The sequence below is a fragment of the Escherichia sp. KTE172 genome, from assembly GCF_000408845.1.
Lineage (GTDB): Bacteria > Pseudomonadota > Gammaproteobacteria > Enterobacterales > Enterobacteriaceae > Escherichia > Escherichia coli.
Genome location: NZ_KE137316.1, coordinates 1451104 through 1498745, shown reverse-complemented (window position 1 = coordinate 1498745; position 47642 = coordinate 1451104). Strand labels below are relative to the sequence as shown.

The window sequence follows — 47642 nt, the reverse complement described above, 5'->3', positions numbered from 1 at the left end:
TGGTGGGTGATGACGGGATCGAACCGCCGACCCCCTCCTTGTAAGGGAGGTGCTCTCCCAGCTGAGCTAATCACCCCCGCTGTGTGGAGTCGCATTATAGGGAGAGTTCAAAATGAGTCAACGCATTTTCTAAAGAAATTGTTCGTTCGTCGTAAATTTAAGCAAGATGATCGCAAAACAGACCGTGTTGCGCAATTTGTCAACGAAAACAATAATGCGTAAGGTTGCAACCCGAACTACATTGAGGAATCAGGCGGGAGTGATAGAATATCGCCCACTCAATTTTTCCAGGATTTGCCGGTTGTCGGCATCTTTCTAAACGTAAGGCCATTTCATGAAAATCAAAACTCGCTTCGCGCCAAGCCCAACAGGCTATCTGCACGTTGGCGGCGCGCGTACTGCTCTTTACTCCTGGCTTTTTGCACGTAACCACGGCGGTGAGTTCGTGCTGCGTATTGAAGACACCGATCTTGAGCGTTCCACGCCGGAAGCTATCGAAGCCATTATGGATGGCATGAACTGGCTGAACCTGGAGTGGGATGAAGGTCCGTACTACCAGACCAAACGTTTTGATCGCTACAACGCGGTGATCGATCAGATGCTGGAAGAGGGCACAGCTTATAAATGCTATTGCTCTAAAGAGCGCCTGGAAGCGCTGCGCGAAGAGCAAATGGCGAAAGGTGAGAAGCCGCGTTATGACGGTCGCTGCCGCCACAGCCATGAGCATCATGCTGATGATGAACCGTGTGTTGTACGTTTTGCTAACCCGCAGGAAGGTTCTGTTGTTTTTGACGATCAGATCCGTGGTCCGATCGAATTCAGCAACCAGGAGCTGGATGATCTGATTATCCGTCGTACCGATGGTTCTCCAACCTATAACTTCTGTGTGGTTGTCGATGACTGGGATATGGAAATCACCCACGTTATCCGTGGCGAAGACCATATCAACAACACGCCACGCCAGATCAACATTCTTAAAGCACTGAAAGCGCCGGTACCGGTTTACGCGCACGTTTCTATGATCAACGGCGATGACGGTAAAAAACTGTCCAAACGTCACGGGGCGGTCAGCGTAATGCAGTATCGTGATGATGGTTATCTGCCAGAAGCACTGCTGAACTATCTGGTGCGTCTGGGCTGGTCCCACGGCGATCAGGAAATCTTCACTCGTGAAGAGATGATCAAATACTTCACCCTGAATGCCGTCAGCAAATCTGCCAGTGCGTTCAACACCGACAAGCTGCTATGGCTGAACCATCACTACATTAACGCGCTACCGCCGGAGTATGTTGCTACTCACTTACAGTGGCACATTGAGCAGGAAAATATCGATACCCGTAACGGCCCGCAGCTGGCTGATCTGGTGAAACTACTGGGTGAACGCTGCAAGACGCTGAAAGAGATGGCACAGAGCTGCCGTTATTTCTACGAAGATTTTGCTGAGTTCGATGCCGACGCCGCGAAAAAACATCTGCGTCCGGTAGCGCGTCAGCCGCTGGAAGTGGTTCGTGACAAACTGGCCGCGATTACTGACTGGACAGCTGAAAACGTTCATCACGCTATTCAGGCGACGGCGGATGAGCTGGAAGTGGGTATGGGTAAAGTTGGTATGCCGCTGCGTGTCGCCGTTACCGGTGCGGGGCAGTCTCCGGCGCTGGATGTTACCGTTCACGCAATCGGTAAGACCCGCAGTATCGAGCGTATCAACAAAGCGCTGGCTTTTATTGCTGAACGCGAAAATCAGCAGTAATTAGCGCATAAAAGATAAACGGCAGGAGAGATACCCCTGCCGTTTTTTATTTATTCTGATTCATCTATGTCGAGACGAGCAAGGAAATTACGAATTCCTTCGCGTGACAAAAATTGCGCAACTTTTTCCTGCTCACTGTGAGTCATGTTGTCTATTGCGCTGATGATTTGCCGATAAGCAGGAGTGCGAATCCCCGGTGCGTATTCGGCAAGGGGTTCTTCGGCTTCCAGAAGCATCGGCGTGTTATGGAAGGCTGGCGTGTTCTGAATAAACTCGCAAACTTGCGTATCGACCAGAATAAGTCTGGCACGACCGCCTTTCACGCCAGGAAATTTTTCCGTTTTCCAGCCTTTTTCTCTGATCCAACGGTTAACAGTTTGTTTAGCCACACCGAGGCATTCAGCCAGTTCTTCGGTGGTCATTTTATTGCGTAATCTTTTCATATTATTTGCTATCGCGAATCCCTAAGCGTTGTAATAATCCGATAATCCCTTCCCGCAGAAGCAAGGATGTAAACTGTTTTTGTTCAACTGGCGTCATCTCTTTCGCCAGTGTCACCAGCAACACTTCAAGCGGCGCATCACCAGACAGGGCAGGCGCTTCTCCCTGACCTTCTGGACGTTCAGCATTGCGAATATATTCACGAACCTGTTCATTGACGTGAACCAGTCGGGCTTTGCCACCCTGGACGCCAGGTTTTGGTGACGTTGTCCAGCCTTCCTTGCGTACCCATTTATTAATGGTCTGGCGGCTATAGCCGGTCAGTCTGGCAAGTTCATCTGGCGTCATCCTCTCCTTGAACATAACAATTCCCTGAATGTATGTGGGTCTATTAGTAGTTCATTTTATAACACCACTTTACAGGAAACCGTGACATGAATAACTACTGAATGCGAGCGGTTTTCCAAAATTGTTCATTTGCCTGATTTTTCAGCGATTGAAACTACACGTTGCAATTTGCCGTTGACACATTCGGGCGGAATTCATATGATGCCGCCCGTCAACTCGACAAGCTTTACGTGACGGGGCTATAGCTCAGCTGGGAGAGCGCTTGCATGGCATGCAAGAGGTCAGCGGTTCGATCCCGCTTAGCTCCACCAAATTTCCAACCCTCGCTGCAAAGCGGGGGTTTTTTGTCTCTGCTTTTTGCCGCTTTTGTAATACAGTCTACGTCCGGGTTAGCGCCGCCTGGTGAAAGCATCATTGGATGAAAAATCGGCAACAGGCTGGCCCCTGTTTGCTTCGCGATGCGAATAAACTTATTATTTGTGTGCCTGAAAACCCCGATCAGTGAGAGTAGTGTACTCATGTTTGTGGAGCATAACCTGATAAAAAATATCAAGATATTCACACTAGCGTTTACGCTCACCGTGGTACTTATTCAGCTATCCCGTTTTATTTCGCCACTTGCCATTATCCATTCCAGTTATATCTTTCTGGCGTGGATGCCACTGTGCGTAATGCTGTCAATCTTGTTTATCTTTGGCTGGCGCGGTGTCGTTCCCGTTTTATGCGGGATGTTTTGCACCAATCTGTGGAACTTTCATCTCTCTTTTTTACAGACCGCGGTCATGCTCGGCAGCCAGACGTTTGTTGTGTTGTGTGCCTGCGCAATATTACGCTGGCAGCTGGGGACGCGTTGGCGTTATGGATTGACCAGCCGATATGTCTGGCAACGTCTTTTCTGGCTTGGTTTGGTGACGCCGATCGGCATCAAATGCAGCATGTATCTTGTGGGGAGCTTTTTTGATTTCCCGCTAAAGATATCCACCTTTTTCGGCGATGCGGATGCCATTTTCACAGTCGTTGATTTACTAAGCCTTTTCACCGCTGTGCTGATTTACAACATGCTTTTCTACTATCTCACTCGCATGATTGTAAGTCCCCACTTTGCGCAGATATTGTGGCGCAGGGATATCGCTCCGTCGTTGAGCAAAGAGAAACGCGCATTTACCTTAAGCTGGCTGGCAGCTCTTAGCGTGCTGCTACTTCTGATGTGCACACCGTATGAGAATGACTTTATTGCCGGTTACCTGGTACCTGTTTTCTTTATCATCTTTACCCTCGGTGTCGGTAAGCTTCGCTATCCGTTTTTAAATCTCACCTGGGCTGTTTCAACGCTTTGCCTGCTGAATTACAACCAGAACTTTTTGCAAGGGGTACTAACCGAATATTCGCTGGCATTTATTCTCGCGGTGCTGATTTCCTTTAGCGTTTGCCTGCTCTATATGGTGCGCATTTATCATCGCAGTGAATGGCTTAATCGCCGCTGGCATTTGCAGGCGCTGACCGATCCGTTAACGCTCCTACCCAACTTTCGTGCGTTGGAGCAAGCGCCGGAGCAAGAGGCGGGCAAGAGTTTTTGCTGCCTGCGCATTGATAATCTTGAGTTTATGAGTCGTCATTACGGCTTAATGATGCGCGTTCACTGTATCCGCTCAATTTACCGTACGCTGCTGCCGTTGATGCAGGAAAACGAAAAGTTGTATCAATTGCCGGGTAGTGAACTGCTGTTAGTGCTGAGTGGACCGGAAACGGAAGGGCGACTCCAGCATATGGTTAACATCCTGAATAGTCGGCAAATTCACTGGAACAATACCGGGCTGGATATGGGCTATGGTGCTGCCTGGGGGCGTTTTGATGGAAATCAGGAAACCCTGCAACCCTTGTTGGGGCAGTTAAGCTGGCTGGCGGAGCAATCCTGCGCACATCACCATGTGCTGGCGCTGGATAGCAGAGAGGAGATGGTTTCCGGGCAGACCACTAAACAGGTGCTATTGCTGAATACCATTCGCACGGCGTTAGATCAGGGTGATTTGCTGCTCTACGCCCAGCCAATTCGCAACAAAGAGGGTGAAGGTTATGATGAGATCCTCGCGCGACTGAAATATGACGGCGGCATTATGACCCCGGATAAGTTTCTGCCCCTTATTGCTCAGTTTAACCTTAGCGCGCGTTTTGATTTGCAAGTGCTGGAATCCCTGTTGAAGTGGCTGGCAACACATCCTTGCGACAAAAAAGGCCCGCGCTTTTCAGTCAATTTAATGCCGCTCACGCTGCTGCAAAAGAATATTGCCGGGCGGATTATTCGTCTGTTTAAGCGTTATCACATCTCCCCGCAGGCGGTCATTCTTGAGATCACCGAGGAGCAGGCGTTTTCTAACGCAGAAAGCAGCATGTACAACATCGAGCAACTGCATAAGTTTGGTTTCCGGATTGCGATTGATGACTTTGGCACCGGTTATGCCAACTACGAACGGTTAAAGCGTTTGCAGGCTGATATCATCAAAATTGATGGCGTCTTTGTGAAAGATATCGTCACGAATACGCTGGATGCGATGATTGTGAGATCAATTACCGATCTGGCGAAAGCGAAGTCATTGAGTGTGGTCGCGGAGTTTGTCGAGACGCAACAGCAGCAGGCGCTATTGCATAAGCTCGGGGTGCAATATCTGCAAGGGTATTTGATTGGTCGCCCGCAGCCATTAGCTGATTAACAGGCGTAAAAAAGCCGGGGAATTATCCCCGGCTTTTTTATGTATGGTCTTACAGCACCAGTGCTGCGATTGACGCAGACAGCACACTCACCAGGGTAGAGCCGTAAACCAGCTTCAGACCGAAGCGAGAAACCACGTTACCTTGCTCTTCATTCAGGCCTTTAACTGCACCTGCGATAATCCCGATTGAAGAGAAGTTAGCGAAGGAAACCAGGAACACAGAGATGATGCCTTCAGCACGCGGAGAGAGTGTAGAGGCAATTTTCTGCAGATCCATCATCGCAACGAACTCGTTGGAAACCAGTTTGGTCGCCATGATACTGCCCACTTGCAGTGCTTCACTGGAAGGAACACCCATCACCCATGCAATCGGATAGAAGATGTAGCCAAGGATGCCCTGGAAGGAGATGCTGTAGCCAAACCAGCCAGTCACGGTGGCAAACAGTGCGTTCAGCGCGGCGATCAGGGCGATAAAGCCGATCAGCATCGCGGCAACGATAATGGCGACTTTGAAACCTGCCAGAATGTATTCACCCAGCATTTCGAAGAAGCTCTGACCTTCGTGTAGGTTGGACATCTGAATGTTTTCTTCACTGGCATCAACACGGTAAGGGTTGATCAGCGACAGCACGATAAAGGTGCTGAACATGTTCAGTACCAGCGCCGCAACGACGTATTTCGGCTCCAGCATGGTCATGTATGCACCAACGATGGACATCGACACGGTGGACATCGCCGTTGCTGCCATGGTGTACATACGATTACGGGAGATTTTGCCGAGGATATCTTTATAGGCAATAAAGTTTTCAGACTGACCCAGAATCAGGGAGCTGACGGCGTTAAAGGATTCCAGTTTGCCCATGCCGTTGACTTTGGAGAGCAGGAAACCAATTGCGCGGATAATCACCGGCAACACGCGAATGTGCTGGAGAATACCGATCAGTGCAGAGATAAAGACGATTGGGCACAGCACTTTCAGGAAGAAGAATGCCAGGCCTTGATCATTCATGCTACCAAAGACGAAGTTAGTCCCTTCGTTGGCAAATCCGAGCAGTTTTTCAAACATTTCGGAGAAGCCTTTCACGAAGCCTAAACCAACGTCGGAGTTCAGGAAGAACCACGCCAGTAACACTTCGATAACAAGCAGTTGAATAACATAACGGATACGAATTTTTTTGCGGTCGCTGCTTACCAGCAGTGCGAGAATCGCAACAACGGCAAGTGCCAGTACAAAATGAAGGACGCGGTCCATATTTGCTCCAAATATGAGGCAGGTTAAATTTCCGTGCACATTCTATGTAACATGGTTAAGGAAAACGAGATCTGACACACACTATAATGACGTCCTGTGACAAGCTTCAAAAATAGTGAGCTGTCATACATTTCTGCTATGTTGTGTATGGAAGCTGAAAGTTATGTAAATGTGCTAACATTAAACATAACCATAACATTCAAGTCATCAATCTTTTCGTAGTCATAATCCTGGTCTATCAGAGAAATCACCACAACCCATTTAAATGAATTTGATAATCATTCTCGTTTGGCATAGCATGAAACATAGCAAAGGCTATGTTTTAGAGGCACAAGATGACGAACTATCGCGTTGAGAGTAGCAGCGGACGGGCGGCGCGCAAGATGAGGCTCGCATTAATGGGACCTGCGTTCATTGCGGCGATTGGTTATATCGATCCCGGTAACTTTGCGACCAATATTCAGGCGGGTGCCAGCTTCGGCTATCAGCTACTGTGGGTTGTCGTTTGGGCCAACCTGATGGCGATGCTGATTCAGATCCTCTCTGCCAAACTGGGGATTGCCACCGGTAAAAATCTGGCGGAGCAGATTCGTGATCACTATCCGCGTCCCGTAGTGTGGTTCTATTGGGTTCAGGCAGAAATTATTGCGATGGCAACCGACCTGGCGGAATTTATTGGTGCGGCGATCGGTTTTAAACTCATTCTTGGTGTTTCGTTGTTGCAGGGCGCGGTGCTGACGGGGATCGCGACTTTCCTGATTTTAATGCTGCAACGTCGCGGGCAAAAACCGCTGGAGAAAGTGATTGGTGGGTTACTGTTGTTTGTTGCCGCGGCTTACATTGTCGAGTTGATTTTCTCCCAGCCTAACCTGGCGCAGCTGGGTAAAGGAATGGTGATCCCGAGTTTACCTACTTCGGAAGCGGTCTTCCTGGCAGCAGGCGTGTTAGGGGCGACGATTATGCCGCATGTGATTTATTTGCACTCTTCGCTCACTCAACATTTACATGGCGGTTCTCGTCAACAACGTTATTCCGCCACCAAATGGGATGTGGCTATCGCCATGACTATTGCCGGTTTTGTCAATCTGGCGATGATGGCTACAGCTGCGGCGGCGTTCCACTTTTCAGGTCATACTGGTGTTGCCGATCTTGATGAGGCTTATCTGACGCTGCAACCGTTGTTAAGCCATGCTGCGGCAACGGTCTTTGGATTAAGCCTGGTTGCTGCCGGACTGTCCTCAACGGTGGTGGGGACACTGGCGGGGCAGGTGGTGATGCAGGGCTTCATTCGCTTTCATATCCCGCTGTGGGTGCGTCGTACAGTCACTATGTTGCCGTCATTTATTGTGATTCTGATGGGATTAGATCCGACACGGATTCTGGTTATGAGTCAGGTGTTGTTAAGTTTTGGTATCGCCCTGGCGCTGGTTCCACTGCTGATTTTCACCAGTGACAGCAAGTTGATGGGCGATCTGGTGAACAGCAAACGCGTAAAACAGACAGGCTGGGTGATTGTGGTGCTGGTAGTGGCGCTGAATATCTGGTTACTGGTGGGAACGGCACTGGGATTGTAGTTCAGCTGGTGTCGCATCTGGCACCATTGGCGGATGCGGCGCAAAACGCCTTATCCGCCCTACGCGTTAAAGAGACGGTTTGTAGGCCTGATAAGACGCGCTAGCGTCGCATCAGGCATTGTGCTCCATTGACGGACGCGTTTAATGGCGATGTCCATGTCCGCGGCCTTTTCCGCGATGATCGTCACGATCGCGCCAGCCTTCACGATAGCCACGCTCATACGCTTTACGCTTATCCCAGCCACGATGGTAGCCATTATCATGACGCCACCAGCGGTTCTTACGCCATTCATAATTGCGATGCCAGTAGTCACGGTCGCGCCAGTGACCACCGTCCCAGTAATTACCGTAATGATCGCGATCGCCAATTTGTAATTTGATTGATGGCAGTAGGGTGATTTCACCTGCGTTTGCCGCAAGCGGGGTAAATGCCATCAGGGTGGCCGCCAGAAACAGTGACCTGAACATTGTTATTCTCCTTCACGATCGAAGCCGTCAGCGGCCTGTTAACGCAATATTACGGGGAGGTAAAGCCCCGTATCATCGCCATAACTCTTAAATCATAAAGGAGAGCATTTTTTGCTAAACGTTATCGTGGGGTGGCTGTTGCTTCGGACGATTGACCATCATCATCGGCTTACCTGCTAATAACAGCCATGCCGGAAGCATGACGATACAGAGCAGCGGTAGCAATGTGGTATTGGGTACAACGACTGCCGCCATAAAAAGACTTAACCAGCCATCGCGTGTTACCACCAGCACGATGCCGAGAATAGCGCAGGAAACGGTTATTGCCGCTGGAACGGCGGGAACGTGCTCATGCAGCATCAACCCTAATGCCACCCCGACAAACACTGCCGGGAAGATTCGCCCACCGCGAAAGCCACTGGCGGCAGCAACGACCAGGGCGGCAAGTTTAATTACCGCCAGCAAAAAGTAATCGCTGGTGCTGAAAGCCTGATTTGCCACCATCTGCTGCATCTCATCCAGCCCTTTAAACAGCGAAACTGGTCCACCCATAACCCCCAGAATACCGAGAATAAATCCGCCAATACCCAGCACGAGCACCGGATTTTTCATTTGATGCATCATCGCGTGCAACCGTGGTAAGCACCATACGGCGACCATCCCTGCTGCGATGGCAATCGCCGCGACAATTGCACCGCTGAGAATATCGGTCATTTCCATTTTTCCGTAATGCGCAATGGGCAGTGAAAAATGGGGATGGAAAAATAATCCGGTAGTAAGTGCACCAGCTGCTGCCGCCATTAACGGCGCAAAAAGACGATCCCATAGCGGAACTTCACTACTACCATTTAAGGTTTGCGAAAATATCAACGCCGCCGCAACAGGTGTGCCAAACAGTGCGCCGATGGTGCCGGCAGAGGCTAAAATAGTCCACTCCATTCGGTTGACGCGCGGTAACAGACGAGCGCCAATGGCAACCGCAAGGGCGATATTGACAGTCATGATCGGATGTTCCGGCCCCAGGCTGACGCCGCCAGCAAGACCGAGAATTAATGCTACGATAAGTCCAAGTAGCGCAGAGGGCGGAACCGGTGCGCCGATCAGCGGTTCACAGGCGGGGTCTGGTCCAGCATGCCCCTGGCTGAAACGGATAACCAACCCCACCGCAATACCTGTTAGCGTTAATATGGCGATGATCCAGAAAGGTGAATCCTGAGCTATCCCCAGAGTTCCCGGCAGTCGTTGCCAGAGCAAATTCTGTAATACCGAGGCGATTTTCATCACCACAATCAGAATAAGACTGGACGCAATCCCAATTGCCACGGCGGGGAGCGATAATAACAACATGGTTCTGGCTCGCGGATGGAGCATGTTCTATTCCTTATGCGGGGTCAGATACTTAGTTTGCCCAGCTTGCAAAAAGGCATCGCTGCAATTGGTGCTGAAACGATAAAGTAATTGTGTGACCCAGATCGATATTTACAGGGAGCCTGCCTTTCCGGCGTTGTTGTTATGCCCCCAGGTATTTACAGTGTGAGAAAGAATTATTTTGACTTTAGCGGAGCAGTTGAAGAATGACAAAGTATGCATTAGTCGGTGATGTGGGCGGCACCAACGCACGTCTTGCTCTGTGTGATATTGCCAGTGGTGAAATCTCGCAGGCTAAGACCTATTCAGGGCTTGATTACCCCAGCCTCGAAGCGGTCATTCGCGTTTATCTTGAAGAACATAAGGTCGAGGTGAAAGACGGCTGTATTGCCATCGCTTGCCCAATTACCGGTGACTGGGTGGCAATGACCAACCATACCTGGGCGTTCTCAATTGCCGAAATGAAAAAGAATCTCGGTTTTAGCCATCTGGAAATTATTAACGATTTTACCGCTGTATCGATGGCGATCCCGATGCTGAAAAAAGAGCATCTGATTCAGTTTGGTGGCGCAGAACCGGTCGAAGGTAAGCCTATTGCGGTTTACGGTGCCGGAACGGGGCTTGGGGTTGCGCATCTGGTCCATGTCGATAAGCGTTGGGTAAGCTTGCCAGGCGAAGGCGGTCACGTTGATTTTGCGCCGAACAGTGAAGAAGAGGCCATTATCCTCGAAATACTGCGTGCAGAAATTGGTCATGTTTCGGCAGAGCGCGTGCTTTCTGGCCCAGGACTGGTGAATTTGTATCGCGCGATTGTGAAAGCCGACAACCGCCTGCCAGAAAATCTCAAGCCAAAAGATATTACCGAACGTGCGCTGGCTGACAGCTGCACCGATTGCCGCCGCGCGTTGTCGCTGTTTTGCGTCATTATGGGCCGTTTTGGCGGCAATCTGGCGCTCAATCTCGGGACATTTGGCGGCGTGTTTATTGCGGGTGGTATCGTGCCGCGCTTCCTTGAGTTCTTCAAAGCCTCTGGTTTCCGTGCCGCATTTGAAGATAAAGGGCGCTTTAAAGAATATGTCCATGATATTCCGGTGTATCTCATCGTCCATGACAATCCGGGCCTTCTTGGTTCCGGTGCACATTTACGCCAGACCTTAGGTCACATTCTGTAAATCCTTCCTGTTATATCGGGAGGTAACTCTCCCGATAATCTTTTAAATCATACAGTTAATTCAATTTTTCTTTGCGTCCTCCTCACAAGGCCGACCTGCGTCACACTTCCGTACAGCGGGATTAATTCTCCAGTAAATGCATTATTTGTCTGGTAACGGCGATTTGTTTTGCACGTTCATAATTTCACTCGTCAACTATCACTGAACGAGGAATTAACGATGAGTAAGAAACTGATTGCCTTATGTGCCTGCCCAATGGGCCTGGCTCACACCTTTATGGCCGCTCAGGCGCTGGAAGAAGCGGCGGTAGAAGCAGGCTATGAAGTAAAAATTGAAACCCAGGGCGCGGACGGTATCCAGAATCGCCTGACGGCGCAGGATATCGCCGAAGCGACTATCATCATCCACTCCGTGGCGGTTACCCCGGAAGATAACGAACGTTTCGAATCACGCGACGTTTATGAAATCACTTTGCAGGACGCAATTAAAAACGCTGCGGGCATCATCAAAGAAATCGAAGAGATGATTGCCTCTGAACAACAGTAATATTCGACAGGGATAATTGTTATGGCCATTAAAAAACGCAGTGCAACCGTTGTGCCTGGCGCATCCGGTGCGGCAGCGGCAGTTAAGAATCCGCAGGCCTCTAAAAGCAGCTTCTGGGGTGAACTCCCGCAGCATGTGATGTCAGGGATTTCACGCATGGTGCCGACCTTAATTATGGGCGGTGTGATCCTCGCTTTCAGCCAGCTTATTGCTTATAGCTGGCTTAAAATTCCTGCTGATATCGGCATCATGGATGCTCTTAATAGCGGGAAATTCTCCGGTTTCGACCTTTCCTTACTGAAATTTGCCTGGCTGTCGCAGTCCTTCGGCGGCGTGTTGTTTGGTTTCGCCATTCCGATGTTTGCCGCTTTTGTGGCGAACTCTATAGGTGGCAAACTGGCTTTTCCGGCTGGTTTTATCGGCGGCTTGATGTCTACCCAGCCGACGCAACTGCTGAACTTCGATCCCAGCACTATGCAATGGGCGACCTCTTCGCCGGTGCCGTCCACCTTCATTGGTGCGCTGATTATTTCTATCGTTGCCGGTTACCTTGTGAAATGGATGAACCAGAAAATCCAGTTACCGGATTTCCTGTTAGCGTTCAAAACCACATTTTTGCTACCGATTCTTTCCGCCATTTTTGTCATGCTGGCGATGTACTACGTCATCACCCCCTTTGGCGGCTGGATCAACGGCGGTATCCGTACCGTGCTGACTGCCGCAGGTGAGAAGGGTGCGCTGATGTACGCAATGGGGATCGCCGCAGCGACAGCAATTGACCTTGGTGGCCCGATCAACAAAGCAGCCGGTTTCGTTGCCTTCAGCTTTACCACTGACCACGTATTACCGGTCACCGCACGTTCTATCGCTATCGTTATTCCGCCGATTGGTCTGGGTCTGGCAACCATTATTGACCGTCGTTTAACCGGCAAACGTCTGTTCAACGCTCAACTTTATCCGCAGGGTAAGACCGCGATGTTCCTTGCCTTTATGGGGATTAGTGAGGGTGCGATTCCGTTTGCACTGGAAAGCCCTATCACCGCCATTCCGTCCTATATGGTCGGCGCGATTGTCGGCTCAACCGCCGCTGTCTGGCTGGGCGCAGTGCAATGGTTCCCGGAATCCGCTATCTGGGCATGGCCGCTGGTCACTAACCTCGGCGTCTACATGGCGGGGATCGCGCTGGGGGCAGTCATTACTGCGCTGATGGTGGTGTTCCTGCGTCTGATGATGTTCCGTAAAGGCAAATTGTTAATCGATAGCCTGTAAGAAGGACAATCCTGATGACATTACTCGCTTCGCTGCGCGACTGGCTTAAGGCGCAACAACTGGATGCGGTGCTTCTCTCCTCACGGCAGAACAAACAGCCGCATCTGGGGATCTCCACCGGATCAGGCTATGTGGTGATTAGCCGTGTAAGTGCGCACATTCTGGTGGATTCGCGCTACTACGCGGATGTAGAAGCCCGCACGCAAGGCTACCAGCTGCATTTGCTTGACGCGACGAACACGCTTACCACTATCGTCAATCAAATCATTGCCGATGAGCAGTTGCAAACGCTCGGTTTTGAAGGCCAGCAGGTGAGTTGGGAAACCGCGCACCGCTGGCAGTCTGAACTCAATGCGAAACTGGTTAGCGCCACGCCGGATGTGCTGCGGCAAATCAAAACGCCAGAGGAGGTGGAGAAAATCCGCCTCGCCTGTGGGATTGCCGATCGTGGTGCGGAGCATATTCGCCGCTTTATTCAGGCGGGGATGAGCGAGCGCGAGATAGCCGCTGAACTGGAGTGGTTTATGCGCCAGCAGGGCGCAGAAAAAGCCTCTTTTGACACCATTGTCGCCAGCGGCTGGCGTGGGGCGCTGCCGCACGGTAAAGCCAGCGACAAGATTGTTGCAGCGGGCGAGTTTGTCACTCTTGATTTTGGTGCGCTCTATCAGGGGTACTGCTCTGATATGACGCGCACCTTGCTGGTGAACGGCGAAGGGGTGAGCGCCGAATCTCACCCGCTGTTTAACGTCTATCAAATTGTCCTGCAGGCACAGCTCGCAGCAATTTCCGCGATTCGCCCCGGCGTGCGCTGCCAGCAGGTTGACGATGCCGCGCGCCGGGTCATTACAGAAGCAGGTTATGGCGACTATTTCGGTCATAACACCGGTCATGCTATCGGCATTGAAGTCCATGAAGAGCCGCGTTTTTCACCGCGGGATACCACGACGCTACAGCCAGGCATGTTACTGACCGTGGAGCCGGGGATTTATTTGCCAGGGCAAGGGGGCGTGCGCATCGAAGATGTTGTGCTGGTCACCCCGCAAGGCGCAGAAGTGCTCTACGCCATGCCGAAAACAGTGTTGCTCACGGGAGAGGCATAATGGATTTATCGTTATTAAAAGCGTTGAGCGAGGCAGATGCGATCGCCTCCTCGGAACAGGAAGTACGGCAGATCCTGCTGGAAGAAGCGGATCGCCTGCAAAAAGAAGTGCGATTTGATGGGCTGGGATCGGTGCTGATCCGCCTCAATGAATCGACAGGTCCGAAGGTGATGATCTGTGCGCATATGGACGAAGTGGGATTTATGGTGCGCAGCATCTCCCGCGAAGGGGCGATCGATGTGTTGCCGGTTGGCAATGTACGCATGGCTGCCCGCCAGCTTCAGTCGGTGCGTATCACTACCCGTGAAGAGTGCAAAATTCCAGGCCTGCTTGACGGCGACCGGCAGGGGAATGATGTCAGCGCCATGCGCGTGGACATTGGTGCGCGCTCGTATGACGAAGTGATGCAGGCGGGAATTCGTCCAGGCGATCGCGTCACCTTTGATACCACTTTTCAGGTTCTCCCTCACCAGCGGGTGATGGGGAAAGCCTTTGATGATCGCCTCGGTTGCTATCTGCTGGTGACGTTACTACGTGAGCTGCACGACGCCGAACTGCCTGCGGAGGTGTGGCTGGTGGCAAGTTCCAGCGAAGAGGTGGGATTACGCGGCGGGCAAACTGCCACCCGCGCGGTGTCGCCGGACGTCGCCATTGTGCTTGATACCGCCTGCTGGGCGAAAAACTTTGATTATGGCGCGGCTAACCATCGCCAGATTGGTAACGGGCCGATGCTGGTATTAAGCGACAAGTCGCTGATTGCGCCGCCAAAACTTACCGCGTGGATTGAAACCGTGGCGGCAGAAATTGGCGTACCGTTGCAGGCGGATATGTTCAGCAACGGCGGCACAGATGGCGGAGCGGTGCATTTAACTGGCACCGGCATACCCACGGTGGTGATGGGGCCAGCGACGCGCCACGGACATTGTGCGGCATCGATTGCCGATTGCCGCGACATTTTGCAGATGCAGCAGCTTTTATCTGCCCTTATTCAACGTCTTACCCGTGAGACGGTTGTTCAACTGACGGATTTCAGATGATCTCCTGATTAACCCGGAGCGGTTATGTTAACGATTCAATTTCTCTGTCCTTTGCCTAACGGTATTCATGCTCGTCCGGCGTGGGAACTTAAAGAACAGTGCAGCCAGTGGCAAAGCGAAATCACTTTTATTAACCATCGCCAGAACGCAAAGGCCGATGCGAAAAGTTCGCTGGCGCTGATTGGCACCGGCACTTTATTTAATGACAGTTGCAGCCTGAACATTAGCGGCAGCGATGAAGAGCAGGCGCGGCGCGTGCTGGAAGAGTACATCCAGGTGCGCTTTATCGACAGCGACAGCATCCAGCCAACACAGGCAGAACTGACGGCGCATCCGCTGCCGCGTTCATTAAGCCGTCTGAATCCTGATTTACTGTACGGCAATGTGCTGGCAAGCGGCGTCGGCGTGGGTACGCTGACCCTGTTACAGAGCGACAGCCTCGACAGTTATCGGGCCATCCCGGCCAGTGCGCAAGACTCCACCCGGCTGGAGCACAGCCTGGCAACGCTTGCCGAGCAACTGAACCAGCAGCTGCGTGAGCGTGACGGCGAAAGCAAAACTATCCTCAGCGCCCATTTGTCGCTGATTCAGGATGATGAATTTGCAGGCAATATCCGTCGCCTTATGGCAGAACAGCATCAGGGGCTGGGGGCGGCGATCATCAGCAATATGGAGCAGGTTTGCGCCAAACTATCTGCTTCTGCCAGCGATTATCTGCGCGAGCGGGTCAGCGACATTCGCGATATCAGCGAACAGTTGCTGCATATCACCTGGCCGGAACTGAAGCCGCGCAACAATCTGGTGCTGGAAAAACCGACTATTCTGGTGGCCGAGGATTTAACCCCAAGCCAGTTTTTGAGCCTCGATTTAAAAAATCTTGCGGGCATGATTCTGGAGAAAACCGGGCGCACCTCGCATACCCTGATTCTGGCCCGTGCCTCGGCGATCCCGGTTCTTAGCGGCCTGCCGCTGGATGCGATCGCGCGCTATGCCGGGCAACCGGCGGTGCTTGACGCCCAGTGCGGTGTGCTGGCGATTAACCCGAATGACGCGGTGAGCGGTTATTATCAGGTTGCGCAGACGCTGGCAGATAAACGTCAGCAGCAGCAGGCGCAGGCTGCCGCGCAGCTGGCCTATTCCCGTGATAACAAGCGCATTGATATCGCGGCGAATATTGGCACCGCTCTGGAAGCGCCTGGCGCGTTTGCCAACGGCGCGGAAGGCGTCGGGCTGTTCCGTACCGAAATGCTCTATATGGATCGCGACAGCGCGCCGGACGAGCAGGAGCAATTTGAAGCCTACCAGCAGGTGCTACTGGCGGCGGGCGACAAGCCGATTATCTTCCGCACAATGGACATCGGAGGCGATAAAAGCATTCCTTATCTGAATATTCCCCAGGAAGAGAACCCGTTCCTCGGCTATCGCGCGGTACGTATTTACCCGGAATTTGCGGGCCTGTTCCGCACTCAACTGCGGGCCATTTTGCGCGCCGCCAGTTTCGGCAACGCCCAGTTGATGATCCCAATGGTTCACAGCCTCGATCAGATCTTATGGGTGAAGGGCGAGATCCAAAAAGCGATCGTTGAGCTTAAGCGCGATGGCCTGCGTCATGCAGAGACGATTACGCTGGGTATCATGGTGGAAGTGCCGTCGGTGTGCTACATCATCGATCACTTCTGCGATGAGGTAGATTTCTTCAGTATCGGCTCCAACGATATGACCCAGTATCTGTATGCGGTCGATCGTAATAACCCGCGCGTATCGCCGCTGTATAACCCGATTACGCCATCGTTCCTGCGCATGTTGCAGCAGATTATTACCACTGCGCATCAGCGGGGTAAATGGGTAGGCATTTGCGGTGAACTGGGCGGTGAAAGCCGTTATCTGCCGCTACTGCTTGGGCTGGGCCTGGACGAGTTAAGTATGAGTAGCCCGCGCATTCCGGCGGTGAAAAGCCAGCTTCGTCAACTGGATAGCGAGGCGTGTCGGGAACTGGCGCGTCAGGCATGTGAATGCCGCAGCGCGCAGGAAATTGAAGCGTTACTCACCGCCTTTACGCCGGAAGAAGACGTTCGCCCACTGCTGGCGCTGGAGAATATCTTTGTTGATCAGTCCTTTAGCAATAAAGAGCAGGCGATCCAGTTCCTGTGCGGTAACCTCGGCGTTAACGGGCGCACTGAACATCCGTTCGAGCTGGAAGAGGATGTCTGGCAGCGGGAAGAGATTGTTACCACAGGCGTTGGTTTTGGCGTAGCGATCCCGCACACCAAATCTCAGTGGATCCGTCATTCCAGTATCAGCATTGCCCGGCTGGTGAAACCGGTTGACTGGCAGTCAGAAATGGGCGAAGTCGAACTGGTGATCATGCTGACACTGGGCGCTAACGAAGGGATGAATCATGTGAAAGTCTTCTCGCAGCTGGCGCGTAAACTGGTGAATAAAAACTTCCGCCAGTCGCTGTTCGCCGCGCAAGATGCGCAAAGCATCCTGACGCTGCTGGAAACGGAATTAACCTTCTGAAGTTAGCCCTGAAAGCGGGCGCTGTACTCTCCCGGCGTCAGACCAAACTGACGCCGGAAGACGCGACAAAAATAATCGCTATCCGGAAAACCGCAACGCTGCGCCACTTCATGAATCGACAGATGATATTTCTGCAAAATCATCCTCGCCTTCGCCATTCGCACCCAGCGAACATACTCGATAAAACGCATCGTCCCATGTTGGGCAAACAGTTTTGACAGATGATTGGGCGTGATATTAAAAAACTGCGCCACGCTCTCGCGGGTGAGCGGCTGGGCATAATTATCCTGAACCCAGTTACAAATGCTGTGATAGAGAAAATCGCTGCGCGGCTGCGAATTGCCCGGTGGCATATTCACCACGTTGCGGCAAAGATGCAGCAAACTTAACACCAGTGGCTGAATGATATTCTGCTCCAGCGGTGAACGGCTAAGATGGGTGAGGGCGGTAAGCATCGCTTCACCTTCACCGCGTTGCAGGCTGGGAAGCTGGATCTGGCGAGCAGGATGCAACAACGACGTGGTACGGCTATCGTAAAACGATAACCCAAGCCAGGTCGGTGCGAACACCAGGCTTAACAGCATCACCGGTTTGTTGTTGACCGGTAAATTAGCCGCGCGTGCCGGAATAAACAGCATTTCTCCTTCCACCATACGTTGCTGCTTTGCTTCCAGCAGATTGCCGTATTCGCCGCGTAGCACGATATCCAGACGGGGAAAATCAATACATAAACTGCCCACTGGCAATGAGGCAGGCTGGCTGGCAAACCAGACGCGCCCCAGTAGTTGCGGGTTAAGCACCAGGCCGCTGAACAGATCGGCGAAAAATTGTTGATCGGCGGGCAAGCCTGGTGCTTTCATGAAAGTTCCCGATTAAAGATGCATTAACTGGCGGAATTCTTTAACTTTGCTGCGGCTGACCGGCACTTCAAAATCCAGATCTTTCAGCCGCAGAATATAGGTGTTATTAAACCACGGTTCGATCTCGCGGATTTTGTTCAGATTGACACAAAATGAGCGATGGCAGCGGAAAAAATGCGACGGCGGCAGCTTGCTGCAAAACTCGGTAATGTTCATCGGCATTACGTAGGATTCACGCCGCGTATAGACAAAGGTCATTTTCTCGTGCGCTTCGGCGTAATAGATATCGTTAATTGGCGTGACAATGATTCGCTCATCTTTCACCAGATTAATGGTGTCATTCTCACGCGTTACCGTCGCGGCAGGCGTACTGCTGGTCTGCTGTTGTTGCCAGGCTGCTTCCAGTTTTTGCAGCATCCCGGTAATGCGTGACTCCTGATACGGTTTGAGAATGTAGTCAAACGCTTCCAGTTCAAATGCTTCTACCGCATGTTCTTTCCACGCGGTGATGAACACAATAAACGGTTTATGGGCGAACTGGCTGATGTTTTGCGCCAGCAACACGCCATCCAGCGACGGAATATTGATATCCAGAAAAATGGCGTCGACGCGGTTATGCTGCAAAAACTTCAACACGTCCAGACCGTCGTCAAAGGTGCCGACAATCTCCATCTGGCTGTGCTCTTTAATTAGCCAGCTCAGTTCCTGTTGTGCCAGGAATTCGTCTTCAACAATGATGACTTTCACAATATCACTCCGGCTCAAAGCAATAACGTAGCCTGTGAGGCGACTGGGGTGCGTTGGTTAGGAATGTAAAACGCAATTTCCGTTCCTGGTTCCAGGCGGCGGATATGCAGCCCCTCGCCATACAATAACTTCACGCGATGATGGACATTCAGCAAACCAATTTTATTGCCCGGCATTTCGTTCGCTTCGACCCGCTCAATGACTTTTGGATCGATGCCGTGCCCGGTGTCTCGCACCGCAATGCGTACCCGATTACCGCACTCTGCAACGCTGATGGTGACAACGCCTTTACCTTTGCAAGGCTGAATACCGTGGACAATGGCATTCTCCACCAACGGCTGGATCAGCAGGCTGGGAATGCAGCAATTCACCTCTTCATCAATATCATAGATAACCGTCAGCTTGTCGCCAAAGCGGGCCTGCTCAATGGCAATATAGTCTTTAATTTGATACAGCTCTTTTTTGATATCGATTTGCTCATCGTCTTTTAATTCAATGTTATAGCGCAGATAACGCGACAGATTAAAGATCAGCTGGCGAGCGGTATCCGGATTCAGACGGATCGACGATGAAATAGCGTTCAAAGCGTTAAACAGGAAATGGGGATTAATTTTGCTTTGCAGGGCGCGAAGCTCTGCCTTATTTGCCATTTCACGTAGCTGCTCGGCGCGTGAAACCTCCAGTTGCGTGGAGATGATTTGCGACAGACCGACCGCCATTTCCTGTAATGATGACGTAATCTGATGCGCGTGGCAGTAGTAAATTTTCAGTGTTCCGGTCACAACGCCTTTCTCCCACAATGGGATCACCAGCATGGAATGAATCTCTGGTGTGCGGTGGGCTTCATCATTGTTTTTAATGATGATTTTTCCGTAATTCATCGCCTGTCGGGTAGTCGGGCTAATGAAGTCATCGCCATTCTGATAGTTGTGTTCACCCACGCCAACATAGGCCAGCACATGATCGGTATTGGTAATCGCCACCGCATCGGCATGAATATCATCGCGGATAATTTCACAAACTTTGCGTAATGACTCGCTATTGACATGGCGAAACAGCGGCAGCGTTTTGTTGGCGATATCCAGCGCCAGCTTGGCCTGCCGCGCGGCGCTGGCCTCTTTTTCGCCCTCAACGCTTTGCACCAGCAGCACAATAAAGCCGATACAGACGCTACCGAGGATCATTGGAATCCCGATTTTAGAGACGATATCGATCCCCAACGCGGTAGTTGGTGCCCAGACAATCACCAGAATCATGGTCAACGTTTCACATAACATGCCGCCGAGAATACCGACGCGCCAGCGCTGTGCTTTGGGGATTTTCAGGTTGATCCAGCCCGATATACAACCCGCCAGAATGCTGGTGATAAAGCAGGGGATCGCCGTCACGCCGCCGATATCAATTAAATACCGGTGAATACCCGCAATCACGCCGGTAATGATGCCTACCCACGGGCCAAACAGAATCCCGCCTGACATTACCGCGATAATACGAACGTTCACCAGCGAGCCTTCTACGGGAACGCCGGACCAGGTGCTGAACAGAGCAAACAACGAGAAAATGGCGGTAACGGCGAGCAGCTCTTTCGGTGAGTGTGCCGACTTGTGCAACAGTTCGCGAAACAGGCGGATACGGATGAGAAAGAACAGGCAGATAAGCATTAACGCTGCCCGATCGAAGACCGCCAGCAGCATGTTGAATATTTCGTGCACGGGTGACTCTGAATAAGGATTAAACCTCTATGATAGGTAACCTGAAGGCTGATGACCAGCAGGCCGTTTTTGAGGAAAAACCACAATTTTAAAAGGGGATTGAAAGATAAATGGTGTATTAGCAATGCATCTCTTGATAATGCACATCTGCTTGGTAAATTTATTGAAATTATAATGTTAATAAAATGAGTGGTAATTTTCTTGTTAGCGCAGATAAATTTCCTGTTTTTGAAGTGGCGTTCCTCATTTAAAGCCATTGATAAAAATGTTCTAAAACGCTGGACAGACAGAAATTAATCAGGCTATTTTCAAAACAGCCACCATCGTGGCAGCGTCGCTCGGACGGTCCGGGCGCTAACGTTAATCTGAGGAAATTATGGCTGACACTCGCCCTGAACGTCGCTTTACGCGCATTGATCGTCTCCCGCCCTACGTTTTTAATATTACCGCTGAACTGAAAATGGCTGCGCGTCGGCGCGGCGAAGATATTATCGATTTCAGTATGGGTAACCCGGACGGTGCGACTCCGCCGCACATCGTCGAAAAATTATGTACGGTGGCCCAGCGCCCGGACACGCATGGTTACTCCACTTCACGCGGCATTCCGCGGCTACGTCGCGCCATTTCACACTGGTATCAGGATCGCTACGACGTCGAGATCGACCCGGAATCAGAAGCCATCGTCACCATTGGTTCGAAAGAGGGACTGGCGCATCTGATGCTGGCGACGCTGGATCATGGTGACACTGTACTGGTGCCTAATCCAAGCTACCCGATTCATATTTACGGCGCGGTGATTGCCGGGGCGCAGGTACGCTCAGTGCCGCTGGTGGAAGGTGTCGATTTCTTCAACGAACTGGAACGCGCCATTCGCGAAAGTTATCCGAAACCGAAGATGATGATCCTCGGCTTCCCGTCGAACCCAACCGCGCAATGCGTGGAACTGGAATTCTTTGTGAAGGTTGTGGCGCTGGCGAAACGCTACGATGTGCTGGTGGTCCATGACCTGGCCTATGCCGATATCGTCTACGATGGCTGGAAAGCGCCGTCAATCATGCAGGTGCCGGGTGCACGCGATGTGGCGGTCGAGTTCTTTACGCTGTCGAAAAGCTACAACATGGCGGGCTGGCGTATCGGCTTTATGGTTGGCAACAAAACGCTGGTCAGCGCGCTGGCACGTATTAAAAGCTATCACGATTACGGCACCTTTACGCCGTTGCAGGTGGCAGCGATTGCGGCGCTGGAGGGCGATCAACAGTGCGTGCGCGATATTGCCGAACAGTACAAACGCCGCCGTGATGTACTGGTTAAAGGGCTGCATGAAGCGGGCTGGATGGTCGAAATGCCGAAGGCTTCGATGTATGTCTGGGCGAAAATCCCGGAACCGTATGCTGCCATGGGCTCGCTGGAATTTGCCAAGAAGCTGCTGAACGAAGCGAAGGTCTGTGTCTCTCCGGGGATTGGCTTTGGCGACTACGGCGACACGCATGTTCGCTTTGCACTGATTGAAAACCGCGACCGTATTCGTCAGGCGATTCGTGGAATTAAAGCGATGTTCCGTGCCGACGGTTTACTTCCCGCCAGCAGCAAACATATTCACGAAAACGCGGAATAAACACCATCGCCAGAAATGCAAACAGGAGCCAGATGGCTCCTGTTTTTCATTGCACAGTTTGCTTTTAGATCATCAGGGCAAAAGTACCGGCCCAAACGATGACCATAAAAGAAATGCCCATAAAGAAATATTTCACTTTACATCTCTCCGCGTAATTACTGTTACGCCTGAATGACTTCATTACACCTGATACAGTGAGTTGACACCGGGCAAAACGACCTTAAAAGTCCTGTATTTTACCGTGGGCATCACCCCAGAATTCTGAGCTAAACTGCTCCAGACGGCGCTAATGTACGCCTAAAACTGAAACGAGACAAGAGGCATTTTCTTATTTACTTTTAGTAACTTACAGGTGTCTCATATCGGCGACAGTTTAATTTCTGACGGTAATAATTAGAGATTCAGCGAAGGAAAAAACCTTAAGAAAAAAGCCATAAAAACCATGAGGTTATTATGGCTGATTTGAGGAGGGAAAGAGTTAGAGCAGTTTGTTAAATGTATAGCGACGATTCTCCCACCGGGCGCGTTTTAAAGCGACGGTGGATCCAGAGGTACTGCTCCGGTGCGCGCATGATCTCTTTTTCGATAATCTTGTTCATATAGGCAGCGGCTTGATTTTCATCTGCCGGGTAGCCTTCCATCTCTGGGGTGATGTACAAACGATATCCGCTGTAATCCGCTTTTCTTACCATCGTTACGGTTAACATGGCTGCGCCAGAGAGACGTGAAAGGACATACGTACCATTGGTTGTGGCGACATTTTCCACCGCAAAGAACGGCGCGAAGGAGCTGCCTTTACGACCATAATCCTGATCGGGAGCAAACCATACCGCTTCACCTTTCTTCAGTGCACCGACAATGCCGCGCAGATTATTTCTGCCGATCATCGCTTTGTTAGAGCGCATGCGCCCACGGGTCTGCACCCATTCCATCAGCTGATTATTATGTGGACGATAGGTAGCCATCATTGGTTGGCACAGTCCCATCACGCGGCCGCCCAGTTCCAGCGACATAAAATGGACGCCGACAACCATTACGCCGCGATTTTGCATTTGTGCGCGTTTAAGGTTATCCAACCCTTCAACATCAAACCATTTACGTACGCGACTGTCGGGCCAGAACCACGCCATGCCGGTTTCTACCAGCGCCATGCCGAGTGAACGAAAGTTTTCGGCAATCATCTTCTCGCGTTCTTCCGCAGAATGCTGTGGGAAACAAAGTTCCAGGTTTTTACGGGCGATAGATTCACGCCGTTTCAGGAATGGTCGCGCTATTGCGCCAATACGCGTGCCGAGAAAGCAGAGAACAGGATAAGGAAGCTGTACCCAAAGCCAGAGTACACCAAGCCCAAACCATGTGAGCCAGTAGCGAGGATGTAGAAACTCGCGGGAAAATTTGCATTGTGGAAACATAGTTACCTTCTGTAGATACGAATTGTTGTATCGCAGAAGATTCCATGTCGACAGCGGTACACTCAATTGGTTGGGCCATCATGTACGACAATGGTTCCTGTAAAGAGTGTAAAGACTAGTCAGGACATAACCACGAGGAGCATGAATGCGGTGGCTCTACTTTATCACTGGCTGACTGCTTTCAGCTACTGATTATTAATCGTGCAAAGTAAAAAGTTTTCCCCACGCAATAGTGTTGCATTTAAGGTGCTGTTTTCATTGATGCTTAGCAAAAATTGCCAGAGGTTAAGGATTGTCTTACTATTAAAGTGACTGAAGTTACAGGTTTTTTAGCGCGGCAGGAGGTTGAGCTATGATTTATTTATGGATGTTTCTCGCCCTGTGTATTGTCTGCGTAAGCGGCTACATTGGTCAGGTCCTGAACGTGGTATCGGCGGTCTCTTCTTTCTTCGGCATGGTGATCCTCGCTGCACTCATTTATTACTTCACCATGTGGTTAACTGGCGGTAATGAACTGGTGACGGGGATATTTATGTTTCTTGCCCCGGCTTGTGGCTTGATGATTCGCTTTATGGTGGGCTATGGCAGGCGGTAGTGGGTCAGGATGGTTCATTTGGGCAGGTGTTCACATCAGCATCAGACATGATTGTTCACCTGCCATGTGACAGACGCTATCGCACAGGATGAATAAGATAATTCGCCTTTGTCGAAAAAGGGGGCGTAATGTCTTCTGTGAGATTTAATGGTGGCGCATCTTCTCTCATCTTAAACAAAATCGCCTGTGATGGCTGAAGTTTTGTAGAGTGTGTGGTCGTCATCGCTGACGTTTTTTCCGTCTCTTTATAGCTCGCCTCACTACCACCACCAGAAATAGAAAATGCAAAAACATTGCATGCCATAATAGAGACCAATAAAAATAAGCTAAAAAGCATTAAGTTTACTTTCATAGAAAGTTATCCTGAAAATGGTTCACTGAAAACCTACGACGTTATTGCTGTATTTACATATAATTAATCAGTATTTACATCGATATAATAAATGACATCTCTTTTTGGTATATAAGAATAGTTCTCTGTGACAGGAAGCATATTCCTACAATTGTAAGACTAAAATACTTCTTGCGATAATAACTACAACTGTAAGATAACCCTTTCAAAATGACCGTTGCTCTCTGATTTCTCATTTCATACTCACCCAATATGATGGCGGCGTTTTCTAAAACTGTTAAAGAATGAGGTAAGTATGAAACGTTTAATTATGGCTACGATGGTCACAGCAATTCTGGCATCTTCAACTGTATGGGCGGCTGATAATGCACCGGTAGCGGCACAACAGCAAACTCAGCAAGTTCAGCAAACCCAGAAAACGGCAGCAGCAGAGCGTATCTCTGAACAAGGTTTATATGCGATGCGTGACGTGCAGGTAGCGCGCCTGGCTCTGTTTCATGGCGATCCGGAAAAGGCAAAAGAACTGACCAATGAAGCTTCAGCTTTGTTGTCAGATGACAGTACCGAATGGGCAAAGTTCGCTAAGCCAGGAAAAAAAACCAATGTCAATGATGACCAATATATTGTCATTAATGCATCTATCGGAATTTCTGAGAGTTATGTAGCGACACCCGAAAAAGAAGCCGCGATAAAAATTGCCAACGAAAAAATGGCGAAAGGGGATAAAAAGGGCGCAATGGAAGAGCTTCGCCTGGCCGGTGTTGGCGTAATGGAAAACCAATATCTGATGCCGCTCAAACAGACTCGTAATGCACTTGCTGATGCGCAGAAACTGCTTGATAAAAAGCAATACTACGAGGCAAACCTGGCGCTTAAAGGTGCGGAAGATGGAATCATCGTCGATAGCGAAGCACTGTTTGTGAACTAATGCTGACAGGCAGTATATTGAGGTAAAGGATTTAACTCCCTCCAGCCGACAATTTTTTATGACCACAATACGACAGATTGTGGTCATAAAATTATTTGGCGCTCGCGGTTCTATAAACTCGCATTTTATCTTCCTCAAAGTAAACCGCAATAATCCCGTGTCATCACAAATCATTTATTATGTTATGTTTTATGGTACGCTTTAAAAAGCGTAATCATACCCTTACTTGTAAATCACCGGCGCTTCTTACAGTTGTAAGAATAACATCACAAATGTCGCGGCTCTCTCTGATTACCGCGAACCAATATTTATCATATTCTTCTTTTCGTCCTCACTACTTACCATGCAGAAAGGAATTGGAAGTAGCGATGAAATGATTTTCAGTACTTGATACAGGAATTTAAAAATATCGAGTGCAGCTACGACGATATTTTGCGGATTATTTATAGAGGCGTTATGTCTTAAATAAACGCTAAATTAACACATATTTAATTAACTAATAGGTATTGCTATGTCAACTCCACTTCAAGGAATTAAAGTTCTCGATTTCACCGGTGTGCAATCTGGCCCATCTTGTACTCAAATGCTGGCCTGGTTTGGCGCTGACGTCATTAAAATTGAACGTCCCGGCGTTGGTGACGTAACGCGTCACCAGCTGCGAGATATTCCTGATATCGATGCGCTTTACTTCACCATGCTTAACAGTAACAAACGTTCTATTGAATTAAATACCAAAACAGCGGAAGGCAAAGAGGTAATGGAAAAGCTGATCCGCGAAGCTGATATCTTAGTCGAGAACTTTCATCCTGGGGCTATTGATCACATGGGCTTCACCTGGGAGCATATTCAAGAAATCAATCCACGTCTGATTTTTGGTTCGATCAAAGGGTTTGATGAGTGTTCGCCTTATGTGAATGTAAAAGCCTATGAAAACGTTGCTCAGGCAGCGGGTGGCGCGGCATCCACTACGGGTTTTTGGGACGGTCCGCCGCTGGTAAGCGCTGCAGCGTTGGGTGACAGCAACACCGGAATGCATTTACTGATCGGTTTACTTGCTGCTTTGCTGCATCGTGAAAAAACGGGGCGTGGGCAACGAGTCACCATGTCAATGCAGGATGCCGTATTGAACCTTTGCCGCGTGAAATTACGCGACCAGCAGCGTCTCGATAAATTGGGTTATCTGGAAGAATACCCGCAGTATCCGAATGGCACATTTGGTGATGCAGTTCCCCGCGGAGGTAATGCGGGTGGTGGCGGTCAGCCTGGCTGGATCCTGAAATGTAAAGGCTGGGAAACCGATCCTAACGCCTATATTTATTTCACTATTCAGGAGCAAAACTGGGAAAACACCTGTAAAGCCATCGGCAAACCAGATTGGATTACCGATCCGGCATACAGTACAGCCCATGCCCGACAGCCACATATTTTCGATATTTTTGCTGAAATCGAAAAATACACTGTCACTATTGATAAACATGAAGCGGTGGCCTATTTGACTCAGTTTGATATTCCTTGTGCACCGGTTTTAAGTATGAAAGAAATTTCACTTGATCCCTCTTTGCGCCAAAGTGGCAGTGTTGTTGAAGTGGAACAACCGTTGCGTGGAAAATATCTGACAGTTGGTTGTCCAATGAAATTCTCTGCCTTTACGCCGGATATTAAAGCTGCGCCGCTATTAGGTGAACATACCGCTGCTGTATTGCAGGAGCTGGGTTATAGCGACGATGAAATTGCTGCAATGAAGCAAAACCACGCCATCTGATATTAACGGGGGCTTCTGGCTCCCAATTTATAAAAATTTCGAGGTTATTAATCATGTCAGATCAACTTCAAATGACAGATGGTATGCATATCATCGTTGAAGCATTAAAACAGAATGATATTGACACTATTTATGGTGTTGTAGGTATTCCTGTGACGGATATGGCACGCCATGCCCAGGCGGAAGGCATTCGTTATATTGGTTTTCGTCATGAGCAGTCGGCAGGCTATGCCGCTGCGGCAAGCGGTTTTCTTACCCAAAAACCGGGGATCTGCCTGACAGTTTCTGCGCCAGGATTCCTCAATGGTTTGACCGCATTGGCCAACGCAACGGTAAATGGTTTTCCGATGATCATGATTAGCGGCTCCAGCGACCGCGCGATCGTCGACCTACAGCAAGGTGATTATGAAGAGCTGGACCAAATGAATGCGGCAAAACCGTATGCCAAAGCAGCATTTCGCGTTAATCAGCCGCAGGATCTTGGCATTGCATTGGCACGCGCTATCCGGGTCTCAGTATCGGGTCGCCCTGGCGGAGTTTATCTTGATTTGCCTGCAAATGTCCTGGCCGCGACGATGGAAAAAGACGAAGCGTTAACCACGATTGTAAAAGTTGAAAATCCGTCGCCAGCATTATTGCCATGCCCGAAGTCAGTCGCTAGCGCAATTTCGCTTTTAGCAAAAGCTGAACGACCATTAGTTATCCTTGGCAAAGGCGCGGCGTATTCACAAGCGGATGAACAGCTTCGTGAATTTATTGAAAGTGCCCAGATTCCATTCCTGCCAATGTCTATGGCGAAAGGGATCCTCGAAGATACACATCCACTTTCTGCGGCAACTGCGCGTTCGTTTGCCCTGGCAAATGCTGACGTTGTCATGCTTGTTGGTGCACGACTGAATTGGTTACTGGCACACGGTAAAAAAGGATGGGCGGCAGATACACAGTTTATTCAACTGGATATTGAACCGCAGGAAATTGACAGCAACCGCCCCATTGCTGTGCCAGTCGTTGGCGATATTGCATCCAGTATGCAAGGTATGCTGGCAGAACTGAAACAAAACACATTTACGACTCCACTGGTATGGCGCGATATTTTAAATATCCACAAGCAGCAAAATGCACAAAAAATGCATGAAAAATTAAGTACAGATACTCAACCATTAAATTACTTTAATGCATTAAGTGCTGTGCGCGATGTATTGCGCGAGAACCAGGATATTTATTTAGTTAATGAAGGTGCAAATACCCTGGATAATGCACGAAATATTATTGATATGTATAAACCACGTCGCCGTCTGGATTGTGGTACCTGGGGTGTCATGGGCATCGGTATGGGCTATGCCATCGGTGCTAGCGTGACCTCTGGTTCTCCGGTTGTCGCCATTGAAGGTGATAGTGCTTTTGGCTTCAGTGGGATGGAGATTGAAACGATTTGTCGATATAACCTGCCGGTGACGATCGTTATTTTTAATAATGGCGGCATCTACAGAGGAGACGGTGTTGATCTCAGTGGCGCTGGTGCACCATCACCAACAGATCTATTGCACCATGCAAGGTATGACAAATTAATGGATGCGTTTCGTGGCGTTGGCTATAACGTCACTACGACAGATGAACTTCGTCATGCTTTAACCACCGGTATTCAGTCGCGCAAACCGACCATTATTAATGTGGTCATCGACCCTGCAGCAGGAACTGAAAGTGGCCATATTACCAAACTTAACCCAAAACAAGTCGCTGGTAATTAAATACTGACATCGTCTCCTCTTGCCAACTCATTATCGATGGTGAGGGGACCCTTATCGGAAATACTATTATGCTAACATTTTTTATTGGCGATTTATTGCCTATTATCGTAATCATGCTGTTGGGTTATTTTAGCGGCAGACGAGAAACTTTTTCAGAAGATCAAGCCCGGGCATTTAATAAACTGGTATTAAACTACGCTCTTCCTGCGGCCCTATTTGTTTCTATTACCCGGGCAAACAGGGAAATGATTTTTGCGGACACTCGCCTGACCCTTGTATCACTTGTGGTTATTGTCGGATGTTTCTTTTTCTCCTGGTTTGGTTGCTACAAATTTTTTAAACGTACTCATGCAGAAGCAGCAGTATGTGCATTAATTGCAGGTTCACCTACCATCGGATTCCTGGGATTTGCAGTTCTCGATCCTATTTATGGCGATTCCGTATCAACAGGTTTAGTGGTAGCAATTATTTCTATTATTGTTAACGCAATTACTATTCCTATTGGTCTGTATTTGCTGAATCCTTCCTCAGGAGCGGATGGTAAGAAGAATAGTAATCTGAGCGCATTAATTTCTGCGGCAAAGGAGCCAGTAGTATGGGCACCTGTTCTGGCAACGATCCTGGTGTTGGTTGGGGTAAAAATTCCGGCAGCATGGGACCCAACCTTTAATCTGATTGCGAAGGCAAACTCAGGGGTGGCGGTATTCGCTGCGGGGTTGACTCTGGCTGCACATAAATTCGAGTTCAGTGCCGAAATTGCTTATAACACCTTCCTGAAGCTAATTCTGATGCCACTGGCGCTGCTTCTCGTTGGTATGGCATGTCATTTGAACAGCGAACATTTGCAGATGATGGTACTGGCAGGCGCCTTACCGCCGGCATTCTCCGGAATCATTATTGCCAGCCGGTTTAATGTCTACACCCGCACTGGTACAGCGTCACTGGCTGTGAGCGTACTGGGCTTTGTCGTCACGGCTCCTTTGTGGATTTATGTCAGTCGACTGGTTTCATAATTAATCATGTTATTGATTTTACATAAATGCCGAAGTGTCTTTTCACCTTCGGCTTTTTTCAAGGCATAAGCAAATGACAAATAATGAATGCAAAGGGCCGTTTGAAGGCTTATTAGTTATCGATATGACACATGTCCTTAATGGACCTTTCGGAACTCAACTTCTTTGTAATATGGGCGCAAGGGTAATTAAAGTTGAGCCGCCGGGTCATGGTGATGATACCCGCACATTTGGTCCCTATGTGGATGGACAGTCACTCTATTACAGTTTTATTAATCATGGCAAAGAGAGTGTGGTTCTTGATTTAAAGAATGATCACGATAAAAGCATATTTATAAATATGCTTAAACAAGCGGATGTATTAGCTGAGAATTTTCGCCCAGGTACAATGGAAAAACTGGGGTTTTCATGGGAAACGCTACAAGAAATCAACCCGCGTCTCATATATGCTTCATCGTCAGGTTTTGGGCATACCGGCCCGCTAAAAGATGCTCCTGCCTACGATACCATCATTCAGGCAATGAGCGGGATAATGATGGAAACGGGATACCCTGATGCTCCGCCAGTGCGCGTGGGTACCTCTCTTGCGGATTTATGTGGCGGTGTCTATTTATTCAGTGGAATAGTGAGTGCACTTTATGGCCGCGAAAAGAGCCAACGAGGGGCGCATGTCGATATAGCGATGTTTGATGCCACGCTGAGTTTTCTGGAGCACGGACTGATGGCATATATCGCGACTGGGAAGTCACCACAACGTCTGGGAAATCGTCACCCCTACATGGCACCTTTTGATGTTTTCGATACTCAGGATAAGCCGATTACGATTTGTTGTGGTAATGACAAGCTTTTTTCTGCGTTATGTCAGGCACTGGATCTGACGGAGCTGGTTGATGATCCCCGATTTATCAGCAATATTTTACGCGTACAAAACCAGGCTATTCTTAAACAATATATTGAGCGGACGTTAAAAACACAGGCAGCTGAAGTTTGGTTAGCCAGAATACATGAAGTTGGTGTACCCGTAGCGCCGTTATTAAGTGTGGCTGAGGCCATTAATTTGCCACAAACTCAGGCGAGAAATATGTTGATTGAAGCCGGGGGAATAATGATGCCGGGTAATCCGATAAAAATCAGCGGCTGCGCGGACCCGCATGTTATGCCGGGAGCGGCAACGCTCGACCAGCATGGGGAACAAATTCGCCAGGAATTCTCATCGTAAATTAAGATGTGCTGGTAAATAGCTCCCACATTTGAACATTGTGGGAGCCGCTATTTAGTCATTTTGTTGACAGAAAACAGCAATCTCCTGGTCCAGCTCTGCAATGTGTTCTTTAACAGAGTTCAGCAACTTAAGAATTTCAGGCTTGCTGTCATCTGAAACGGGCGTTATTTCTAACTGATGGCTAAGATTAATCAACTTTTGCAAATTCAGGATGTTAGCCGCACCGTGGATGCGATGAATACACTGATGGAAAGTTCTGTTATCGCCAGCTTCTAACGCATGAAACGCAGCGGGTAGATCTTTATGCGTTTCATGCTGGAAAGTCATGAGAATCTCCTGCATCAGTTGTAGATCGTTCGCCGTATTATTTTTCAGGGCCTCGATATCAAGGTGGCGATACTGAGGTGCAATATGCGCAACCTGGTGTAACTGACTTAAATGTGTTTTCAGTACATTCAGGGTCAACGGTTTGAACAAACATAAGTTCATGCCGCAATTTAACCCTTTTTCACGTTCGTTAGCCTGTGCGTTGGCTGTAAGCCCCCAGATGGGTAAGGAAGAATTTTGCTCACGGAGTTTGCGAGTCAACTCAAAACCATCCATATTCGGCATATTAACGTCAGTAATAAGCAGATCATAATGTTGCATACTGACTTTGTGTAGCGCTTGCACACCATCAGTGGCTTCATCAACATCATATCCTAATAGGTTTAGCTGGCGTTTGAGTAATAGCCTGTTGGTCGGATGATCATCCGCGATTAATATGCTCAACTTTTCAGGGAGTGTCATGGGTTGTTCTGCTTTTGCCTCGACAGTCGCCACTTGTTGGGTAATTTCTACCGGGATTGTGATCGTAAATGTCGTTCCTATGCCTGGATGACTTTCTAATGACAAATCACCCTGCATGTTTTTAATTAATTCTTTGCAGATCATTAAGCCTAAACCAGAACCTGTTTGCTGACGACCTGCACTTGTTTGGCTATAGCGTTTAAACAGTTGTTGTTGTTCTTCCTGTGATAATCCACTTCCAGAATCCATAATCGTCATTTTGATTACAGCGTGGTTGTCATCAATGTTAACCAGGGAGGTCGTAATTTTCACTGCCCCCTCGGTGGTAAATTTGAGAGCATTGCTCAGTAAATTAGATAAGACCTGCTTAAACGCCTGAGGGTCGATCTTAACCAGGTAATGTTCAGGAAACGTACTGCTGCAACTTAATGCGATGGATTTGCTTGCAGCAATCGCACCGAAAGAGTGACAAGTGTTCTGGACTAAAGTAGGGATATCGACCCATTGTGGTTGAAGTTGATAGTTACCCGATTCAATTTTGTCGACATCAAGGATTTCACCAATTAAGCCGAGGAGTGATTGTCCGGTGGCGTAGGCAAGTGAAATCGCCTCCACCCGTTGTTCCTTGCTAAGACCAGAACCCGACAGAAGTTCCAGGAAGCCCATAATGGAGCTTATTGGTGTTCTTATTTCGTGACTCATTGTTGCCAGAAACTGACTTTTTGCGACAGTTGCATTGATCGCTTTATTTCTCTCTACTTCGAGAGCATGAATTAAATCACGCGTCTCGGTAATATCTTGCCAACCACAAATATAAACAGCATGATCGCTGGCTGGCAGATTGCATAATGTATGCCAGTGATTAATGCATCTTTTCTCGATGCCATTATCAATTTCAAATACCTGTGTGTATATTGTTCGATTTTCTTTCGTCTCTGCTGTGACTTCATGCGTATTAGAAAAAACATCTTTAAAGGGTGATTCACTGTTTTCTAATGGCAACATTGCATTTTTGTAGTAATCAGCAGTGAAATAATGTTCAAATGCACTATTGTGACTAATGACATTACCTTGCCAGTTTACGACATAAGTTGGATTCGGTAAGGAGTCCGAGAGTGCTTTCCGGAATGATATTTGGTTTTCTAAATCACCCTGAATGACTTTACGACGACGAACTGAGCGTAACAGGTAGAATCCCCATAAAAGGCTACTGCCAACTAATAAAACGGATAATGTCGTAACAATATAAAACTGCTCGCTATAGAGATCCCATGTGTCAATGGTCACATTGGGCATTTTAATCCATTTTTCCGTCAGGCGCAGAACTTCGCTTGGGGGAATTGCATTCAGTGCTTTATTAATAATATCCTTAAGTTCCGGTTCTCCGCGAGGAAAAGCGAACGAAAGTGATGCATTCTGAACGCCGGGAATAAGAAAATGATAAAGTTCATTAGGATAGTAATGGTCGATCATGTAACGCGAATTTAACTGTGTCGCGACCAGAGCATCAAGTTCACCTTCCTTGACCTTGTGAAATGCAGCGCTGGCGTTATCGACTTTTATCCACTCTACCTCCGGATACATCTCTTTTAATTGCGAATGAAGCTCATAATAATAGGGAATGGCAACTTTCATTCCTTTTTTTAATGTTTGTTCACTGTCAGGCGCTTTTTGCATGACAAAAACGTAAGGCGTTGTTATGAAGGCTTCAGCAAATAAAACATTATTTTCTCTATCTTCACTATAAATAGCACCAGGTAATATATCCCATCCGCCGGGATTAAGCTGTGTTCCGGCATGGATATTGTGTGAAACGGTGATCGGAGAAAAATTTAAACCTGTTTGCAAGGTAATAATATTAAGAATATCCCCCATAACGCCCCGAACCGAGCCATTTTCATCCGTCATAGAATAGGGAGGGGAGTAAGGATTTTCCAGCACCTTTAAATCGGGATGCTGCTTTATCCACTGTTTTTCATGTTCAGTCAGTTCTAATGGTTTGTTCAGAAAGGCCAGGTTTCCTGTATCAAGCCAATTTTGTGATACTTCATAGCGAACTTCATTTGTTAAAGCATCAACAAACCGATTGAGTACTTCATTAAGAACGACTGAATCTTTTCTGGTTAAGAAAAAGTTATATTGACGCGGCGAGTTATAATATTTCACTACATTTAAGGAGTGAGTGAAATAGCGGGAAATCATACTGCTGGTAATGATGTTACTACCAATAAAGTAATCATTCTGTCCGGCTGAGACGGATGCTAATGCCTGATATAAATTTGTAAAAGAGATAATTGTTGCTTTTGGAAATGATTGATGAATTACCTCGTCAGGGGGATAATTTGCTACTCGAGCAATATTTACTGGTTTTGATGAGGTAAGCGGTCGCATTGAATCGTGAAGGGTGGTGACGAGCGCCGGAAAGGTAATTATCAGTGGTTTGGTTGCAGCAATGTCATCATTAAGAGGCGGCGAAGCAACTAAATGTGATAACACTATATCGACTTCACCTTCTTCCAGCGCGTCCATTGCTTTTTGATGATCGGCGTATTCCCGGAGTGTTAATTTGATATTTAACGCTCTTTTTAACAGATTTAAATAATCAGCATTAATACCACGAACCCGTTGCTGCGAATCGGTATGCAACAACGTAGCCGTTTGGGACTTGTGTACTGCAATCACAAGATTTTTCTTGCTCGCTAACCAACGTAATTCCTTGTTGCTCAGACGTAGTGGATCAAGTGTGACACGGTTGTTACTACTGATGCCACGATATTCGATGTAATCTTCGTCTGCGAAACTTATGGTCGACCAAAGACCACAACAGAGAAGAAAAATATAGGGTAAAAACTTCATGTGGTTAGCCGATTTTGTTACGTTGTGCGAATGTGTAAAGATCCATCAGTGATTTACATTCTAATTTTTCCATCAGGCGACTTTTATAAGTGCTGACAGTTTTGTTGCTGATGAACATTTTTTCAGCAATGTCATTATTATCCTTGCCATCAAGAATATATCGCATGACACTAATTTCTTGTTTCGATAAGGAGTCGAGTTTTTGCTGGTCGGACGTTAAACTTCCAACAAACCGGTTGAGAGAGAAGGGGAAATAGCAGTAGCCATTTTTTGCAGCTTCAATAGCCGCAATGATATTGTTCATGCCTTCTTTTTTACTCACGAATCCATTAGCGCCAGCATCAGCACAATGTTTCCCGTAAAAATGGTCATTTTTAGCGGAGACGATAATAATAATTCCGCTATATTGACGCTTCCTTAGCGTTTCTAACACCTGGATACCGTTAACTCCGGGGATATCGACATCAATGATGACGATATCAGGCTTAAGTGTTTCCACCCGCTGAACGGCGCTTCCGCCTTCAGTCAACTCTGCTAAGATTTCAATATCGTTTTTGATCAATAAATTACGAATTGCTGCGATAGCAAGAGGATGGTCATCAATAATTATTGCGTTCATAGATTATTCCCTTTGCAATGAAGCATCTCCCTTCTCCCTGTAGTAATACAGACATAAGGCATCATCTCATTTTCTCAATAAAAATAAGAAAATTTGAGCTTCCTTTAAGATAATTCGACAAGTATACCATATAAATAGTCGGCATAAATGAAATGTCAACAATAAAATCAGGGATTGTACCGATGATTTATAGTTTCACATTAGCACTATAAGTCTTCTCACTAATCCTACAGGCGTAAGAATCGTATTGCAAAAGCCACGGTTTAGTCCTCTGTTGTTTCTTTTGCACCTCATTTAAATTAGGCCTCCAACGTTCCTGGGATAATGTGCAACACATGCACTGTGTTTGATATGAAGAATGAATACTCTTTTCATTCAATTCATAAATTTCATCTATGCGAAATGAGAGATAATAGTGGAACAGATTAATTCAAATAAAAAACATTCTAACAGAAGAAAATACTTTTCTTTATTGGCGGTAGTTTTATTTATTGCGTTTTCAGGTGCCTATGCCTATTGGTCAATGGAATTAGAAGACATGATTAGTACAGATGACGCCTATGTCACGGGGAATGCAGATCCAATTTCTGCACAAGTTTCAGGCAGCGTCACTGTCGTTAATCATAAAGATACGAACTACGTTCGACAGGGTGACATTTTAGTCTCACTGGATAAGACTGATGCCACTATCGCACTCAATAAAGCTAAAAATAATCTGGCCAATATTGTTCGGCAAACGAATAAACTGTACTTACAGGATAAACAATACAGTGCCGAAGTCGCTTCAGCACGTATTCAGTATCAACAATCTTTAGAAGATTATAACCGTCGTGTACCTTTAGCGAAGCAGGGGGTTATTTCAAAAGAAACGCTGGAGCATACCAAAGATACGTTAATAAGTAGCAAAGCGGCATTGAATGCTGCTATTCAGGCTTATAAAGCGAATAAAGCTTTAGTAATGAACACACCATTAAACCGTCAGCCACAAGTCGTTGAAGCGGCGGATGCAACCAAAGAAGCCTGGTTAGTGCTTAAACGTACGGATATTAAGAGTCCTGTTACCGGCTATATTGCCCAGAGAAGCGTTCAGGTTGGCGAAACAGTGAGTCCCGGACAATCGTTAATGGCTGTTGTACCGGCACGTCAAATGTGGGTTAATGCCAACTTTAAAGAAACACAACTCACGGATGTACGGATTGGTCAATCGGTCAATATTATCAGCGATCTCTATGGTGAAAATGTTGTGTTTCATGGTCGGGTGACAGGGATCAATATGGGAACCGGCAATGCGTTCTCCTTATTACCTGCACAAAATGCGACAGGGAACTGGATCAAAATCGTTCAGCGTGTCCCGGTTGAAGTTTCTCTTGATCCAAAAGAACTCATGGAACATCCCTTGCGCATTGGTTTATCGATGACTGCAACTATTGATACCAGGAACGAAGACATTGCCGAGATGCCCGATCTGGCTTCAACCGTGACGTCCATGCCTGCTTATACCAGTAAGGCTTTAGTTATCGATACCAGTCCGATAGAAAAAGAAATTAGCAACATTATTTCGCATAATGGACAACTTTAATGGCAATCACTAAATCAACTCCGGCACCATTAACCGGTGGGACGTTATGGTGCGTCACTATTGCATTGTCATTAGCGACGTTTATGCAAATGTTGGATTCCACTATTTCTAACGTCGCAATACCGACAATATCTGGCTTTCTGGGAGCATCAACAGACGAAGGCACCTGGGTTATCACTTCGTTTGGCGTAGCAAATGCCATTGCGATCCCTGTTACCGGCAGGCTGGCACAAAGAATAGGCGAATTAAGATTATTTTTACTTTCAGTCACTTTTTTTTCGCTGTCTTCCTTAATGTGTAGCCTATCGACCAATCTTGATGTGCTGATATTTTTTAGAGTCGTTCAGGGGTTAATGGCGGGGCCGTTAATTCCACTGTCACAGAGTTTATTATTAAGGAATTATCCGCCAGAAAAAAGAACATTTGCTTTGGCATTATGGTCAATGACCGTAATTATCGCTCCGATATGTGGGCCGATATTGGGCGGCTATATTTGCGATAACTTTAGCTGGGGTTGGATATTTTTAATCAATGTCCCTATGGGGATTATCGTTCTGACATTATGCTTAACCTTACTTAAAGGAAGAGAAACTGAGACTTCACCGGTCAAAATGAATCTACCAGGACTGACCCTGTTAGTGCTCGGTGTTGGTGGCTTGCAGATAATGCTTGATAAAGGGCGCGACCTGGATTGGTTCAACTCGAGTACAATAATAATACTAACAGTAGTGTCAGTTATTTCTCTGATTTCTTTAGTCATTTGGGAGTCGACCTCAGAGAACCCGATTCTTGATCTCAGTTTGTTTAAGTCCCGTAATTTCACCATTGGTATTGTGAGTATCACATGCGCGTATTTATTTTACTCTGGGGCGATAGTCCTTATGCCGCAGTTACTCCAGGAAACGATGGGGTATAATGCGATATGGGCCGGACTTGCCTATGCGCCCATCGGCATCATGCCGCTATTAATATCACCTTTGATAGGACGTTATGGCAACAAAATTGATATGCGGTTGTTGGTGACATTTAGTTTTTTAATGTATGCGGTTTGCTATTACTGGCGTTCTGTGACATTTATGCCAACGATTGATTTTACAGGCATCATTTTGCCACAGTTTTTTCAGGGATTCGCCGTCGCCTGTTTCTTTTTACCCTTAACAACGATTTCGTTTTCAGGTTTGCCAGATAATAAATTTGCCAATGCCTCGAGTATGAGTAATTTTTTTCGTACCTTGTCAGGATCAGTTGGTACGTCGTTGACAATGACGCTGTGGGGACGCCGAGAATCATTACACCATAGTCAGTTGACAGCAACAATCGATCAATTTAACCCCGTGTTTAATTCATCGTCACAAATTATGGATAAATACTATGGTTCGCTTTCAGGGGTTCTTAATGAAATTAATAATGAAATAACTCAGCAGTCACTTTCAATTTCTGCAAATGAGATTTTCCGTATGGCGGCTATTGCTTTTATCTTACTTACGGTATTGGTTTGGTTTGCGAAACCGCCGTTTACAGCGAAAGGCGTTGGGTGATGGTAAAAAGAGAGAGCTATAGCAGGTAAGACGGTAGAATCTTAAGTCTGCGCCATCGGCAGCATCGCTCACCCAGGGAAAGGATGGCGATGCTGCGTTGAAACGTTATGAACGGCCTTTTGCCAGATATTGCTCCATCTCTTCTTCCGGCACCATTCCACCTCCCGTCGCCCACACCAGATGAGTGGCATTACGCAGTTGTTCTGCGCTGAAACCGTGCATCTGTTGGTAACTTACTGATGCGCACACGCGCTGAGGCCCGGCCATACCCGCCAGTGCCGAAGGTTCAAGACGAATGCCTTCTTCCTGCGCCAGCCAGCCAAGCATGTCATACATGGTTTGATCGCTAAGGGTATAGAAGCCATCCAGTAGACGCTCCATTGCCCGCCCGACAAAGCCTGATGCGCGACCAACTGCAAGGCCATCCGCTGCGGTAAGGTTGTCGATACCAATATCCTGAACAGAAATCTGATCGTGTAATCCAGTATGGACGCCTAACAACATACAAGGGGAGTGCGTTGGTTCGGCAAAAAAGCAGTGAACATGATCGCCAAACGCCAGTTTAAGTCCGAATGCGACGCCACCAGGACCACCGCCAACACCACACGGCAGATAGACAAACAGAGGGTTATCAGCATCGACGATACGACCTTGCTCGGCAAATTGCGCTTTAAGACGCTGGCCTGCGACGGAATACCCAAGGAACAACGTGCGGGAATTCTCGTCATCAATAAAGAAACAGTTCGGGTCAGACTGCGCTGCTTTACGTCCTTCCTCGACTGCAACACCATAATCTTGCTCATATTCCACGACCGTAACGCCATGGCTGCGCAGTTTCGCTTTTTTCCATGCCCGGGCATCAGCAGACATATGTACTGTCACCTTAAAGCCAATGCGGGCGCTCATAATGCCGATTGATAACCCCAGATTTCCGGTTGAGCCCACAGCAATGCTGTATTGGCTAAAGAACTGTTTAAACTCCGGAGAAAGCAGTTTGCTGTAGTCATCTTCAAGCGTCAGCAACCCCGCTTCCAGAGCCAGTTTTTCTGCATGTGCCAGGACTTCATAAATCCCGCCGCGTGCTTTTATGGAGCCGGAAATGGGCAAATGGCTATCTTTTTTCAGTAGCAGTTGCCCGCTGATCGGTTGTTGATATTCCTTTTCCAGCCGTTTTTGCATAGCCGGAATGGCAACCAGTTCTGATTCAATAATCCCCCCAGTAGCAGCAGTTTCAGGAAATGCTTTTGCCAGATAGGGTGCAAAACGGGATAAGCGCGCATGGGCGTCCTGAACATCCTGTTCGGTCAGGCCAACATAAGGTAAACCTTCAGCCAATGAGGTCGTGCCAGGATTAAACCAGGTGGTTTCTTGAAGAGCAACCAGATCCTTTACCAACGGATACTGGGCGATGAGCGAATTCATTTTAGCGTTTTCCATAGTACGTCTCTTTGCGCTTAGATGATAAATGACAGCAGGAATGTGCCCGCCAGAGCGACGACTGAAGCGATAAATGTCGCTGTCGTATAGTATTTAAATGTTTCATTGAGCGTAGCGCCGCAATATTGCTTCACCAGCCAGAAAAGCGAGTCCGTAACGATCGTGCAGCCAATTGCACTTGAACCGATATCAATCGTAAAAATTTCCGGGCTGATGTCGGGATACAGCGCCAGCACAATGATCCATATTTATATTTTCTTCTCCAGATTGGCGATGCCAGTTGGCATGTTTTACCTACTTGCCTACATGGTTACTCGTTGGCGAGAACAGAGGCGGAATTGGGTACAATTGTCCGGGAATTATTGTTATTTTTTATTGTATTGCCGTGTCGGGTGATAGGGCGTCGAGAATATCGTTGGATCTCGCCAGTGACGTCTGTTTCTGCTACAGTGCCCGTTTTACGGCAAACGGCTTGGGTATGGCTTCATTAAAGGATGTCGCACGCCTGGCGGGAGTGTCGATGATGACAGTCTCCCGGGTGATGCATAATGCAGAATCTGTGCGTCCTGCAACGCGTAACCGCGTATTGCAGGCAATCCAGACCCTGAATTATGTTCCTGATCTTTCCGCCCGTAAGATGCGCGCTCAAGGACGTAAGCCGTCGACTCTCGCCGTGCTGGCGCAGGACACGGCTACCACTCCTTTCTCTGTTGATATTCTGCTTGCCATTGAGCAAACCGCCAGCGAGTTCGGCTGGAATAGTTTTTTAATCAATATTTTTTCTGAAGATGACGCTGCCCGCGCGGCACGTCAGCTGCTTGCCCACCGTCCGGATGGCATTATCTATACTACAATGGGGCTGCGACATATCACGCTGCCTGAGTCTCTGTATGGTGAAAATATTGTATTGGCGAACTGTGTTGCGGATGACCCAGCGTTACCCAGTTATATCCCTGATGATTACACTGCACAATATGAATCAACACAGCATTTGCTCGCGGCGGGCTATCGTCAACCGTTATGCTTCTGGCTACCGGAAAGTGCGTTGGCAACAGGGTATCGTCGGCAGGGATTTGAGCAGGCCTGGCGTGATGCTGGACGAGATCTGGCTGAGGTGAAACAATTTCACATGGCAACAGGTGATGATCACTACACCGATCTCGCAAGTTTACTCAATGACCACTTCAAATCTGGCAAACCAGATTTTGATGTTCTGATATGTGGTAACGATCGCGCAGCCTTTGTCGCTTATCAGGTTCTCCTGGCGAAGGGGGTACGTATCCCGCAGGATGTCGCCGTAATGGGCTTTGATAATCTGGTTGGCGTCGGGCATCTGTTTTTACCGCCGCTGACCACAATTCAGCTTCCACATGACATTATCGGGCGGGAAGCTGCATTGCATATTATTGAAGGTCGTGAAGGGGGAAGAGTGACGCGGATCCCTTGCCCGCTGTTGATCCGTTGTTCCACCTGATATTATGTTAACCCAGTTGCCAGAGTGCTCCATGTTGCAGCACAGCCACTCCGTGGGAGGCATAGAGCGACAGTTCCCGTTCTTCTGGCTGCGGATAGATTCGGCTACTCATCACCGTTTCCCCGTCGTTAATAAATACTTCCACGGATGATGTATCGATAAATATCCTTAGGGCGAGCGTGTCACCCTGCGGGAGGGGAATACTACGGTAGCCGTCTAAATTCTCGTGTGGGTAATATCGCCACAAAACAAGTCGCTCAGATTGGTTATCAATATACAGCCGCATTCCTGTGCCGAGTTGTAATCCGTAATGTTCGGCATCACTGTTCTTCAGCTCCCACTGCAACTGAATCTCAACTGCTTGCGCGTTTTCCTGCAAAACATATTTATTGCTGATTGTGCGGGGAGAGATAGATTGATGCTGCTGGCGTAACGACTCAGCTTCGTGTACCGGGCGTTGTAGGAGTTTGCCATTGCTCTCTGATAGCTCGCGCGCCAGCGTCATGCAGCCTGCCCAGCCTTCACGTTTTGAGGGCATTGGCGATTCCCACATATCCATCCAGCCGATAACAATACGCCGACCATCCTTCGCTACAAAGCTTTGTGGTGCATAAAAGTCATGCCCGTTATCAAGTTCAGTAAAATGCCCGGATTGTGCAAAAAGTCGTCCTGGCGACCACATTCCGGGTATTACGCCACTTTGAAAGCGATTTCGATAACTGTATCCCTCGGCATTCATTCCCTGCGGGGAAAACATCAGATAATGCTGATCGCCAAGGCTGAAAAAGTCCGGACATTCCCACATATAGCTTTCACCCGCATCAGCGTGGGCCAGTACGCGATCGAAAGTCCATTCACGCAATGAACTGCCGCGATAAAGCAGGATCTGCCCCGTGTTGCCTGGGTCTTTCGCCCCGACTACCATCCACCATGTGTCGGCTTCACGCCACACTTTAGGATCGCGGAAGTGCATGATTCCTTCTGGTGGAGTGAGGATCACACCCTGTTTCTCGAAATGAATACCATCCCGACTGGTAGCCAGACATTGTACTTCGCGAATTGCATCGTCATTACCTTCACTATCGAGCCAGACGTGTCCGGTGTAGATAAGTGAGAGGACACCATTGTCATCGACAGCACTACCTGAAAAACATCCGTCTTTGTCATTCTCGTCTCCTGGCGCTAGCGCAATAGGCTCATGCTGCCAGTGGATCATATCGTCGCTGGTGGCATGTCCCCAGTGCATTGGCCCCCAGTGTTCGCTCATCGGGTGATGTTGATAAAACGCGTGATAACGATCGTTAAACCAGATCAGGCCGTTTGGATCGTTCATCCACCCGGCAGGAGGCGCGAGGTGAAAATGGGGATAGAAAGTGTTACCTCGGCGCTCGTGAAGTTTTGCTAGTGCGTTTTGCGCCGCATGCAATCGAGATTGCGTCATTTTAATCATCCTGGTTAAGCAAATTTGGTGAATTGTTAACGTTAACTTTTATAAAAATAAAGTCACTTACTTTCATAAATGCGATGAATATCACAAATGTTAACGTTAACTATGATGTTTTGTGATCGAATATGCATGTTTTAGTAAATCCATGACGATTTTGCGAAAAAGAGGTTTATCACTATGCGTAAGTCAGATGAATTTAAGGGAAAAAAATGTCAGCCAAAGTATGGGTTTTAGGGGATGCGGTCGTAGATCTCTTGCCAGAATCAGACGGGCGGCTACTGCCTTGTCCTGGCGGCGCGCCAGCTAACGTTGCGGTGGGAATCGCCAGATTAGGCGGAACAAGTGGGTTTATAGGTCGGGTCGGTGATGATCCTTTTGGTGCGTTAATGCAAAGAACGCTGCTAACTGAGGGTGTCGATATCACGTATCTGAAGCAAGATGAATGGCACCGGACATCCACGGTGCTTGTCGATCTGAACGATCAAGGAGAACGTTCATTTACGTTTATGGTCCGCCCCAGTGCCGATCTTTTTTTAGAGACGACAGACTTGCCCTGCTGGCGACATGGCGAATGGTTACATCTCTGTTCAATTGCGTTGTCTGCCGAGCCTTCGCGTACCAGCGCATTTACTGCGATGACGGCGATCCGGCATGCCGGAGGTTTTGTCAGCTTCGATCCCAATATTCGTGAAGATCTATGGCAAGACGAGCATTTGCTCCGCTTGTGTTTGCGGCAGGCGCTACAACTGGCGGATGTCGTCAAGCTCTCGGAAGAAGAATGGCGACTTATCAGTGGAAAAACACAGAACGATCGGGATATATGCGCCCTGGCAAAAGATTATGAGATCGCCATGCTGTTGGTGACTAAAGGTGCAGAAGGGGTGGTGGTCTGTTATCGAGGACAAGTCCACCATTTTGCTGGAATGTCTGTGAATTGTGTCGATAGCACTGGGGCGGGAGATGCGTTCGTTGCCGGGTTACTCACAGGTCTGTCCTCTTCGGGATTATCTACAGATGAGAGAGAAATGCGACGAATTATCGATCTCGCTCAACGTTGCGGAGCGCTTGCAGTAACAGCGAAAGGGGCAATGACAGCGCTGCCATGTCGACAAGAACTGGAAAGTGAGAAGTAAACGGCGAGGCCGCTCTTATCTCTAAATAGGACATGAATTTTTTAACGACGGGCAGGTAATTATGGCACTGAATATTCCATTCAGAAATGCGTACTATCGTTTTGCATCCAGTTACTCATTTCTCTTTTTTATTTCCTGGTCGCTGTGGTGGTCGTTATACGCTATTTGGCTGAAAGGACATCTAGGATTAACAGGGACGGAATTAGGTACACTTTATTCGGTCAACCAGTTTACCAGCATTCTATTTATGATGTTCTACGGCATCGTTCAGGATAAACTCGGTCTGAAGAAACCGCTCATCTGGTGTATGAGTTTCATTCTGGTCTTGACCGGACCGTTTATGATTTACGTTTATGAACCGTTACTGCAAAGCAATTTTTCTGTAGGTCTAATTCTGGGGGCGCTCTTTTTTGGCCTGGGGTATCTGGCGGGATGTGGTTTGCTTGACAGCTTCACTGAAAAAATGGCGCGAAATTTTCATTTCGAATATGGAACAGCGCGCGCCTGGGGATCTTTTGGCTATGCTATTGGCGCGTTCTTTGCCGGCATATTTTTTAGTATCAGTCCCCATATCAACTTCTGGCTGGTCTCGCTATTTGGCGCTGTATTTATGATGATCAACATGCGTTTTAAAGATAAGGGTCACCAGTGTGTAGCGGCGGATGCGGGAGGGGTAAAAAAAGAGGATTTTATCGCAGTTTTCAAGGATCGAAACTTCTGGGTTTTTGTCATATTTATTGTGGGGACGTGGTCTTTCTATAACATTTTTGATCAACAACTCTTTCCTGTCTTTTATGCAGGTTTATTCGAATCACACGATGTAGGAACGCGCCTGTATGGTTATCTCAACTCATTCCAGGTGGTACTCGAAGCGCTGTGCATGGCGATTATTCCTTTCTTTGTGAATCGGGTAGGGCCAAAAAATGCATTACTTATCGGTGTTGTGATTATGGCGTTGCGTATCCTTTCCTGCGCGTTGTTCGTTAACCCCTGGATTATTTCATTAGTGAAGCTGTTACATGCCATTGAGGTTCCACTTTGTGTCATATCCGTCTTCAAATACAGCGTGGCAAACTTTGATAAGCGCCTGTCGTCGACGATCTTTCTGATTGGTTTTCAAATTGCCAGTTCGCTTGGGATTGTGCTGCTTTCAACGCCGACTGGGATACTCTTTGACCACGCAGGCTACCAGACAGTTTTCTTCGCAATTTCGGGTATTGTCTGCCTGATGTTGCTATTTGGCATTTTCTTCCTGAGTAAAAAACGCGAGCAAATAGTTATGGAAACGCCTGTACCTTCAGCAATATAGACGTAAACTTTTTCCGGTTGTTGTCGATATCTCCATATCCCTCAACCGGAAAATAATAATACAAAAATGCTTAGCCCAACTAATAATCACCTAATCCAAACGCCTCATTCATGTTCTGGTACAGTCGCTCAAATGTACTCCGGATACGCGGTTCGCTGATTTCCAGGACATTGTCGTCATTCAGCGACTTGTCCCGTGTATCACGGGCCTGCGAATTCATCAAGGAACGCATTGCAGAGTGAAGTATCGAGTCACGCCATATTTCGCTATCAGGATTCTGTATGATGGTTACATCGCCCGGCCCAGGGCTGTTTAGTCATCAGCGCTTTCTGACAGTGCTGAGATTTCAACCTGTTGCAGTAAAAATGAGTAGATATAGGGCAAGTGTGCTGCCAAACCCATCTTTTACGGGGTGAAGGTAGATATTGTTAGAAGGGTATCTGGTGTCCCCTGCAGGAATCGAACCTGCAATTAGCCCTTAGGAGGGGCTCGTTATATCCATTTAACTAAGAGGACAATGCGGCATGAGTATACCCGCTAATGGACTGCGGGGTAAGTACGCTGCCGCTCGATTGCTTAAACCCTCGCCATTTATGCCGGGTTTTTATCATTTTTCTTAATGTTTTCCGCACGTTCTGCTTTTTGGCGTGCTTCTGCTTTGCGCTTGTTGCTCATGTCGTTACGAATCTGTGCATGACTCATTAACGCGAAGATAAAGGTGCCGCCGCAGATGTTCCCCGCTAAAGTAGGTAGTGCGAAGGGCCAGATGAAATCGCTCCAGTGCAGCGTACCGTTAAACACCAGATAGAGGATTTCAACAGAACCGACAACGATGTGAGTGGTGTCACCCAGGGCAATAAGCCAGGTCATCAATATAATCACCACAATCTTTGCCGCACCCGCTGCAGGAAACATCCATACCATAGTGGCGATCAGCCAGCCGGAAATGATCGCGTTGGCAAACATCTCGCTGGGGGTGTTCTTCATCACATCCATGCCGATTTTGACAAATGCATCGCGAGTTTCTTCATTGAAGATTGGCATATATTCAAATGCCCACGCCGCAATACCTGTCCCGAGAATATTACCCAGCAGCACGACGCCCCATAACCGCATAAGTAAGCCAACGTTGCTCATTGTCGGTTTTTGCATGACGGGTAGTACCGCAGTCACGGTGTTTTCGGTAAATAATTGCTGGCGGGCCATAATGACGATAATAAAACCAAAGGTATAACCGAGATTCTCCAGCAAGAAGCTGCCCGGCACACCTTCCAGTTCGACATGAAATATCCCTTTTGCCAGTAATGAAGCGCCCATCGACAGACCCGCCGCAATGGCTGACCACAGTAGTGCCATTGCGTCGCGTTCCAGCTCTTTTTCACCATCCTGGCGGATATGCTCATGAATTGCCATCGCCCGGGAGGGGAGTCGATCTTCATCTATTTCTATTTTTTTGCCGCGCTCTTTTTCTTCGCTCTCAACTTCAATTTCGTCGCTGTGTTGATCAATTTTGTCGTTGTCCATGGTCTCTTCTCTTGAATTAGCACGTATAGCTAAAGCGTAGCGGCTTTTTTGCTCGCAACTGGCGGGAGTTACTCTGAAAATGTAGAAAAGGCCGCGTTTGCCTTTTTCTGTTTCTATAGAATCAAGTAGCCTACAGGGCGGCGATTACCAGGCTATGATCAAATCAGCAAATCAGGGCGTCTGGACATCAGTTGACGTGCTGTTACAATCGCCCACACCTAAACAGGCGGATACGGTATCGTTCCGTCATGGATGGCAAACTGCATAAGCCATAAAAAAACAGGGAGACATTTATGAAGCTTCGCCTGTCGGCGCTTGCTCTGGGAACTACGCTTCTGGTGGGGTGTGCGAGTTCCGGTACAGATCAGCAAGGGCGTTCTGACCCGTTAGAAGGGTTCAACCGCACCATGTACAACTT

Annotated in this window: 39 protein-coding genes, 3 tRNA genes and 1 pseudogene (1 of these 43 running past the window's edge); 23 read left to right on the top strand and 20 right to left on the bottom strand. The window is 48.2% G+C overall.

All coding sequences use genetic code 11. From position 1 onward, the window contains the following. Positions 1-76 (bottom strand) — tRNA-Val (locus tag G434_RS16500). Between the two features lie 258 nt (positions 77-334). Between G434_RS16500 and gltX the strand changes: the two genes are divergently transcribed. Next, positions 335-1750 carry a glutamate--tRNA ligase gene (gene gltX / locus G434_RS16505; protein ID WP_000695634.1) on the top strand — a complete coding sequence of 472 codons (1416 nt, stop codon included), beginning with the start codon at positions 335-337 and terminating at the stop codon, positions 1748-1750. 50 nt (positions 1751-1800) lie between these two features. Here gltX and G434_RS16510 read toward each other — a convergent pair whose 3' ends face one another. Next, the gene (locus G434_RS16510; protein ID WP_000826500.1) at positions 1801-2193 is read right to left on the bottom strand and encodes a MerR family transcriptional regulator; all 393 of its coding nucleotides are present in this window, start codon (positions 2191-2193) and stop codon (positions 1801-1803) included. Position 2194: 1 nt separating this feature from the next. Further along, on the bottom strand, positions 2195-2554 hold the full coding sequence (locus G434_RS16515; protein WP_000472021.1) for a YfeC-like transcriptional regulator: 360 nt from the start codon (positions 2552-2554) through the stop codon (positions 2195-2197). Positions 2555-2774: 220 nt separating this feature from the next. Here G434_RS16515 and G434_RS16520 point away from each other — a divergent pair. Together G434_RS16520 and G434_RS16525 are read left to right on the top strand one after the other, a co-directional pair. Then, a tRNA-Ala gene (locus tag G434_RS16520) sits at positions 2775-2850 on the top strand. 207 nt (positions 2851-3057) lie between these two features. Then, complete coding sequence (locus G434_RS16525) at positions 3058-5247, top strand: bifunctional diguanylate cyclase/phosphodiesterase (RefSeq protein ID WP_001309635.1); 2190 nt, start codon at positions 3058-3060, stop codon at positions 5245-5247. A 49-nt stretch (positions 5248-5296) separates the two neighbouring features. Here G434_RS16525 and nupC read toward each other — a convergent pair whose 3' ends face one another. Next, complete coding sequence (gene nupC, locus G434_RS16530; RefSeq protein ID WP_000376337.1) at positions 5297-6499, bottom strand: nucleoside permease NupC; 1203 nt, start codon at positions 6497-6499, stop codon at positions 5297-5299. Between the two features lie 335 nt (positions 6500-6834). Here nupC and G434_RS16535 point away from each other — a divergent pair, with 335 nt between their 5' ends. Further along, positions 6835-8073: an Nramp family divalent metal transporter gene (locus tag G434_RS16535; RefSeq protein WP_000186369.1), complete on the top strand. Its 1239-nt coding sequence runs from the start codon at positions 6835-6837 to the stop codon at positions 8071-8073. Between the two features lie 141 nt (positions 8074-8214). Here G434_RS16535 and ypeC read toward each other — a convergent pair whose 3' ends face one another. Together ypeC and G434_RS16545 are read right to left on the bottom strand one after the other, a co-directional pair. Next, on the bottom strand, positions 8215-8541 hold the full coding sequence (ypeC, locus tag G434_RS16540) for a DUF2502 domain-containing protein YpeC (protein ID WP_000490088.1): 327 nt from the start codon (positions 8539-8541) through the stop codon (positions 8215-8217). A 114-nt stretch (positions 8542-8655) separates the two neighbouring features. Next, positions 8656-9912: an ion channel protein gene (locus G434_RS16545; protein ID WP_000903118.1), complete on the bottom strand. Its 1257-nt coding sequence runs from the start codon at positions 9910-9912 to the stop codon at positions 8656-8658. 203 nt (positions 9913-10115) lie between these two features. On the opposite strand from G434_RS16545, the gene glk reads away from it, so the two are divergent. The 6 genes from glk (at position 10116) to ptsP (ending at position 17553) form a co-directional block, all read left to right on the top strand. After that, positions 10116-11081, top strand: coding sequence for a glucokinase (gene glk, locus G434_RS16550; RefSeq protein WP_000170346.1), 966 nt, complete (start codon positions 10116-10118; stop codon positions 11079-11081). A gap of 219 nt (positions 11082-11300) precedes the next feature. Then, positions 11301-11627: a PTS fructose transporter subunit IIB gene (locus tag G434_RS16555; protein ID WP_000038456.1), complete on the top strand. Its 327-nt coding sequence runs from the start codon at positions 11301-11303 to the stop codon at positions 11625-11627. Positions 11628-11648: 21 nt separating this feature from the next. Further along, positions 11649-12896, top strand: a complete 1248-nt coding sequence (locus tag G434_RS16560; RefSeq protein WP_000985321.1) for a PTS fructose transporter subunit IIC — start codon at positions 11649-11651, stop codon at positions 12894-12896. A 14-nt stretch (positions 12897-12910) separates the two neighbouring features. Further along, positions 12911-13996 carry an aminopeptidase gene (gene ypdF, locus G434_RS16565; protein WP_000173296.1) on the top strand — a complete coding sequence of 362 codons (1086 nt, stop codon included), beginning with the start codon at positions 12911-12913 and terminating at the stop codon, positions 13994-13996. Next, on the top strand, positions 13996-15033 hold the full coding sequence (gene ypdE / locus G434_RS16570) for an aminopeptidase (RefSeq protein ID WP_000366060.1): 1038 nt from the start codon (positions 13996-13998) through the stop codon (positions 15031-15033). Before ypdF ends, ypdE begins: the two co-directional genes overlap by 1 nt. Before the next feature lie 24 nt (positions 15034-15057). After that, positions 15058-17553, top strand: a complete 2496-nt coding sequence (gene ptsP / locus G434_RS16575; protein ID WP_000955825.1) for a phosphoenolpyruvate--protein phosphotransferase — start codon at positions 15058-15060, stop codon at positions 17551-17553. 2 nt (positions 17554-17555) lie between these two features. Here the strand turns inward: ptsP and G434_RS16580 are convergent, their stop codons facing one another. Genes G434_RS16580 through ypdA form a run of 3 tightly spaced genes read right to left on the bottom strand, consistent with a single transcriptional unit; the run spans position 17556 to position 20872 of the window. Beyond that, complete coding sequence (locus G434_RS16580) at positions 17556-18413, bottom strand: AraC family transcriptional regulator (RefSeq protein WP_000646862.1); 858 nt, start codon at positions 18411-18413, stop codon at positions 17556-17558. A gap of 12 nt (positions 18414-18425) precedes the next feature. Further along, positions 18426-19160 (bottom strand): two-component system response regulator YpdB, encoded by a 735-nt coding sequence (gene ypdB, locus G434_RS16585; protein WP_001295458.1) that lies wholly within the window; start codon positions 19158-19160, stop codon positions 18426-18428. Positions 19161-19174: 14 nt separating this feature from the next. Then, the gene (gene ypdA, locus G434_RS16590) at positions 19175-20872 is read right to left on the bottom strand and encodes a two-component system sensor histidine kinase YpdA (RefSeq protein ID WP_000544359.1); all 1698 of its coding nucleotides are present in this window, start codon (positions 20870-20872) and stop codon (positions 19175-19177) included. 376 nt (positions 20873-21248) lie between these two features. Here ypdA and alaC point away from each other — a divergent pair, with 376 nt between their 5' ends. Continuing rightward, positions 21249-22487, top strand: a complete 1239-nt coding sequence (gene alaC, locus G434_RS16595) for an alanine transaminase (protein ID WP_000785910.1) — start codon at positions 21249-21251, stop codon at positions 22485-22487. 64 nt (positions 22488-22551) lie between these two features. Here alaC and ypdK read toward each other — a convergent pair whose 3' ends face one another. Next, the gene (ypdK, locus tag G434_RS29035; RefSeq protein WP_010723117.1) at positions 22552-22623 is read right to left on the bottom strand and encodes a membrane protein YpdK; all 72 of its coding nucleotides are present in this window, start codon (positions 22621-22623) and stop codon (positions 22552-22554) included. 355 nt (positions 22624-22978) lie between these two features. Further along, on the bottom strand, positions 22979-23899 hold the full coding sequence (gene lpxP / locus G434_RS16600; protein WP_000484395.1) for a kdo(2)-lipid IV(A) palmitoleoyltransferase: 921 nt from the start codon (positions 23897-23899) through the stop codon (positions 22979-22981). Positions 23900-24251: 352 nt separating this feature from the next. Here lpxP and G434_RS16605 point away from each other — a divergent pair, with 352 nt between their 5' ends. Next, the gene (locus tag G434_RS16605) at positions 24252-24494 is read left to right on the top strand and encodes a YfdY family protein (protein WP_000639883.1); all 243 of its coding nucleotides are present in this window, start codon (positions 24252-24254) and stop codon (positions 24492-24494) included. A gap of 76 nt (positions 24495-24570) precedes the next feature. Here the strand turns inward: G434_RS16605 and ypdI are convergent, their stop codons facing one another. Then, the gene (gene ypdI, locus G434_RS16610) at positions 24571-24846 is read right to left on the bottom strand and encodes a colanic acid biosynthesis lipoprotein YpdI (RefSeq protein WP_000867660.1); all 276 of its coding nucleotides are present in this window, start codon (positions 24844-24846) and stop codon (positions 24571-24573) included. 295 nt (positions 24847-25141) lie between these two features. Here ypdI and G434_RS16615 point away from each other — a divergent pair, with 295 nt between their 5' ends. From G434_RS16615 to yfdE, 5 genes are all read left to right on the top strand, one after another. Beyond that, positions 25142-25774 (top strand): YfdX family protein, encoded by a 633-nt coding sequence (locus tag G434_RS16615; protein WP_000825607.1) that lies wholly within the window; start codon positions 25142-25144, stop codon positions 25772-25774. 511 nt (positions 25775-26285) lie between these two features. Beyond that, positions 26286-27536, top strand: a complete 1251-nt coding sequence (frc, locus tag G434_RS16620; protein ID WP_000106757.1) for a formyl-CoA transferase — start codon at positions 26286-26288, stop codon at positions 27534-27536. A 53-nt stretch (positions 27537-27589) separates the two neighbouring features. Beyond that, entirely contained in the window at positions 27590-29284 is a 1695-nt protein-coding gene (gene oxc / locus G434_RS16625; RefSeq protein ID WP_001283461.1) for an oxalyl-CoA decarboxylase, read from the top strand. A 68-nt stretch (positions 29285-29352) separates the two neighbouring features. After that, complete coding sequence (gene yfdV / locus G434_RS16630) at positions 29353-30297, top strand: transporter YfdV (protein WP_000955028.1); 945 nt, start codon at positions 29353-29355, stop codon at positions 30295-30297. Between the two features lie 73 nt (positions 30298-30370). Continuing rightward, positions 30371-31516: a CoA:oxalate CoA-transferase gene (yfdE, locus tag G434_RS16635; protein ID WP_000183682.1), complete on the top strand. Its 1146-nt coding sequence runs from the start codon at positions 30371-30373 to the stop codon at positions 31514-31516. A 54-nt stretch (positions 31517-31570) separates the two neighbouring features. On the opposite strand, the gene evgS is transcribed toward yfdE, so the two are convergent. Further along, positions 31571-35164, bottom strand: coding sequence for an acid-sensing system histidine kinase EvgS (evgS, locus tag G434_RS16640; protein WP_001323380.1), 3594 nt, complete (start codon positions 35162-35164; stop codon positions 31571-31573). Between the two features lie 4 nt (positions 35165-35168). Continuing rightward, on the bottom strand, positions 35169-35783 hold the full coding sequence (evgA, locus tag G434_RS16645; RefSeq protein WP_000991370.1) for an acid-sensing system DNA-binding response regulator EvgA: 615 nt from the start codon (positions 35781-35783) through the stop codon (positions 35169-35171). 415 nt (positions 35784-36198) lie between these two features. On the opposite strand from evgA, the gene emrK reads away from it, so the two are divergent. Further along, positions 36199-37362 carry a multidrug efflux MFS transporter periplasmic adaptor subunit EmrK gene (gene emrK, locus G434_RS16650; protein WP_000435175.1) on the top strand — a complete coding sequence of 388 codons (1164 nt, stop codon included), beginning with the start codon at positions 36199-36201 and terminating at the stop codon, positions 37360-37362. Beyond that, positions 37362-38900 (top strand): multidrug efflux MFS transporter permease subunit EmrY, encoded by a 1539-nt coding sequence (emrY, locus tag G434_RS16655; protein ID WP_001018714.1) that lies wholly within the window; start codon positions 37362-37364, stop codon positions 38898-38900. Before emrK ends, emrY begins: the two co-directional genes overlap by 1 nt. Positions 38901-39005: 105 nt before the next feature. Here the strand turns inward: emrY and dsdA are convergent, their stop codons facing one another. Both dsdA and G434_RS16665 read right to left on the bottom strand, forming a co-directional pair. After that, positions 39006-40337, bottom strand: coding sequence for a D-serine ammonia-lyase (gene dsdA / locus G434_RS16660; protein WP_000426461.1), 1332 nt, complete (start codon positions 40335-40337; stop codon positions 39006-39008). A 17-nt stretch (positions 40338-40354) separates the two neighbouring features. Further along, positions 40355-40573: pseudogene (locus tag G434_RS16665) on the bottom strand (D-serine transporter DsdX); the annotation flags it as partial. A gap of 242 nt (positions 40574-40815) precedes the next feature. Between G434_RS16665 and G434_RS16670 the strand changes: the two are divergent. After that, complete coding sequence (locus tag G434_RS16670; RefSeq protein ID WP_001309629.1) at positions 40816-41811, top strand: LacI family DNA-binding transcriptional regulator; 996 nt, start codon at positions 40816-40818, stop codon at positions 41809-41811. A gap of 7 nt (positions 41812-41818) precedes the next feature. Here G434_RS16670 and cscA read toward each other — a convergent pair whose 3' ends face one another. Continuing rightward, positions 41819-43252, bottom strand: a complete 1434-nt coding sequence (gene cscA / locus G434_RS16675; RefSeq protein WP_000194531.1) for a sucrose-6-phosphate hydrolase — start codon at positions 43250-43252, stop codon at positions 41819-41821. A 215-nt stretch (positions 43253-43467) separates the two neighbouring features. Here cscA and G434_RS16680 point away from each other — a divergent pair, with 215 nt between their 5' ends. Together G434_RS16680 and G434_RS16685 are read left to right on the top strand one after the other, a co-directional pair. After that, the gene (locus G434_RS16680; RefSeq protein WP_001274886.1) at positions 43468-44391 is read left to right on the top strand and encodes an aminoimidazole riboside kinase; all 924 of its coding nucleotides are present in this window, start codon (positions 43468-43470) and stop codon (positions 44389-44391) included. 61 nt (positions 44392-44452) lie between these two features. After that, the gene (locus G434_RS16685) at positions 44453-45700 is read left to right on the top strand and encodes an oligosaccharide MFS transporter (protein WP_001197026.1); all 1248 of its coding nucleotides are present in this window, start codon (positions 44453-44455) and stop codon (positions 45698-45700) included. A 79-nt stretch (positions 45701-45779) separates the two neighbouring features. On the opposite strand, the gene G434_RS0125100 is transcribed toward G434_RS16685, so the two are convergent. From G434_RS0125100 to G434_RS16695, 3 genes are all read right to left on the bottom strand, one after another. Next, positions 45780-45962: a DUF4942 domain-containing protein gene (locus G434_RS0125100; protein ID WP_225087794.1), complete on the bottom strand. Its 183-nt coding sequence runs from the start codon at positions 45960-45962 to the stop codon at positions 45780-45782. 179 nt (positions 45963-46141) lie between these two features. Further along, positions 46142-46216 (bottom strand) — tRNA-Arg (locus G434_RS16690). A gap of 75 nt (positions 46217-46291) precedes the next feature. After that, positions 46292-47224 (bottom strand): formate/nitrite transporter family protein, encoded by a 933-nt coding sequence (locus G434_RS16695; RefSeq protein ID WP_000368131.1) that lies wholly within the window; start codon positions 47222-47224, stop codon positions 46292-46294. Between the two features lie 293 nt (positions 47225-47517). Here G434_RS16695 and mlaA point away from each other — a divergent pair, with 293 nt between their 5' ends. Next, a protein-coding gene (gene mlaA, locus G434_RS16700; RefSeq protein WP_000776768.1) for a phospholipid-binding lipoprotein MlaA crosses the window boundary here: on the top strand, positions 47518-47642 show its 5' end (the start). 631 nt of this gene lie beyond the right edge of the window; the window shows 125 of its 756 coding nt (coding positions 1-125); it begins with the start codon at positions 47518-47520; the stop codon falls past the right edge of the window.

Excerpts from the sequence above, each read along its gene's own strand:
- gltX (WP_000695634.1), top strand. The coding sequence starts at position 335 with ATGAAAATCAAAACTCGCTTCGCGCCAAGCCCAACAGGCTATCTGCAC.
- G434_RS16510 (WP_000826500.1), bottom strand. The coding sequence starts at position 2,193 with ATGAAAAGATTACGCAATAAAATGACCACCGAAGAACTGGCTGAATGC.
- G434_RS16515 (WP_000472021.1), bottom strand. The coding sequence starts at position 2,554 with ATGTTCAAGGAGAGGATGACGCCAGATGAACTTGCCAGACTGACCGGC.
- G434_RS16525 (WP_001309635.1), top strand. The coding sequence starts at position 3,058 with ATGTTTGTGGAGCATAACCTGATAAAAAATATCAAGATATTCACACTA.
- nupC (WP_000376337.1), bottom strand. The coding sequence starts at position 6,499 with ATGGACCGCGTCCTTCATTTTGTACTGGCACTTGCCGTTGTTGCGATT.
- G434_RS16535 (WP_000186369.1), top strand. The coding sequence starts at position 6,835 with ATGACGAACTATCGCGTTGAGAGTAGCAGCGGACGGGCGGCGCGCAAG.
- ypeC (WP_000490088.1), bottom strand. The coding sequence starts at position 8,541 with ATGTTCAGGTCACTGTTTCTGGCGGCCACCCTGATGGCATTTACCCCG.
- G434_RS16545 (WP_000903118.1), bottom strand. The coding sequence starts at position 9,912 with ATGCTCCATCCGCGAGCCAGAACCATGTTGTTATTATCGCTCCCCGCC.
- glk (WP_000170346.1), top strand. The coding sequence starts at position 10,116 with ATGACAAAGTATGCATTAGTCGGTGATGTGGGCGGCACCAACGCACGT.
- G434_RS16555 (WP_000038456.1), top strand. The coding sequence starts at position 11,301 with ATGAGTAAGAAACTGATTGCCTTATGTGCCTGCCCAATGGGCCTGGCT.
- G434_RS16560 (WP_000985321.1), top strand. The coding sequence starts at position 11,649 with ATGGCCATTAAAAAACGCAGTGCAACCGTTGTGCCTGGCGCATCCGGT.
- ypdF (WP_000173296.1), top strand. The coding sequence starts at position 12,911 with ATGACATTACTCGCTTCGCTGCGCGACTGGCTTAAGGCGCAACAACTG.
- ypdE (WP_000366060.1), top strand. The coding sequence starts at position 13,996 with ATGGATTTATCGTTATTAAAAGCGTTGAGCGAGGCAGATGCGATCGCC.
- ptsP (WP_000955825.1), top strand. The coding sequence starts at position 15,058 with ATGTTAACGATTCAATTTCTCTGTCCTTTGCCTAACGGTATTCATGCT.
- G434_RS16580 (WP_000646862.1), bottom strand. The coding sequence starts at position 18,413 with ATGAAAGCACCAGGCTTGCCCGCCGATCAACAATTTTTCGCCGATCTG.
- alaC (WP_000785910.1), top strand. The coding sequence starts at position 21,249 with ATGGCTGACACTCGCCCTGAACGTCGCTTTACGCGCATTGATCGTCTC.
- lpxP (WP_000484395.1), bottom strand. The coding sequence starts at position 23,899 with ATGTTTCCACAATGCAAATTTTCCCGCGAGTTTCTACATCCTCGCTAC.
- G434_RS16605 (WP_000639883.1), top strand. The coding sequence starts at position 24,252 with ATGATTTATTTATGGATGTTTCTCGCCCTGTGTATTGTCTGCGTAAGC.
- ypdI (WP_000867660.1), bottom strand. The coding sequence starts at position 24,846 with ATGAAAGTAAACTTAATGCTTTTTAGCTTATTTTTATTGGTCTCTATT.
- G434_RS16615 (WP_000825607.1), top strand. The coding sequence starts at position 25,142 with ATGAAACGTTTAATTATGGCTACGATGGTCACAGCAATTCTGGCATCT.
- frc (WP_000106757.1), top strand. The coding sequence starts at position 26,286 with ATGTCAACTCCACTTCAAGGAATTAAAGTTCTCGATTTCACCGGTGTG.
- oxc (WP_001283461.1), top strand. The coding sequence starts at position 27,590 with ATGTCAGATCAACTTCAAATGACAGATGGTATGCATATCATCGTTGAA.
- yfdV (WP_000955028.1), top strand. The coding sequence starts at position 29,353 with ATGCTAACATTTTTTATTGGCGATTTATTGCCTATTATCGTAATCATG.
- yfdE (WP_000183682.1), top strand. The coding sequence starts at position 30,371 with ATGACAAATAATGAATGCAAAGGGCCGTTTGAAGGCTTATTAGTTATC.
- evgS (WP_001323380.1), bottom strand. The coding sequence starts at position 35,164 with ATGAAGTTTTTACCCTATATTTTTCTTCTCTGTTGTGGTCTTTGGTCG.
- evgA (WP_000991370.1), bottom strand. The coding sequence starts at position 35,783 with ATGAACGCAATAATTATTGATGACCATCCTCTTGCTATCGCAGCAATT.
- emrY (WP_001018714.1), top strand. The coding sequence starts at position 37,362 with ATGGCAATCACTAAATCAACTCCGGCACCATTAACCGGTGGGACGTTA.
- dsdA (WP_000426461.1), bottom strand. The coding sequence starts at position 40,337 with ATGGAAAACGCTAAAATGAATTCGCTCATCGCCCAGTATCCGTTGGTA.
- G434_RS16670 (WP_001309629.1), top strand. The coding sequence starts at position 40,816 with ATGGCTTCATTAAAGGATGTCGCACGCCTGGCGGGAGTGTCGATGATG.
- cscA (WP_000194531.1), bottom strand. The coding sequence starts at position 43,252 with ATGACGCAATCTCGATTGCATGCGGCGCAAAACGCACTAGCAAAACTT.
- G434_RS16680 (WP_001274886.1), top strand. The coding sequence starts at position 43,468 with ATGTCAGCCAAAGTATGGGTTTTAGGGGATGCGGTCGTAGATCTCTTG.
- G434_RS16685 (WP_001197026.1), top strand. The coding sequence starts at position 44,453 with ATGGCACTGAATATTCCATTCAGAAATGCGTACTATCGTTTTGCATCC.
- G434_RS16695 (WP_000368131.1), bottom strand. The coding sequence starts at position 47,224 with ATGGACAACGACAAAATTGATCAACACAGCGACGAAATTGAAGTTGAG.